Origin of the sequence: Stenotrophomonas sp. GbtcB23 (assembly GCF_019091045.1) — a bacterium.
Taxonomy (GTDB): Bacteria; Pseudomonadota; Gammaproteobacteria; order Xanthomonadales; family Xanthomonadaceae; genus Stenotrophomonas; species Stenotrophomonas rhizophila_A.
Genome location: NZ_JAGXKC010000001.1, coordinates 111,096 through 168,766, shown reverse-complemented (window position 1 = coordinate 168,766; position 57,671 = coordinate 111,096). Strand labels below are relative to the sequence as shown.

At 67.0% G+C, this 57,671-nt stretch carries 44 protein-coding genes (2 of these 44 cut by a window edge); 11 read left to right on the top strand and 33 right to left on the bottom strand.

The genetic code is table 11. The features are described 5' to 3' along the window. Nucleotides 1-1,555, top strand: partial view of a choline dehydrogenase gene (gene betA / locus KVS69_RS00760; RefSeq protein ID WP_068854006.1) — the 3' portion only. It extends 116 nt beyond the left edge of the window; only the last 1,555 of its 1,671 coding nucleotides appear in the window; the start codon falls outside the window, past its left edge; its stop codon occupies nucleotides 1,553-1,555. Nucleotides 1,556-1,717: 162 nt separating this feature from the next. Here the strand turns inward: betA and KVS69_RS00755 are convergent, their stop codons facing one another. After that, nucleotides 1,718-2,596: an EamA family transporter gene (locus KVS69_RS00755; protein WP_217535838.1), complete on the bottom strand. Its 879-nt coding sequence runs from the start codon at nucleotides 2,594-2,596 to the stop codon at nucleotides 1,718-1,720. Nucleotides 2,597-2,644: 48 nt separating this feature from the next. Then, complete coding sequence (locus KVS69_RS00750) at nucleotides 2,645-3,124, bottom strand: VOC family protein (protein ID WP_217535836.1); 480 nt, start codon at nucleotides 3,122-3,124, stop codon at nucleotides 2,645-2,647. Nucleotides 3,125-3,437: 313 nt separating this feature from the next. On the opposite strand from KVS69_RS00750, the gene fhuE reads away from it, so the two are divergent. Next, nucleotides 3,438-5,615, top strand: a complete 2,178-nt coding sequence (gene fhuE, locus KVS69_RS00745; RefSeq protein ID WP_217535828.1) for a ferric-rhodotorulic acid/ferric-coprogen receptor FhuE — start codon at nucleotides 3,438-3,440, stop codon at nucleotides 5,613-5,615. 75 nt (nucleotides 5,616-5,690) lie between these two features. Here fhuE and KVS69_RS00740 read toward each other — a convergent pair whose 3' ends face one another. From KVS69_RS00740 to KVS69_RS00725, 4 genes are all read right to left on the bottom strand, one after another. Continuing rightward, entirely contained in the window at nucleotides 5,691-8,561 is a 2,871-nt protein-coding gene (locus KVS69_RS00740; protein ID WP_217535826.1) for a TonB-dependent receptor, read from the bottom strand. 203 nt (nucleotides 8,562-8,764) lie between these two features. After that, nucleotides 8,765-9,232 carry a hypothetical protein gene (locus KVS69_RS00735; protein WP_217535824.1) on the bottom strand — a complete coding sequence of 156 codons (468 nt, stop codon included), beginning with the start codon at nucleotides 9,230-9,232 and terminating at the stop codon, nucleotides 8,765-8,767. A gap of 867 nt (nucleotides 9,233-10,099) precedes the next feature. Continuing rightward, nucleotides 10,100-10,477, bottom strand: coding sequence for a hypothetical protein (locus tag KVS69_RS00730; protein WP_217535822.1), 378 nt, complete (start codon nucleotides 10,475-10,477; stop codon nucleotides 10,100-10,102). 411 nt (nucleotides 10,478-10,888) lie between these two features. Continuing rightward, entirely contained in the window at nucleotides 10,889-11,296 is a 408-nt protein-coding gene (locus KVS69_RS00725; RefSeq protein ID WP_217535818.1) for a biopolymer transporter ExbD, read from the bottom strand. Between the two features lie 205 nt (nucleotides 11,297-11,501). Between KVS69_RS00725 and KVS69_RS00720 the strand changes: the two genes are divergently transcribed. After that, nucleotides 11,502-13,481, top strand: a complete 1,980-nt coding sequence (locus tag KVS69_RS00720) for a transglycosylase SLT domain-containing protein (protein WP_217535817.1) — start codon at nucleotides 11,502-11,504, stop codon at nucleotides 13,479-13,481. Between the two features lie 45 nt (nucleotides 13,482-13,526). Next, complete coding sequence (locus KVS69_RS00715; protein WP_217535814.1) at nucleotides 13,527-14,747, top strand: multifunctional CCA addition/repair protein; 1,221 nt, start codon at nucleotides 13,527-13,529, stop codon at nucleotides 14,745-14,747. Between the two features lie 163 nt (nucleotides 14,748-14,910). Here KVS69_RS00715 and KVS69_RS00710 read toward each other — a convergent pair whose 3' ends face one another. From KVS69_RS00710 to KVS69_RS00685, 6 genes are all read right to left on the bottom strand, one after another. Then, nucleotides 14,911-17,892, bottom strand: coding sequence for an autotransporter domain-containing protein (locus KVS69_RS00710; RefSeq protein ID WP_254621947.1), 2,982 nt, complete (start codon nucleotides 17,890-17,892; stop codon nucleotides 14,911-14,913). Between the two features lie 152 nt (nucleotides 17,893-18,044). Beyond that, nucleotides 18,045-19,112, bottom strand: coding sequence for a heparan-alpha-glucosaminide N-acetyltransferase domain-containing protein (locus tag KVS69_RS00705; RefSeq protein WP_217535811.1), 1,068 nt, complete (start codon nucleotides 19,110-19,112; stop codon nucleotides 18,045-18,047). Further along, nucleotides 19,109-20,257 (bottom strand): N-acetylglucosamine-6-phosphate deacetylase, encoded by a 1,149-nt coding sequence (nagA, locus tag KVS69_RS00700; RefSeq protein ID WP_217535807.1) that lies wholly within the window; start codon nucleotides 20,255-20,257, stop codon nucleotides 19,109-19,111. Before nagA ends, KVS69_RS00705 begins: the two co-directional genes overlap by 4 nt. Continuing rightward, complete coding sequence (locus KVS69_RS00695) at nucleotides 20,257-21,285, bottom strand: SIS domain-containing protein (RefSeq protein ID WP_217535801.1); 1,029 nt, start codon at nucleotides 21,283-21,285, stop codon at nucleotides 20,257-20,259. The genes nagA and KVS69_RS00695 overlap by 1 nt, the downstream gene beginning before the upstream one ends. Before the next feature lie 7 nt (nucleotides 21,286-21,292). After that, on the bottom strand, nucleotides 21,293-22,360 hold the full coding sequence (locus KVS69_RS00690; RefSeq protein WP_217535799.1) for a LacI family DNA-binding transcriptional regulator: 1,068 nt from the start codon (nucleotides 22,358-22,360) through the stop codon (nucleotides 21,293-21,295). A 42-nt stretch (nucleotides 22,361-22,402) separates the two neighbouring features. Further along, nucleotides 22,403-23,695: a sugar MFS transporter gene (locus KVS69_RS00685; protein ID WP_068854025.1), complete on the bottom strand. Its 1,293-nt coding sequence runs from the start codon at nucleotides 23,693-23,695 to the stop codon at nucleotides 22,403-22,405. A gap of 414 nt (nucleotides 23,696-24,109) precedes the next feature. On the opposite strand from KVS69_RS00685, the gene KVS69_RS00680 reads away from it, so the two are divergent. From KVS69_RS00680 to KVS69_RS00670, 3 genes are all read left to right on the top strand, one after another. Next, complete coding sequence (locus KVS69_RS00680) at nucleotides 24,110-25,081, top strand: glucokinase family protein (protein WP_217535862.1); 972 nt, start codon at nucleotides 24,110-24,112, stop codon at nucleotides 25,079-25,081. A gap of 62 nt (nucleotides 25,082-25,143) precedes the next feature. Next, the gene (locus KVS69_RS00675) at nucleotides 25,144-27,807 is read left to right on the top strand and encodes a TonB-dependent receptor (protein ID WP_217535796.1); all 2,664 of its coding nucleotides are present in this window, start codon (nucleotides 25,144-25,146) and stop codon (nucleotides 27,805-27,807) included. Nucleotides 27,808-27,923: 116 nt separating this feature from the next. Continuing rightward, complete coding sequence (locus KVS69_RS00670) at nucleotides 27,924-30,260, top strand: family 20 glycosylhydrolase (RefSeq protein ID WP_217535794.1); 2,337 nt, start codon at nucleotides 27,924-27,926, stop codon at nucleotides 30,258-30,260. Nucleotides 30,261-30,459: 199 nt separating this feature from the next. Here the strand turns inward: KVS69_RS00670 and KVS69_RS00665 are convergent, their stop codons facing one another. Further along, nucleotides 30,460-30,849 carry a VanZ family protein gene (locus KVS69_RS00665; RefSeq protein WP_217535791.1) on the bottom strand — a complete coding sequence of 130 codons (390 nt, stop codon included), beginning with the start codon at nucleotides 30,847-30,849 and terminating at the stop codon, nucleotides 30,460-30,462. A gap of 1 nt (nucleotide 30,850) precedes the next feature. After that, on the bottom strand, nucleotides 30,851-32,035 hold the full coding sequence (locus KVS69_RS00660; protein ID WP_068854809.1) for an SAM-dependent methyltransferase: 1,185 nt from the start codon (nucleotides 32,033-32,035) through the stop codon (nucleotides 30,851-30,853). A gap of 55 nt (nucleotides 32,036-32,090) precedes the next feature. Between KVS69_RS00660 and KVS69_RS00655 the strand changes: the two genes are divergently transcribed. After that, entirely contained in the window at nucleotides 32,091-32,828 is a 738-nt protein-coding gene (locus tag KVS69_RS00655; RefSeq protein WP_068854029.1) for a pteridine reductase, read from the top strand. A gap of 189 nt (nucleotides 32,829-33,017) precedes the next feature. Here the strand turns inward: KVS69_RS00655 and folK are convergent, their stop codons facing one another. Next, entirely contained in the window at nucleotides 33,018-33,503 is a 486-nt protein-coding gene (gene folK, locus KVS69_RS00650; RefSeq protein ID WP_217535788.1) for a 2-amino-4-hydroxy-6-hydroxymethyldihydropteridine diphosphokinase, read from the bottom strand. An 84-nt stretch (nucleotides 33,504-33,587) separates the two neighbouring features. On the opposite strand from folK, the gene KVS69_RS00645 reads away from it, so the two are divergent. Beyond that, complete coding sequence (locus KVS69_RS00645; protein ID WP_184125636.1) at nucleotides 33,588-34,325, top strand: 20S proteasome subunit A/B; 738 nt, start codon at nucleotides 33,588-33,590, stop codon at nucleotides 34,323-34,325. Between the two features lie 50 nt (nucleotides 34,326-34,375). On the opposite strand, the gene KVS69_RS00640 is transcribed toward KVS69_RS00645, so the two are convergent. The 4 genes from KVS69_RS00640 to KVS69_RS00625 form a co-directional block, all read right to left on the bottom strand. Next, nucleotides 34,376-35,896, bottom strand: a complete 1,521-nt coding sequence (locus KVS69_RS00640) for an ATP-binding protein (RefSeq protein ID WP_217535785.1) — start codon at nucleotides 35,894-35,896, stop codon at nucleotides 34,376-34,378. 3 nt (nucleotides 35,897-35,899) lie between these two features. Continuing rightward, nucleotides 35,900-36,340 (bottom strand): response regulator, encoded by a 441-nt coding sequence (locus KVS69_RS00635; RefSeq protein WP_184125640.1) that lies wholly within the window; start codon nucleotides 36,338-36,340, stop codon nucleotides 35,900-35,902. After that, complete coding sequence (locus tag KVS69_RS00630; RefSeq protein WP_217535782.1) at nucleotides 36,337-38,160, bottom strand: ATP-binding protein; 1,824 nt, start codon at nucleotides 38,158-38,160, stop codon at nucleotides 36,337-36,339. The genes KVS69_RS00635 and KVS69_RS00630 overlap by 4 nt, the downstream gene beginning before the upstream one ends. A gap of 192 nt (nucleotides 38,161-38,352) precedes the next feature. Continuing rightward, a complete protein-coding gene (locus KVS69_RS00625; RefSeq protein ID WP_184125644.1) occupies nucleotides 38,353-38,730 on the bottom strand; it encodes a BON domain-containing protein in 378 nt (125 codons plus the stop codon). 170 nt (nucleotides 38,731-38,900) lie between these two features. On the opposite strand from KVS69_RS00625, the gene KVS69_RS00620 reads away from it, so the two are divergent. After that, nucleotides 38,901-39,944: an oxidoreductase gene (locus KVS69_RS00620; RefSeq protein WP_217535779.1), complete on the top strand. Its 1,044-nt coding sequence runs from the start codon at nucleotides 38,901-38,903 to the stop codon at nucleotides 39,942-39,944. A 2-nt stretch (nucleotides 39,945-39,946) separates the two neighbouring features. On the opposite strand, the gene gnd is transcribed toward KVS69_RS00620, so the two are convergent. The 7 genes from gnd to KVS69_RS00585 form a co-directional block, all read right to left on the bottom strand. Then, entirely contained in the window at nucleotides 39,947-40,852 is a 906-nt protein-coding gene (gnd, locus tag KVS69_RS00615; protein ID WP_217535776.1) for a phosphogluconate dehydrogenase (NAD(+)-dependent, decarboxylating), read from the bottom strand. Between the two features lie 18 nt (nucleotides 40,853-40,870). Continuing rightward, nucleotides 40,871-42,142, bottom strand: coding sequence for a hypothetical protein (locus tag KVS69_RS00610; protein WP_254621946.1), 1,272 nt, complete (start codon nucleotides 42,140-42,142; stop codon nucleotides 40,871-40,873). A 13-nt stretch (nucleotides 42,143-42,155) separates the two neighbouring features. Then, entirely contained in the window at nucleotides 42,156-42,848 is a 693-nt protein-coding gene (locus KVS69_RS00605; RefSeq protein WP_217535773.1) for a DUF2242 domain-containing protein, read from the bottom strand. A 117-nt stretch (nucleotides 42,849-42,965) separates the two neighbouring features. After that, on the bottom strand, nucleotides 42,966-45,143 hold the full coding sequence (locus KVS69_RS00600; protein ID WP_217535771.1) for a carboxy terminal-processing peptidase: 2,178 nt from the start codon (nucleotides 45,141-45,143) through the stop codon (nucleotides 42,966-42,968). A gap of 605 nt (nucleotides 45,144-45,748) precedes the next feature. Beyond that, on the bottom strand, nucleotides 45,749-46,759 hold the full coding sequence (lipA, locus tag KVS69_RS00595; RefSeq protein ID WP_068854039.1) for a lipoyl synthase: 1,011 nt from the start codon (nucleotides 46,757-46,759) through the stop codon (nucleotides 45,749-45,751). An 18-nt stretch (nucleotides 46,760-46,777) separates the two neighbouring features. Next, nucleotides 46,778-47,485 (bottom strand): lipoyl(octanoyl) transferase LipB, encoded by a 708-nt coding sequence (lipB, locus tag KVS69_RS00590; RefSeq protein ID WP_217535768.1) that lies wholly within the window; start codon nucleotides 47,483-47,485, stop codon nucleotides 46,778-46,780. Next, nucleotides 47,473-47,751 (bottom strand): DUF493 family protein, encoded by a 279-nt coding sequence (locus KVS69_RS00585; protein ID WP_068854041.1) that lies wholly within the window; start codon nucleotides 47,749-47,751, stop codon nucleotides 47,473-47,475. Before KVS69_RS00585 ends, lipB begins: the two co-directional genes overlap by 13 nt. 192 nt (nucleotides 47,752-47,943) lie before the next feature. Here KVS69_RS00585 and KVS69_RS00580 point away from each other — a divergent pair, with 192 nt between their 5' ends. Beyond that, complete coding sequence (locus KVS69_RS00580; protein WP_093533521.1) at nucleotides 47,944-49,005, top strand: lipid A deacylase LpxR family protein; 1,062 nt, start codon at nucleotides 47,944-47,946, stop codon at nucleotides 49,003-49,005. Nucleotides 49,006-49,377: 372 nt separating this feature from the next. Here KVS69_RS00580 and KVS69_RS00575 read toward each other — a convergent pair whose 3' ends face one another. From KVS69_RS00575 to mreC, 7 genes are all read right to left on the bottom strand, one after another. Continuing rightward, entirely contained in the window at nucleotides 49,378-50,595 is a 1,218-nt protein-coding gene (locus KVS69_RS00575) for a D-alanyl-D-alanine carboxypeptidase family protein (RefSeq protein WP_068854043.1), read from the bottom strand. A 60-nt stretch (nucleotides 50,596-50,655) separates the two neighbouring features. Next, nucleotides 50,656-51,903, bottom strand: a complete 1,248-nt coding sequence (locus KVS69_RS00570) for a septal ring lytic transglycosylase RlpA family protein (protein WP_217535765.1) — start codon at nucleotides 51,901-51,903, stop codon at nucleotides 50,656-50,658. After that, nucleotides 51,900-53,045, bottom strand: a complete 1,146-nt coding sequence (gene mltB, locus KVS69_RS00565; protein WP_217535764.1) for a lytic murein transglycosylase B — start codon at nucleotides 53,043-53,045, stop codon at nucleotides 51,900-51,902. Before mltB ends, KVS69_RS00570 begins: the two co-directional genes overlap by 4 nt. Before the next feature lie 465 nt (nucleotides 53,046-53,510). After that, nucleotides 53,511-54,623: a rod shape-determining protein RodA gene (gene rodA / locus KVS69_RS00560; protein ID WP_068854046.1), complete on the bottom strand. Its 1,113-nt coding sequence runs from the start codon at nucleotides 54,621-54,623 to the stop codon at nucleotides 53,511-53,513. Further along, the gene (gene mrdA / locus KVS69_RS00555) at nucleotides 54,620-56,683 is read right to left on the bottom strand and encodes a penicillin-binding protein 2 (protein WP_217535762.1); all 2,064 of its coding nucleotides are present in this window, start codon (nucleotides 56,681-56,683) and stop codon (nucleotides 54,620-54,622) included. Before mrdA ends, rodA begins: the two co-directional genes overlap by 4 nt. 1 nt (nucleotide 56,684) lies before the next feature. Continuing rightward, the gene (gene mreD, locus KVS69_RS00550; RefSeq protein ID WP_068854048.1) at nucleotides 56,685-57,170 is read right to left on the bottom strand and encodes a rod shape-determining protein MreD; all 486 of its coding nucleotides are present in this window, start codon (nucleotides 57,168-57,170) and stop codon (nucleotides 56,685-56,687) included. After that, nucleotides 57,167-57,671 carry the 3' portion of a rod shape-determining protein MreC gene (mreC, locus tag KVS69_RS00545; RefSeq protein WP_210131082.1) on the bottom strand. Its footprint extends 500 nt past the window's final position, so the window shows 505 of its 1,005 coding nt (coding positions 501-1,005); its start codon lies beyond the right edge, outside the window; it ends in the stop codon at nucleotides 57,167-57,169. The genes mreD and mreC overlap by 4 nt, the downstream gene beginning before the upstream one ends.

Below are 57,671 nucleotides of genomic sequence, written 5' to 3'. Positions count from 1 at the left end.
GGACTACCGCCTCGATTTCCGCACCCAGATGCCGGCCGCGCTGGCTTACCCGCTGCAGGGCCGGCGCTACAACTGGGCCTATGAAACCGAGCCGGAACCGCACATGGACAACCGGCGCATGGAATGTGGGCGCGGCAAGGGCCTGGGCGGCTCCTCGCTGATCAACGGCATGTGCTACATCCGCGGCAACGCGCTGGATTTCGACCAGTGGGCCACCTTCGATGGCCTGGAGGACTGGAGCTACCTGGACGTGCTGCCCTACTTCCGCAAGGCCGAAACCCGCGACATCGGGCCCAACGATTACCACGGCGGCGATGGTCCGGTCAGCGTGGCCACCCCGAAGAACGACAACAACGTGCTGTTCCACGCCATGGTGGAGGCCGGCGTACAGGCCGGCTACCCGCGCACCGACGACCTCAACGGCTACCAGCAGGAAGGCTTCGGCCCGATGGACCGCACCGTGACCCCGCGCGGTCGCCGCTCCAGCACCGCGCGCGGCTACCTGGACATGGCCAAGGGCCGGCCCGGGCTGGAGATCGTCACCCACGCCACCACCGACCGCATCCTGTTCGACGGCAAGCGCGCGGTGGGCGTGCGCTACCTGGCCGGCGGCAGCGCCGAACCGATCGATGTCGAGGCCCGGCGCGAGGTGCTGCTGTGCGCCGGCGCGATTGCCTCGCCGCAGATCCTGCAGCGCTCCGGCGTGGGCGCGCCCGCATTGCTGGCCGCGCTCGGCGTGCCGCTGGTGCACGACCTGCCCGGCGTGGGGGAAAACCTGCAGGATCATCTTGAGGTGTACATGCAGTACGCCTGCACCAAGCCGGTGTCGCTGTACCCTGCGCTGCAGTGGTGGAACCAGCCGGCGATCGGCGCCGAATGGCTGTTCGCCGGCACCGGGATCGGCGCCAGCAACCAGTTCGAGGCCGGCGGCTTCATCCGCACCCGTGACGACTTCGCCTGGCCCAACATCCAGTACCACTTCCTGCCAGTGGCGATCAATTACAACGGCACCAACGCGGTGAAGGAACACGGCTTCCAGGCGCATGTCGGGTCGATGCGCACGCCCAGCCGTGGCCGCGTGCATGCGCGTTCGCTGGACCCCCACCAGCATCCGTCCATCCTGTTCAACTACCAGTCCACCGACCAGGACTGGCAGGAGTTCCGCGATGCGATCCGGATCACCCGCGAGATCATCGCCCAGCCCGCGCTCGACGAATACCGCGGCCGTGAGATCAGCCCGAGCGCAGACTGCCGCACCGACGCCGAGCTGGATGCCTTCGTGCGTGCCCGTGCCGAAACCGCCTACCACCCGTCCTGCTCGTGCGCGATGGGCACCGATGCGATGAGCGTGGTGGACGGCCAGGGCCGCGTGCATGGCATGCAGGGCCTGCGCGTAGTGGACGCCTCGATCATGCCGCGCATCATCACCGGCAACCTCAATGCGACCACGATCATGATTGCCGAGAAGATCGCCGACCGCATCCGTGGCCGCGAGCCGTTGCCGCGCAGCACGGCCACGTACTACGTGGCCGGCGATGCACCGGTGCGCGGCTGATGCACAAAATGCGTGCCCGAAGGGGGTAGAGCCGACTGGGGTAGAGCCGACTGTTAGTCGGCTATCGCGCGAAGCGCGATGGTATTGCTATCGCCGCGGAAAGCAGCCGACTAACAGTCGGCTCTACCCGGTCGGCTCTACCCCCTCGGCTAACCATTGGATTCATCCCGCCGGGTCGGGCAGCGCCGGCGGCCCCCGGTTTGCCGTCAACGTGCTCCCCACCGACGCCAGCACCGTGCAGCCGATCGCCGCCCACTGCAGCGGCGTGAGGTGCTCGGCCAGGAGGCCCATCGCCAGCAGTGCAGCCACCGCCGGTTCCATGCTGATCAGGATGCCGAAGGTTTCCTTCGGCAAGCGCTTCAACGCCGCCATTTCCAGTGACATCGGAATCGCGCTGGACACCACCGCCACGCCCAGCCCGAACAGCAGGATTTTCGGGTCCAGCAGCGCCATGCCGGCGTGCGCCACGCCGACTGGGACCACCACCAGCGCCGCCGCACACATGCCCAGCGAGACCGTATGCCCGGCCGGCAGGTGGCCGGCACGCTTGCCGAAGATGATGTACAGCGCCCAGCACACCGCCGCGCCCAGCGCGTACAGCACACCAGTCAGGTCCAGCGGCTCGCCGTGGCCCAGCGGCAGCAACAGCAGCAGGCCGGCGGCCGCACACCCCACCCAGACGAAATCGATCGGGCGGCGCGAGGACCACATCGCCACCGCCAACGGACCGCAGAACTCGATGGCCACCGCGATGCCGAACGGAATCGTCCGCAGCGCCATGTAGAACAGCAGGTTCATCACCCCCAGGGTGATGCCGTAGCGGAAGATCGCGCCCGCATCGGCGCGCGTGGTGGTCCAGCGCCACGGCCGGAACACCGCCAGCAGCACCAGCGCGGAGAAGCCCACGCGCAGCGCGCTGGTGCCCTGCGCACCGATCACCGGGAACAGATCCTTGGCGAACGAGGTACCCACGGCAAGCGAAGTGACCGAGCCGAGCACGGCCAGGACGGGGAACAGCGTGGAGAGGCGCGACGTAGTCATCGCGCGAGGATACGCCGGGGCACCCGTTGCGAGATACCTGCCGTGTTGCTACCCGCGCACTGCCGCCTCGATCCTGGCCACGTCGATCTTCTTCATGGTCATCATCGCCTCGAAGGCGCGTTTGGCCACGGCCGGGTCGGTGCTGTTGAACGCCTCGGTCAGCACGCGCGGGGTGATCTGCCACGACAGCCCCCACTTGTCCTTGCACCAGCCGCAATCGCTCTCCTGGCCACCGTTGTCGACGATGGCGTTCCACAGCCGGTCGGTCTCGGCCTGGTCATCGGTGGCGATCTGGAATGAAAACGCCTCGCTGTGCCTGAAAGCCGGCCCGCCGTTCAAGCCGATGCAGGGAATGCCGACCACGGTGAACTCCACTGTCAGCACATCCCCCCTTTTGCCGCCGGGAAAGTCGGAGGGCGCGCGGTGCACGGCCTGCACCGAACTGTCTGGGAAGGTGGCTGCGTAAAACGCCGACGCTTCTTCGGCGGTCCCGTCATACCAGAGGCACAGGGTGTTCTTTGCGATCATCACCGTTTCCTGGGATCGGGCTCCGGCCCGGGTGAGACCAACGGTAGGCCCGCCGTTGTTAAGCGCTGGTAGGTCCGGGACCGTTGATCGTGACGCAGCCGGCCACTTGCGACCGGTAGACATTGCGGATAGGACTGATTCGCATTAACATAATGAGATCCCGTTCGCGCCAGGGAGGCGCAGCGGCGATCAGTTGCCAACGCCCGTGCCTGTTTTCACGGCACCCGCCAGCCGCGTACTGCCCCCACTTTGACCGCAGCGCCCGGCATCCGAGGATGGCCGCCTGGTGCGCGCCGCCGCCCAGGAAACGCTGATGACCCGTACTTCCGCTGTGCCGTCCCGCACCTTGCCGCAAGGCCGCCTGCCGCAGGCGCTGTTGATCGCCCTGGCCACCCTGGCTGCGGCTCCCGCCTTCGCGCAGGACATCGGCGCCGACGCCACCACGCTGGACAAGATCGTGGTCAAGGGCGAGCGCGCCGAGGGCTATTCGGTCCGCAAAACCTCGGCCGGCACCCGCTTCGACCTCGCCCCGCGCGAGATCCCGCAGTCGATCAGCATCATCAGCCACCAGCGCATCGAGGACCAGAACCTCGATGAAATCATCGACGTGCTGGCCAACACCACCGGCGTGAGCAGCACCCAGTCCGACACCGAGCGCACCGAGTTCTACTCGCGCGGGTTCTATATCGACAGCTACCAGTACGACAACCTGCCCACCCAGATGGTGCAGAACTGGAGCTACGGCGATTCCGGCCTGGACCTGGCCCTGCACGACCGCGTGGAAGTGGTGCGTGGCGCCACCGGCCTGCTGACCGGCGCGGGCAACCCGTCGGCCTCGGTCAACCTGATCCGCAAGCACGCCGACAGCGCCGAACTGACCGGCAGCGTGTCGGTCAACGTCGGCAGCTGGGGCCGCACCCGCAGCACCGTGGACGTCACCACCCCGCTGAATGCCAGCGGTTCGGTGCGCGCGCGAGTGATCGGCAGCTACCTGGATACCGAATCGCAGATGGACCGCTACGACCAGCACAAGACGCTGGGCTATGCGGTGATCGATGCGGATCTGACCCCGGACACCCAGCTGAGCGTGGGCTACGACTACCAGCAGAAGCGCGCCAACGGCGCCACCTGGGGCGGCTTCCCGATGCTGTTCTCGGACGGCAGCCCGACCCCGTATGACAAGACCTTCAACTCGGCCGCCAAGTGGACCTACTGGGACACCACCAGCAAGCGCGCGTTCGCGACGCTGGAACACGGCTTTGCCAATGACTGGAAGGTCCGCATCGGCGCAACCCATGACGAAACCAAGGCCGACGACAAGCTGTTCTACCCGGCCTACAACGACTGGGTGAGCGGTGCCTCGCTGTTCGACCCGGTGACCGGTGCCGGCGTGTCCCCGTCGGCCGGCTTCTACAACACCGAGCGCAAGGTCGACGCCGTCGACGGTTACGTGGAAGGTCCGTTCCAGCTGTTCGACCAGGAACACAAGGTCATGGCCGGGCTGAGCTACAACAAGCGCGACTACGCCAACTACGGTGACTACCAGGTCGGTGGCCCCGGCCTGCCCTGGGATCCCTTCAGCAGCTACCTCGGCTGGAACGGTGACATTTCCGAACCGAACTGGGTGGGCACACTGCCGCTGCAGAGCGAAGGCACCATCACCCAGAAGGCCGGCTACGCCGCTACCCGCCTGTCCTTGGCCGATCCGCTCAAGCTGATCCTCGGCGCCCGGTACACCGACTGGAAGAGCGAAGGCGAAGGCTCGGATCGTTCGCACAAGGAAACCACGCCTTATGCGGGCCTGGTCTACGACCTCAACGACACCTGGACCACCTACGCGGCGTACACCGAGATCTTCCAGCCGCAGACTGCGCGCGACCGCAACGCGACCTACCTCGATCCGGTTGACGGCAAGAGCTACGAAGTCGGCGTCAAGGCCGCCTGGTTCGACAACCGTCTGAACGCCTCTCTGGCCGTGTTCCGCATCGAACAGGACAACGTGGCCCAGATCACCAATGAGCCGATTCCGTCGCGTCCGGGCGAGTTTGCCTACATCGGCGCACGCGGCACCGTCAGCCGTGGTTTCGAGCTGGAACTGAACGGTGAACTGGCCCCGGGCTGGAACGGTACCTTCGGTGCCTCGCGTTACGTGGCCAAGGACATCAACGGCGCGGACATCAACACCAACCTGCCGCAGACCACCATCAAGCTGTTCACCAGCTACACCCCGCAGGCGCTGAGCGACCTGACCGTCGGTGGCGGCGTGAACTGGCAGAACGGCATCTACTACCCGGTGCCGGCCTACGGCCGCATCGAGCAGGAGAGCTACGCGCTGGTCAGTGCCTTCGTGCGCTACCGCCTGGCCCCGCAGTTCAGCGTGCAGGCCAACCTCAACAACCTGCTGGACAAGGAATACTTCTCGCAGATCAACGGCTACGGTGCCTACGGCGACGGCCGCAACGGCTCGATCACCTTCACCTGGTCGTTCTAAGGGTGCACCCGACCGTTGGTCGGGTGCCCGCTGACAAGCAGAAAGCCGGGCCAAGCCCGGCTTTCTGCGTTTCAATCAGAACCGCAGGTCCGCGCGCAGGTACCAGTAACGTCCCTTCGGGATGTCATAGGTAGACGCGTCGTACCCGTTCAACGAGCACGACAGGCAGATCGGCGGATCCTTGTCGAACGCGTTGTTCAAGCCAGCGCTGAGCTGCAGGCCCTTCATCCAGTCGAACTTGTAGCCCACCTGGAAGTCGTTGTAGGTGGTTGCCGCCAGTTCGTTGGTGCCGGCCGCCTGGTCGCTGCACACCGGGAACGCGGCGGCGTCACCGCACTGCTCGGTGAGCTTGGAAATGTGGCGTACGGTCCACGACGCATTCCAGGCGCCCATGTTCCAGCTCAGCGACGCGTTGCTGGTCCATTCCGGAATCGAGCTGTCGGTGACTTCCACGCCCGGTTCCTGCGGCTGGCGCTGGCCTGCCGCACCCACTGCCTCGTAACGGCCGACGAAGGTGTTCTGCCAGCCGATCTTGAACTGGCCGACATCGGTCTGCGGCAGCGTCCAGAACAGGTCCACGTCCCAGCCGTCGGTCTTGATCGAGCCCAGGTTGGTGAGGCGGTTGTTGAAGCCGCTGACCGCACCGGTGGAGGCACGGGTGATGCCGCCGCAGTACAGCGGGTCCAGCGTGTCCACGCACAGGTCGAGCTGGGTCTGCGCGTTGATCGCCTGGATCGCACCTTCGATGTTGTGGCGGTAGAAGGTCACTTCCACGTCGAAGCGCTCGGACCACGAGGCATTGTTGCCGAACCACGGGCTCCACACGAAGCCGGCACTGAAGCTGCGCGAGGTTTCCGGATCCAGCTGGTCATTGCCGCCGGTGGTGACCGAGATCTGCGAATTCGCCTGCTGGAAGCCAGTCGGCACGCCCAGCGCCGCGCAGTTGGCCGCACTGCCGCGCGGCGGCGTGCCACCCAGGCCCACCGAGCACGGATCGAACAGCTGCAGATCCGCGCGCGCGGCTGACCCGTACAGCTCACCGATGGAGGGGGCGCGGAAGCCTTCGGCATAGCTGGTGCGCAGCACGAAGTCGTCGGTTACCTGCCAGCGCAGGCCGTACTTGGGCGTGAACTCGCCACCGAAGGTGGAGTAATCCGAATAGCGCCCGGCCAGGCTCAGGTCCAGCTTTTCACCCAGCGCGCTCTTGGCGAAGATCGGCACCGCCAGTTCGAGGTACACCTCGTTGACGTCGTACGAACCGGAGGTCGGCAGCGACGGCACGCCGTTGTAGTGGCCGCGCACGGTGATCGGATCGGGCTGGTATTCGCCTTCGTACTTGCGGTACTCGTACCCTGTGGCGAACGAGAGCGGGCCTGCCGGCAGCGTGAGCAGGTCGCTGCTCAGGTTGGCAGTGAACAGGGTGAGTTCGTTCTGGCTGCGGTCGTGCACCACCGGCTGGATCCAGTCCAGCATCGGCCGGGTGATGGTGCCTGGGCCGCCAAAGATGTTCAGCGGCACGCAGCCCGGGGTGGCCGCGCAGATGGCCGGATCACTCAACGCGATGTTGGCGTTGTAGATGTTGTAGCTGCCGTAGTTGGTCTGTTCGGCCTTGTTCTTGCTGTACATGCCGTTGACGTCCCACGACCAGCTGCGATCGACGGCCTGGAACAGCCCCACCAGCCCGGTGGCGAAGTAGGTGGTGTTCACTTCCTGCTCGAAGATGCGCGGCCCGCCTTCCACCGGGCGGCGACCGATCATGCTCAGGTTGCTGGACGAATCCAGGTCGAAGCCGAACGGGTTGTACGGGTTGAGCGCGGAAATGACGATGTTGTCGGCCAACGGGTTGCCGGTGGCGCCATCGGGGCCGAAGAACAGCGGCTCGGGGCCGGCCTGGTTGGTCGATTCACGACGGTTGGCCAGCGCCTTGATGTACCACTGCACGTTGTCGGTGATGTCGAAGCGGAACTGGCCGAAGATGCCCTTGCGCTCGGACGGGGTCAGCAGCAGGTTGTACTCGGCGAAGTTGAAGCGGTCCGCCGTGGTGAAGCAGTGGTAATCGTCGGTGCGGTCGCAACCGCCCACGCCGTTGAAGGTGGGATCGGTGGCGCCGGTGTTGGGCGTGATGTTGTAGGCGATGCCGGTGTTCGGGTCGGTGAACATGAAGCGGCCGGTCGGGGTGGCCGAGCTGCCGAACGACAGGCCGGTGCCGGGAACCGGGTAGCGCGACTGTTCGCGGGTGTTGGCATACACCGCGTCCTGCTTGGTCCAGCTGGCGCCCAGGAACAGGCTGTAGCGGTCGCCACTGGTGCCCCAGGCCAGGTCCACGCCCTTCTGGGTGCCATCGCCCTTGCTGTACTCACCATAGTTCACGGTGACCTGGCCGCCATCGAACTCGCGGCGGGTGATGATGTTGACCACGCCGGCAATCGCGTCCGAACCGTACAGCGACGAGGCGCCGTCTTCGAGCACTTCGATGCGCTCGACGATCGCCAGCGGAATGGTGTTGAGGTCGGTGGCCGCGCCCACGCCGGACGCGGAGGATTCGTTGACCCAACGGATGCCATCGACCAGCACCAGCACGCGCTTGGCGCCCAGGTGGCGAAGGTCAACCTGGGCCGAACCGGCGCCCACGCCGCTGCCATCAGGCGGGAAACCAAAGTTGCCCGACGAGTTGAACTTCGCATTCAGCGCCGAACCGGAGCCGGTCAGCTGCTGCAGCACCTCGCCGATGGAATTCAGCCCGGTGCGTTCGATCTCGCTGCGGGTAAGGGTCTGGATCGGCACCTGGCCTTCGACCTCGGCGCGCTTGATGCGGGTTCCGGTGACTTCCACCCGGTCCAGTTCGGTGGTGGTGCGGGTAGCATCCTGCGCGGTGGCAAGGGTGGGGACGGACAGCAGGCACAGCGCTACGGCAGCCGCCAAGGGGCGGTAATGCAGGTTGTTCATTCGCTCTCTCTCCAAAGGAATGGCTTGCTGGGGCCGCCTCGCCTCCCCCTTGAAGCGTGGCAGCGTCTCCTTTGTAAACAACCTGTAAAGATGAAGGCGTGATGAAAGTGTGGATTTCACACGGACGTTACGGATGCGGCACCGAGCGGCCGATCTGAGCCGACGAGCGGCTGCGCAGCAGCCGAATTCCGGACGGAAGCGCCCTATTCCGTATGGCAGCTCAACGCGGTGCCCGACCATCGGCACTGCAGGCGGGTGGCAGAAGGGGCGTCGACGTGCACGGGGATGCCCTGCGCCCGTGCGGCCCGCACCCACGCTTGGCGGTTGCGGACATTCTGGAACTGGTACGACCCGACCAGCGACACCGCACCGGCGCGCTGGGCAGCACTCTGGTCCGGCAGCTGATTGCCGTAGGGGTCGCGGCTTTGACCCGTGACATAGCCGGCCCGGCGGTTGCTGTTGCCGTCCATGGTGTAGACCGTGCGGGAGCGGTCAGACCAGACAAGGTCGACCCGCAGCGGCCCCATGCCCAACCTGTCGTACAGCTTCAGCCTGCGCTCGTGCAGGTTCATCGACAGCTCGTCGAGCCGTTGGTAACCGGTGGTGGCCCCGGCCAGGTGGCGGGCCAGCTGCGCGCCAAGGCGGGTCTGCAGCACAGTGTCCTGCGCCACTGTCACTGCGCTGAGCTGAGCTGAGGCAGGGTTCGCTCGTGGTCGGCAACGCGCACCCCAACGGAAACCGCCGCCAGTGCGGGCGCGGGCAGAAGTAGGAACCCCAGCACAACAAGAACGAGCAAGCAGCCAAGCGACTTCATCGCAGTGCCCCCTATGCGTTGCTTCCTCAATCGTCCTTCGGATACAGCTCAACCGATCGGCCTATCCCGGCCGCAGCGATCCGACCGAGCAATGCGCTATGGAACTGAAACCCACACAATCCGCTCAAGAACGCACTTACATAGAACTCAACTTCGCCACCGGTCTCCACCAGGCTGCGTATGAAGTCGTCGTACTGGCTGATCCTCTCGAGGCACCGCCCCAACCATATGAAATATTCGGTCCGAATCTGGCCGCAGTAAGCCTGATTTCCATACAGGACATGGATCCGAAGCTATCTCCACTCACTTCGCACCGCACTTCTCTCGAACCCGACTTAGGACACGGGTGTGAGCACCACTTTTCTTCAGCTTTGCTTCGAGTCCACTGCACTCAAGCCTGACGCCGTCCCCTCCGGGATATACCAGCAGCGCTCCCTTAGGATCAACACCGTCCAAGTAGAGAACTGCGCAGCCATCCCCATCGACTGCAATCCGTACCGCCCTGGATCGAAGATTGCTCAGCTCCTGACTTCCAGATTCGCACATCGCGCCATAGTACAGGCCACTCATGTCTCCATATATTTTCTTGGAGTCAAGCTCTCCCCTAGTTCCATCATCGCATGCAGTTAGCAGCGCAAGGACCGATGCAAAAGTGATAACCGACCGAACTCTTCTACGCAAAATTCCTGCCATTCGTCGTACCTATTCGCCGAGGCCGAGAGGACTATTTAATTGAATTCACGCCCCCTTCCTCAAGCGCAGTATCTGGCAGATCCTTTCCTGCAAGCAGGCAGGCGATCTCGGCACCAGATGCAGCCTCAATCAGCACCAAGCTCCCTTTCTCCAGAGCCAACGCGGCGGCCGCCAAATCCAAATCCAGCATTCCGCATGCGCGTCTTACCCCGAATTCGGCCGAGAGCGCATGGTAAACATGAACATCGGCGATCACGTTTTGCAGGCTGAACCCCTCTACACACAAGCGTTTTACTTCTGAAAACTCCATTACGTACGATTTCAAGGTCTGCGTATCCAGTAGCCTCAGTACGAATGCATTCCGCCCGGATGTACGTATCGAAGTGATCTCAAAGTCATGGATATCCATCTTCATTTTCATCACTTTTTGGGCCAATCACTCACAGGTACTCCCGGCTGCCGCTCTCCTCCAATCCATTCGTGTACGTGATGATTTCCCGGTCCATGATCATGACCACGATCGACATCGAACTTCGGAGCCCCATCGTCTCCATAGTATCTCGGTTGTAGGCAAGGCGGGAAAGTGTGACCGCTCTCACTCAATGGTGTGACTGGCGCTTCTTTTGCCGCGATTTTCGGCTTGTCTTACAGGCTCACGCGGAGACTTCCTACAAGACGATAGGCGCAGCGACAGTGGCGGTGATGGAGGCGGTGTCGCTTTCGGTGCAGTCAGAGAGAGTACCGACCAACGGACGGTACCTACCAGCGTAGCTGTTGGTGACGCGGAAGCGGCCCACCGTTCGGCGGGCCGCTCGTTCTGCTACGGGTTCACGAACGCGATCTTTTCCATGTGCGCGTTGTTGGCCGCAGCCAACACCTTGACCATCACGTCGTACTCGGCGTTCGGGTCGGTGGCGATGCGCAGTTCGGGAACGTTGCCGGTGTTGGCCTGTGCGGCGTCCTGCATGCGCTGCTGCAGCGAGCTGACCGCAACCATCTGGCCGTTCCAGCTGACCTGGTTGCTGGCGTCCACCCGCAATTCAATCGGCGGTGGCGGTGCGGTGGGCGGTACCACGGTGGTGGGTTGCGGCAGGTTGACCGGGATGGGCATGGACACCATCGGGGCGGTCACGATGAAGATGATCAACAGCACCAGCATTACATCCACCAACGGGGTGACGTTGATGTCGGCCAGTGGTCCGGAGTTGCCTGCTGCACTGAATGCCATGGTGTGGGTCCTTGTTGTTGATTTTTCCTGCGGGCCGGCCAACGGCCGGCGCTACCGTTTCGTTTGAGTCTCCTGCAGCCGTTGGGGCTGGCGCCTTTGACATTACGCCCGTGTGTAGCGCCTGTTCAGGGGGGCGACGGGTGCCGTTCATCATTGAGTTGGCTTGCCGTCACCGGCTTTCACCCCTGCCCGCTATCCTTTCGGCATGAACCGACTCCCCCTCCTGATCCTCAGTTCCGCCACCCTGCTCGCCTGTACGGGCGTGGGCGCCGATGCCGGTGCCCAGAGCCTGGACGCCCAGCGCGCGCAGATGAAGGCGGCCATCGAGAATGCCGAACGCGGCCAGTTCGATCCCGGCCAGGCGGCGGGGCTGGCAAAGCACCCGCTGTATGGCTGGCTGGAGTACGCCAACCTGCGCCGCAACATCGATACGGTCACCACTGCCCAGGCCCAGGACTTCCTCAAGCGCTACAACGGCCAGGCCGTGGCCAGCAGCTTCCGCAGCGTGTGGTTGCCGGCGGTAGCCCGGCGCCAGGACTGGCCCACCCTGCTGGCGAACTGGGCGCCCACCGAGAATGTCGGCCTGCGCTGCGCCCAGCTCAATGCGCGCCAAGCCACCGGCAAGGCCGATGCGCAGTGGGTCAGTGAGGCGCAGGCGATCTGGCGCAGCACCGGCAAATCCCTGCCTGATGCCTGCGATCCCGTGTTTGCGGTGCTGGATGCCAAGGGCGGACTGAGCGCGGAGCTGCGCTGGGAGCGCATCGATGCCGCGGCCGACGCGCAGGAGCCGGCGGTAATGCGCAGTGCCGCCCGCGGGCTGCCGGCCGCCGACCTGGCGCTGGCCAACACCTATGCCGCGTTCGTGGACAAGCCCAATGCCAGCGCGCTGAACTGGCCGCGCAACGAACGCAGCCGGCGCATCGCCACCGATGGGCTTGCCAAGCTGGCCAAGGCCGACCCGGACGCGACCGAGCAGCAGCTGCCGCAGTACGCCAACGCGCTGCAGCTGAGCGCCGCCCAGCAGGCGGATGTGAAGTACCAGATCGCGCTATGGACGGTGGCGTCCTATGGGCCCGATTCCGCACGCCGGCTCAATGCCGTGCCGGATTCGGCCTATGACGAGCGCCTGCACGAGTGGCGGGCACGCGAGGCGATGTCGCGCGGCGACTGGCCGGCCACGCTGGCGGCGATCCGCAAGATGGAGCCGAAGCAGCGCAGCGACTCGCGCTGGCGCTATTTCGAGGCGCGCATGCTGGACAAGACCGGCAAGCGCAACGAGGCATTGCCGCTGTACCGCGAAGCGGCGCGCGCGGCCACCTTCCATGGTTTCCTGGCCGCCGACCAGCTGGGCCAGAGCACCTACACGCTGTGCCCGGTGGAACCCAAGGACAGTGCGCAGGCACAGGCCACGGTGGCACGCGACCCGGCGATCGTGCGCGCGATGGAACTGTTCAAGATCGAGCGTTCGGGCTGGGCCGTGGCCGAGTGGAACGATGCCCTCACCCGCTTCGACACCACCCAGCGCCGTATTGCGGTGGAAGTGGCGCGCGACAACGGCTGGTTCGACCGCGCGGTGTTCTCGCTGGGCAAGACCCCGGAGGAGCAGCGCCTGTACAGCCTGCGCTTCCCGCTGCACCACGATGATGCGATCCGCCGTGAGTCGGCGCGCAACGCGATCGACCCGGCCTGGGTAGCCGCCGAGATCCGCGCCGAGAGCATCTTCAATCCGAAGGCCCGTTCGCCGGCCAATGCGATGGGCCTGATGCAGGTGCTGCCGGCCACCGGCGCGAGCGTGGCCAAGACCATCGGCCTGACCAACTATGGCGGTGCGGCCAGCCTGTATGACGCCGACACCAACATCGCCATCGGCACTGCTTACCTGCGCCAGCTGATGAACAAGTACGAAGGCCTGCCCTATGTGACCATCGCCGCGTACAACGCCGGACCGACCCCGACCGCGCGCTGGCAGTCGCAGCGGCCGGGCTTCGATCCGGATATCTGGATCGAGACCATCAGCTACAAGGAAACCCGCGAGTACGTTGCACGCATTCTCGCGTTCAGCGTGATCTACGACTGGCGTCTGAACGGGGACGCGCTGCCGGTCACCGACCGCATGAACGGGCGGCTACAGGCGAAGCGGAAGGCATTCACCTGCCCGACGGATGCGGAGAAGGGCGGCGACTGAGCGCCTGCCAACGGCCGGTGTTGCCGGCCGTGGCATCATGGGCCCATGAAGATCTATCTCGTTGGCGGCGCCGTGCGCGACCGCCTGCTGCAGCGTCCTGCCGGCGACCGCGACTGGGTGGTGGTCGGCGCTACCCAGCCGGAAATGGAAGCGCTGGGCTACAAGGCCGTGGGCAAGGATTTCCCGGTGTTCCTGCACCCGGATACGGGCGAGGAATACGCGCTGGCGCGGACCGAGCGCAAGTCCGGGCGCGGCTACCGGGGCTTCGTCGTCGATGCCGATCCCTCGGTGACGCTGGAAGAAGACCTGCTGCGGCGGGACTTCACCATCAACGCCATTGCCTGCGATGAGGCCAGCGGCGAGCTGGTGGACCCGTACCGCGGTGTGCGCGACATTGAACAGCGCGTGCTGCGGCATGTGGGCCCCGCCTTCGTGGAAGATCCACTGCGGGTGCTGCGCGCGGCGCGTTTCATGGCGCGCTTTGCACCGCTGGGCTTTACGGTGGCGCCGGAAACGATGCAGCTGATGCGGCAGATCGCCGACAGCGGCGAGCTGGATGCGCTGGTGCCCGAACGGGTCTGGCAGGAACTGCGCCGCGTGCTCGGTTCGGCGCAACCGTCGGCCTTCCTGCGCACGCTGCACGATGCCAATGCGCTGGGGGCGGTGTTGCCCGAACTGGAAGCGCTGTACGGAGTGCCGCAGCGTGCCGAGTACCACCCGGAGGTGGATACGGGCGTGCACCAGGAAATGGTCAGCGATATCGCCGCGCAGCTGGCGCCGGGTGATGACCTGGCGGGATTCGCCGCGCTTACCCACGATCTGGGCAAGGCACTGACTCCGCAAGCGGAATGGCCGCGCCATGTGATGCATGAGCAGCGCGGGCTGGAACCGCTGCGTGCGCTGTGTGATCGCTTGAAGGTTCCGCTGGATCACCGCCAGCTGGCCGAGGCGGTGTGCCGCGACCATCTCAACGTCCACCGCATCGACGAATTGCGCGATGGCACGGTGCTTGACCTGCTGGGCCGTTGTGATGGGTTCCGGCGGCCGGAACGGATCGCCCGGATCGCGGTGTGCTGCGAGGCGGATGCGCGTGGCCGCCTCGGCTTCGAGGATCGGCCGTACCCGCAGGGTGAAACACTCAAGCGGCTGCACCAGGCGGCGTTGTCGGTACAGGCCCGCGATCTTGACCTTGCCCACCTGAAGGGCCCGGCGGTGGGTGAAGCACTCGCGCAGGCCCGCATCAGGGCGATTGCTGCAGCCCGGTGAACGCGCCGTCGCACCGGACGCAGGTCGAGGTAGGGTTGGTTCCCGAACAACCGTCCTCAGCGATTCCACGCCCGGTAACGCATGACCGGCGGTGAAGCAAAAAATCCGGCTTCACCAAAGGTCATGCCGTAACCGGGCGTCGATCCGGATGCGACCCTACCGGCTAGAAGTCGAAACGCAGCCCGATGTTGCCCTCGATCACCTTGCGCTCCTTCTGCCGGCTGCTTTCCAGGTCGCGGGTGTAGTCGGCGACCGCGAACGCGCTGACGTTGGCGTTGAAGCGCGCCACCACGCCGAAGCCGACCTCCAGCGCGCGTGAATCCTGCTGGTTGATGATGCGGTTGGTATCGAAGTCGATGCGGTCTTCCCCATCGAGCGTCTGCCAGTAGTTGAGCTTGAAGTACGGTTGCCAGCCGTTGCCGGCGATCTCGTAGTCCGCGGCCAAGCGTACGCCGGCGCGCCCGGTCCAGGCGTTGTCGGCGTTGAAGCGAAGCTGCGCGATGCGGTCGGCGGCATCGTCCACCGAGGTGCGCTGCCAGATCACCTGCAGTTGCGGCTCCAGCCACCAGGCCGACTGGCCGAAGCGCAGCAGCGGCTTGCCCACTTCCACCGATGCGGTGGTGCCATCGCCGTCCACGTCGATGCCGATGCCGCGTGCGGAGGTCGCCTCGCCGTCGTAGCGGCTCTGCATCACCACCACGTCGAGGTAGCCGCCGGCGCTGCCGGCACGTGTCCAGTACAGGCCCACGTGCTTGTCGTCCAAGCGGGTGCGCCCCACCGCGACATTTTCCCAGCCGATCGCAAAGCCGTTGACGTTGCCCTGCGCGCGGGTACGGCCGACGAACACGCCGAACTGGTCGCGGTGCGCATCGCCTGCGTTCGCATAGAGGTCCAGACCCGCCTGCACGCCCTGGATGTCGCCATCGAATCCGGGCTGGGCATCGCCCTCCCAGTACTGCTCGTGGCTCTGCCCGACCAGGCGCGCCCATGCGGCCCGCACGCCGCCCTGGCCGGCGAGGATGCGCTGCTCACCCTGGCGCTCGTGGAAGGTACCCAGGCTGGCCAGGCTGGTCTCGCGCAGCAGGGGCGGCACCACCGAGTAGAGGCCGGTTTCCAGCCGGTACAACGGCACGATGGCCTCTTCCGACGGGCGTGCGTCAGGCGTGGGCGGCTCTGCCAATGGCCCGGGAACGGCGGCCACTTCGGTCGGCACCGGCGGCGGCACGTCGTCCTGCGGCGGCGCGGCCGGCGGTGGCGGGGCCGGCTCCGGCGGCGGCGCGGGCTCGGCCGCCACCGGGTCGGGGTTTTCGGGAACGTCCGGTGAGGGGGGCGGCGGCAGCGCAGGCGGCGGCGTCCCCAACGCCTCCGGCGGCGGTGGCTCAGGTGTCACCGAGCCCAGACCGATGGGCGGTGGGGCCGGCGCGGCGACCACACCGTTGACTACGGTCGAACGCAGATACCAGTTCTCGCTGCTCCCTGCGCTGACGCCACCCTTGAACAGGAAATACTCGTACGCGCCGGCGGCAACCGGTGCATACAGCGCGAACGCGCCCGGGCTGGTGCTGGCACCGTTGATCGCCTGCACCACGAGGATGCCGTCGGCCACGGTTTCGGCACCGGCACCGCCCGCGTTGAGGATGCCCACCCCCGTGGTCCCGCTGGCCACGCCATTGGAGATCACCAGCCGGTCCGATGCGGCGGCGTCGGCACCCAGCACGGTGTCCAGGTACAGCGCACCGCCATTGCCGGTGTAATTGCCGGCGATGGTGAACGCATCGCCGGCGCCGCCACCGCCGTTGGTCAGGTCGATGCGGCCGGCATTGGTGACGTTGACCGGCAGTGCTGCGTTGAAGGCGACAATGCTGGCGTTGACGCCCCCGCCGAACAGCGTGCTGGTCGCGTCCACGTCGAGCGCGCCGGTACCGCTTCCGGTATCGCCCAGGCGCAGGTCGCCGTCGAAGGTCAGCTGGCTGTCATTGGCCAGCGTCATCGATTCCCAGCCGGTGAAGCGGGCCACGCCATCGGTCTTGACGTTGTCCATGTTGAGCGTGTCAGTGCCCAGGCCGCCGTCAAAGCCCGGCAGCGCGCCAAGGTAGGAGACGTTGAGGTCGGCCAGCGTGGCGGTGTCGTTGCCTTCCCCGAAATCGACCAGGCCGTGCACCACGCCGCCACCACGCCAGTCGAAGCGGTCGTCGCCAAAGCTGAGGCGGATCTCGCCGCGCACGGTGCCGCCGGTGATGGTGACCGAATCGTTGCCGCCGCTGACGCTGATGTTGCCGCCGATGTATCCATCGGAGAGCACGATGGTGTCGTTGCCGAACCCGGTAACCAGGTTGCCGTCGATGGTGCCACCGGACATCAGGAAGGTGTTGTCTTCCAGCTTCATGTTGACCCGGCCGATGCGGCCGCCGGTCATTTCGCCGTAATCGCCATCATCGAACGCGCCGACGATGCGCCCGTCGGTCATGCGGAAACGGTCCAGTCCATCGCCCTGCAGCAGCGCGCCGATGCTGCCGCCGGTCATCAGGAACGTATCGATGCCCGAGCCCTGCTGCACGGTACCGGACACCGTACCGCCCGAGACCTCCAGGCTGTCCGCGTCGGCGCCCTGGTCGATGCTGCCGACGGTGCCGCCACTGAGGGTGATCGCATCGTTGCCGGCGCCCTGCAGGACGCTGCTGCTGATGCTGCCGCCCAGCATGTCCAGGCGGTCGGCGCCGGCGCCGAAGATGATGCCGGCGGTGCTGCCGCTGATGACGCCGCGGTTCACCACCGTGGTCGCCGCGTTGGTGAGGATGCCCACGCCACTGGCGCTGGTGATGCTGCCACTGTTGTCGATGCGGTGTCCGCTGCCGCCGTTCAACGCGATCGCGGCACCACTGGCGATGCCGAGCTGGGCGCCGGCCTGCACGTTGACGGTGACATTGCTCGAGCCCGGCACGCTGGCAATGGGCGTGGTCTGTGGGCTGGGTGCCGCTGCCGTGCAGGTAACGGTCTGCCCGGTCGTGGGTGAGGTGCTGTCGCACCCGGCCCAGGCCGGCGCAGTGGTGGTGGCGAGGAGGAGGCCGCCGCAGGCCACGCGCAGGCTGCGCGCGATGCCTGCCGCCAGACGGGAACATGGCGGAGTCGCATTCATGGGACGCATTGACCGTTCCTTTTCCAAAGAAGGGAATTACGGTTTGCCGATGCGTCCCCCGTAACCTTACGCAGGCCGGCGAAGGTACTTTTACTGTCCGGATGTGAGGCGGAGGTAAAATTTGGGCGGTTTCTGGATATTCGCGGAAACGGCCCGCGCATTCATATTTTGAGGTATACCCCGCGACGGTCCAGCGCCCACGCGACGACCCACCAGAACAGCACGAACCCTACGGCACACAGCAGCGACGCCAACGCCGGCATGCCCGGCAGCGCGCGGGCCAGCGCCGCGTAGTACGCGGCCCATGCGCCGCTGGCGATCAGCACCAGCGCCATCACCGACGAGCCCAGGTAGGCCGCGATCGCGTTGACCCCGAATCGGCGGCCCAGTGCCGGCCAGTGCCAGCGGTCGACCAGCAGGTGCGCCAGCAGCAGCGCGACGATCGACAGGCCGCCGGTCCACAGGACGTAGCTGGGCGTCCACAGGTTCTTGTTGAAGGGCAGCACCGGCGCCAGCAGCAGGCCGCCGCCGAGCAGCACCAGCCCCAAGCCGCCCAGCGCCCCCACGTTGCCGGCTCGCAGCCAGCGGCCGGCGATCAGGCCCAGCAGCGTGGTGGCGAGAGCGCCGGCCGTGCTGAGCAGGCCCTCAGGGTCGTGGCCCAGCCGGGTCACCGCGTCGTACTTGTAGAGGAACGGGGCAAACAGGGCAGTGTCCACCCGGCTGACCGGGTTCAACCACGGGGCCAGCGTATCGGCGCCCAGCAGCAACGCCGCGTAGCCCAGCAGCAGGCCGGCCAGCACGGCCCACTGCGTGCGCGCACGGGTGTGGATCGCCAGCAGGCCCACCATCGCCACGCACACGGCGATGCGCTGCAGCACGCCCCACAGCCGGTACGCCGGCAGCTCGAACAGCCACCATGCCAACACGTGCAGCAGCGCACCGGCGAGCAGGATGCGCAGCGCACGCTGCAGCAGCGTGCGGGCCAGCGCCGGCCGCAACGTGGGATCCGCCGCGCGCGGTGCGAGGCTGTAGGCCAGCGACACCCCGGCAATGAACAGGAACAGCGGGAAAATCAGGTCCGTGGGGGTAAAGCCGTGCCAGTCCGCATGCAGCAGCGGTGCAAACACATGGCTCCAGTCGCCGGGGTTGTTGACCAGCAGCATCGCAGCCACGGTCAGCCCGCGCAGGGCATCGATCGAGCCCATGCGCGAAGAGGAAGGCGTGCTCATGCGTCCTCGCGCTCGCCGGCGATCCAGGTCGCGCGCACCTGCAGCGCGTCGTCGAGCAGCACCAGGTCGGCCTGGTAGCCCTCGGCGATCTCGCCGAGGCGATCATCCACGTTGAGGAACTGCGCCGGGTAGCGCGAGGCCATCCGCGCGGCCTCCTCCAGCGTCAGACCCAGCAGGTCCACTGCATTGCGCACGGCGGTGGCCATGTCCAGCGCCGAACCGGCCAGCGAACCGGCGGCATTGCGCACCACGCCGTCCACAGCGGTGATCACTTCGCCATAGAGTTCGTAGCTGGGGCTGTCGGCACCCACCGGCGGCATCGCATCGGTGACCAGCATGACCTTGCCCTGGGGCTTGGTTGCCAGCGCCACGCGCAGGCTGGCCGGGTGTACGTGCACGCCGTCGGCGATGATGCCCACCCAGCTGCCGCGATCTTCCAGCGCCGCACCGACCGCACCGGGCTCACGCCCAGTCAGTGGCGACATCGCGTTGTACAGGTGGGTAAAGCCGCGGATGCCCGCCTCCAGCCCCGCGCGTGCTTCCTCATATGTTGCAGCGGTGTGCCCGGCGGCGACGATCACCCCGCGTTCGACCAGCGCGCGGATGCTGTCCAGCGGCACCCGTTCCGGGGCCAGGGTCAGCAGGGTCACGCCGTTGTCGAGCGAGGCCGCCATCGCGATCTCATCGGCATCGGGCACGCGGAACTTGTTCGCATCATGGGTGCCCTTGCGGGCCGGCGCGATGTACGGGCCTTCCAGGTGGATGCCGATCACCCCGGGCACGCCATCGGCAATCGCCTGGCGGGTCGCGTCGATCGCCTTACGCATCACCTGCACGTCGTCGCTGATCAGCGTCGGCAGCAGCGCGGTGGTGCCAAACCGGCGGTGCGCGGCGGCCAGCGTGCGCAGGCTCTCCACGTCGGGCGTGTTGTTGAACAGCACGCCACCGCCACCGTTGACCTGCGCATCGATAAACCCGGGCAGCAACCAGCCACCCCCCAGATCCACCTGCTCGGCCGCACTGCCCAGCTGCGGGGCGGCATCGGACACCAGCGCGGTGATGCGCCCGGCTTCGATCACCAGCGCGAGATCATCCCGGAAGCCATCAGCGGTAAGGATGCGGGCATTGCGCAGGACGGTCTTCATCAGACGGTCTCCGTGACCTTGTTCAGGTGCGGCGGCAGGTCCGGGTTGTGACCGCGGCGCAGCGCCAGTGCGTTGATGGCCTTGTAGAACGCCTGCACGGTCAGCAGCGGCGCGCAGGCCGGGTGCGGTGCCTGCGGCAGCGGCAGGTCGCCATCCGGAGCAGCCAGCCAGACCTGCGCGTCGCGCGCGGCGAACTCGGCGGCGACCGCGCGGGTGCCTGCGCCGGTTTCATCAGGCTGGGCGAAGGCCAGCACCGGGAAGCCCGGGCCCACCAGTGCCATCGGCCCGTGCTTGACCTCGGCCGAGCTGTAGGCTTCGGCGTGCAGGCCGCAGGTTTCCTTGAATTTCAGCGCCGCTTCCTGGGCCGCGCCCAGGCCCAGGCCACGGCCGACCACGAACAGGTTGTGCGCCGGCACCAGGCCGTCGGTCAGGGCGGACCAGTCGCTGTTCCAGGCCTGGCGCAGTGCGTCGGGCAACGTGCGCAGCGCGGCGATCAGCCCGGCATCCTGGCTCCAGTACGCCACCAGCTGCAGGATCGCCGACAGCGAGGCGAGGTAGCTCTTGGTGGCTGCCACGCTGCGTTCGGCGCCCGCGCCCAGTGGAATCACGGTTTCGGCCAGCTGCGCCAGCGGCGAATCTTCCACGTTGACCAGTGCCACCACGCGCGCACCGGCCGCGCGCGCGGCCTCGGCGTTGCGCAGCAGGTCCGGGCTCTTGCCCGACTGCGAAATGACGATGTACAGCGCGCCGCGCAGCTGCAGCGGGGATTCGTACACCGAGCCCACCGACGGCGAGGCCGAGGCCGTCACCAGGCCCAGCCTGGTTTCCAGCAGGTACTTGGCGTACGTGGCGGCGTGGTCGGAACTGCCGCGCGCGCAGGTCACCACGAACGGCGGCGGCGCCGCGCGCAGGGTCGCGGCCAGCGTCTGCACCGTCGCTTCGTTGCGCGCGAACTGCGCGGCGATCACGTCGGCCGCTTCGGCGGCTTCGCGGAACATCAGGGTGTCGTGCGGGGCTGGCAGGGACATGCGGGACTCAGGTGGTTTCAGGGGTGGGGGGCCGCGCGCCGACCGGCCGCATCGGCGCGGTCGAACCGCGCACGACCAGCTGCGGTACGAAGCCCTGGTTCTGCAGCTGCAGCGGCGCATCGTCATACGCATCGCTGCGCAGCTGCGCGATCAGCAGGCGCGCGGCATGCCGCGCGATGTCTTCGGTGGCCTGCTTGGCGGTGGTCAGCGGCGGCCACGACTGGCGCGAGAACGGGCTGTCCTCGAAGCCGGCAATGGACAGGTCGTAGGGCACGTTCATGCCGGCCGACTTGGCTGCGGCGAGCACGCCGGCGGCGATTTCATCGTTGGAACCGAAGATCGCGGTGGGCGGCTCGCGCAGCGCCAGCAGCCGGCGCGCGCCACGGAAACCGTCGTCGAAGGTGTAGTCGCCCTGCACCACCAGGTGCTTGTCCACGGTCATGCCGTAGTCGCGCAGCGCGGCTTCGTAACCGGCATGGCGTTCGCCGCTGGAACGGTGCGAGGAGCCACCCCAGAGGAAGCCAATGCGCTGGTGGCCGAGCTGGATGAGGTGTTCGGTGATTTCGTAGGCAGCCTCGCGGTCGTCCACGAACACGCACGCGCCATCCTGCGGATCGGCGGTGGCGGCGATGATGCGGACCAGCTTGATGCCGCGCGCGGTCAGCGCGGCGACCAGGTCGCGGCGTTCGGACATCGGCGCGGTCAGCACCAGCCCGGCCAGGCGCGAACGCTGCACCCAGTCGGCGAGCTCTTCGGCCAGCATCGGCGAACTGGAATCGCAGGGGTGGATCTGCAGCCCGAAGCCGGTCTCGCGGCACGCGGCCAGCACGCCGTTCTGCACACCGATGATGTGGTACGGGTTGGGGTTGTCATAGACCAGCCCGATCACCAGCGTGGTGCCGGTGCGCAGGTTGCGTGCGGCGGGATCGGGCTCGTAATCGAGTTCGGCGATGGCGCGCAGCACGCGCGCGCGCGTGGCCTGCATGACCGACGGTTCGTTGTTGATGACCCGCGAAACGGTCTTCAACGACACCTTGGCCCGTTCGGCGACATCCTTGATGGTCGCTCTACGCATGCTCTTTTCCTGGCTCACCGGTTGGGCGTCCATGATCGCCGATCACTGCCCGTCGCGGGGCAGCCCGACCCGGTGGCCGCGCAGGGAGTAGAACAGGATGTAGAGGTAGCACGGGACCATCAGGCCCGCGAACACCCACTGGAAGTCGAAATGCTGCTTCAGCACGGCGAACGCCTGCGGGATGATCGCGCCACCGGCGATGGCCATCACCAGCAGCGCCGAGCCGGTTTCGGTGAAGCGGCCCAGGCCCCGGATCGCCAGCGGGAAGATCGCCGGCCACATCATGGCGTTGGCAAAACCCAGCGCGGCCACGAAGCCGACCGACACATAGCCATGGGTGAACAGCGCACCGATGCAGAACAGCACGCCCAGGCTGGCCGAGATGCTCAGGTAACGCTGCTGCGAGACCAGGTGCGGAATCAGCGCCAGGCCGGCCAGGTAGCCCACCAGCATGGCGAACAGGGTGATGGAGGTGAACAGCTTGGTCTGGTCCAGCGGCAGGCCGAACCCGTGCCCGTAGGTGCCGATGGCATCACCGGCCATCACTTCCACGCCCACGTACACGAACAGGCACAGCACGCCCAGCCACAGGTGCGGGAACTGGAAGATGCTGCTGCGTTCAGCCAGGCCGGGCGCGCGCGCCGGGGTGGCGTTGGCTTCGGCGGTCTTGATTTCCGGCAGCGGCGAGAACAGCACGCCCACCGCGAGCACCACCAGCAGGCCGGCCATGGCCATGTACGGCATCTGGATCTTGGCCGCGAAGGTATCCAGCAGCGCGTTGCGGGTCACCGGGTCGGCGCTGGCCACCTGCTCGGAGAGGTCGCCGATGCCGTGCAGCACCAGGGTGCCGATCAGGAACGGGGCGATCATGCCGGCGATCTTGTTGCAGATGCCCATCAGCGCGATGCGGCGCGCGGCGGTTTCGATCGGGCCCAGGATGCTGATGTACGGGTTCACCGCCGTCTGCAGCAGGGCCAGGCCGCTGCCGATGATGAACAGGCCGCTGAGCGCACCGGGATACCAGCGCTGCTGCGCGAAGTGCGCGAACACCACCGCACCGGCGGCCATCACCAGCAGGCTCAGGCTCAGGCCCTTCTTCATGCCGGTGCGCTTGAGGATCCACGAGGCCGGCAGCGCCAGGAAGAAGTAGGACAGGTAGAACACCATCAGCACGAGGAAGGCGCCGACCTCGTCCAGCTCAAAGGCCAGTTTGACGAAGGTGATCAGCGGGCCATTGAGCCAGGTGAAGAAGCCGATCAGGAAGAACAGCACCCCGATGATGAGGATCGAAGTGGCCACGCTCGAACGCGCGGTAGCAGCAGGCACGGCAGACATCTGGAGGGCTCCTGCATCGACGGCACGCGGGCGGCGTCGGAAGAGTGGCTGGGAACAACGTTGTCACATTTATTCGATGGGCCACCCGGCTTTGTCAACAATTGGTTTCCGCGCAGATCGGGGAAAACCGCATGCTGCATCTGCACAGAAACCCCGCAACGCCCCGCTGCGCCTTCACACAGCCCCTGATTGCAACGGCTTTACGAGATCTTGACGGGACTGGACTGAAAACGTTTTCTTGTGACGCAGGTCGCTGCGCCGCAGCATCGAAAGTGTGAGGTTATCGTTGACATCGTTGTCAGAACGATTACAGACTCCGCTCAATCGCCGGGGTCCAGACCTGGCCGTACGTATCCCAAGGGAGCCCGTGTGACCGCAGCCGCCCACGCCGTATCGGCCAACGCCCCCCTCTCGATGCCGCCGTTCCTGGCGGCCGACGTGGGCGGCACGCATGTCCGCGTGGCCCGTGTACAGGCCAGCCCGGACCCGGCCCATCCGGTCCAGCTGCTCGAATACCGCAAGTTCCGCAACGCCGACTACGCCGGCCTGAGCGCGATCCTGCAGGCCTTCATCGCCGACGGCGACCGCCCCGCGCACTGCGTGGTGGCCACCGCCGGGTATGCCCGCGAAGACGGCACGGTGATCACCGCCAACGTGCCGTGGCCGCTGTCGGCGCGCCAGATCGAGGCCGACCTCGGCCTGGAAACGGTGTACATCGTCAATGACTTCGAAGCCGTGGCCTACGCCGCCGCGCAGGTCGATGCCAGCGGCGTGCTGCAGCTGACCGGCCCGGCCACCGCCCCGCGCGGTCCGACCCTGGTGGTTGGCCCGGGCACCGGGCTGGGTGCGGCGCTGTGGATCCCGACCGCGCATGGCGCGGTGGTGCTGGCCACCGAAGCCGGCCAGCCGACGCTGGCGGTGAGCACCGAGCTGGAAATGGCGATCGTGCGGCAGATGCAGCGCGACCTCGCCCACGTCTCGGTCGAACATGCGCTGTCCGGCCCGGGCCTGATGAACCTCTACCGCGCCCTGTGCGCGATCGAAGGCCAGCCGGCCGTGCTGGCCACGCCCGATGCGATCACCGCCGCGGCCGTGGGCAACCAGGACGCACTGGCCCGCCAGAGCCTGGACGTGTTCTGCGGCCTGCTCGGCAGCACCATCGGTGACATGGCGCTGCAGTACGGCGCCCACGGTGGCGTGTACCTGGCTGGCGGCATCCTGCCGCAGATCCGCGAATACCTGTTGAACAGCACCTTCGTGTCCCGGTACCTCAACAAGGGTCCGATGCGCGAGGCGCTGGAACGCATACCCGTGAAGGTGGTCGAGCACGGGCAGCTGGGCGTCATCGGCGCCGCCAGCTGGTACCTCGGCCGCACGGACGCTTGATCGCACGCATCGCAAACCGCACGCCGTCGCTGGCGCACCAACGATTGATGAGGAGAGACATCATGAACCACCGCAAGAGCCTGCTTTCGGCAGCCATTTTCAGCTGTATCGCCTTCGGCGCCCATGCGCAGGAAGCACAGCCCACCGCCACCGACCTGGACACCGTGGTCGTCACCGGTATTCGCGGTTCGATGGAGAAATCCCTCGACACCAAGCGTGATGCCAATGCGCGCCTGGAAGTGGTCACCGCCGAAGACGTCGGCAAGCTGCCGGCGCACAACGTGGCCGACACCCTGCAGCGCCTGCCCGGCGTGAACATCAGCTCGGCCAGCGCCGACGAAGGCGGCTTCGACGAAGCCGACCGCGTCAGCCTGCGCGGCACCAGCCCCAGCCTCACCCAGACCCTGATCGACGGCCACAGCGTCGGCTCGGCCGACTGGTTCGTGCTCAGCCAGGGCAACAACGTCGGCCGCAGCGTGAGCTACTCGCTGCTGCCGTCGGAACTGGTCAGCTCGGTGGAAGTGAACAAGTCCTCGCAGGCCAAGCTGCAGGACGGCGGCACCACCGGTACCGTCAACATCATCACCCGCACCCCGCTGCAGTTCTCCAAGCAGATCAGCGCGGAAGCATCGGTCGGCGCCGTGCGCTCCGACCAGGCCGACTCCACCGATCCGCAGTACTCGGGCCTGTTCAACTACAAGAACGCCGACAACACCTTCGGCGTGCTGGTGCAGGGCTTCTACCAGAAGCGCGAACTTCGCCGCGAAGCGCAGGAAATCCCGGGCGGCTTCACCAAGATCGCAGCGACCGACCCGGTGGCCGCGACGAACCCGGACCTGATCGGCGTCAGCGTGCCCGGCCTGCTGGGTTCGACCCTGTTCGAACAGACCCGCGAGCGTAAGGGTGGCCTGGTGACCCTGGAATGGAAGCCGATCGACAGCCTCACCCTGGCCCTGAGCGGTTTCACCTCCGAACTGGAAGCGAACAACTACAACCGCAACTTCATGCTCTGGGGCGGCAACTTCGCCAAGAGCCAGGCGCCGAACCCGGGCTACACCGTCACCGACGGCGTGCTCACCAACGCCACCTACGCGGGCGTGCCGGGCACCGACTACGCGGTGTACGACATGATCTACCGCGAGGCAACCGCAAAGACCAGCTACGTCACCTTCGACGCCGACTGGGCGATCAACGACAACCTGACCGCCAACTTCCAGGCCGGCACCACCAAGGGCACGGGTGAGACCCCGCGCCAGTTCATCGCCGAAGTCACCCTGGGCCGCGGCGGCGGCGCCAGCTGGGCCACGCACGGTGCCAGCTCCCCGGCTGACTGGAGCGTGGGCGGCGACATCGGCCCGACCGGCGTCAGCAGCTTCGGCACCTGGGGCAATCAGCTGGTCAAGGCTGAGGACGAGGAGAAGTGGGCCACGCTCGACTTCAACCAGTACTTCAGCGACGGCGGCGTGTTGAGCTCGCTCGACTTCGGCCTGCGCTTCGCCGACCACGAGCGTGAAGCACTGTCGCCGGAAGGCGCCAGCCCGGGCGACATCTGGTCGGCCCTGGAAGGCAGCGCCACCGGCCAGTACCCGAGCAATTTCGCCAGCGGCGTCGGCGGCACCTTCCCGCGCGACATCTGGTACTACACCCCGGATGCGCTGAAGACCGCGATCCTCAACAACTCCACCTGGCTGTACGGCAATGACGGTCCGACCGGTCGCCACAACTACGGCGCCGAATGGAAGGTGAAGGAGAAGAACTTCGCCGGCTACCTGCAGGCCAACTTCGCCGGCGACTGGTGGAGCGGTAACGTCGGCCTGCGCTACGTGAACATCAAGCAGGACATCGACACCTACCTGGCCGTCAGCGACGCGGCCCGTGCCGACGTGAGCAGCCTGTTTGGCATGTGGCAGCGCCAGGCCTTCCAGAACAAGCACGATCGCGTGCTGCCCAGCGCCAACATCAAGTTCGACCTGGACGACAGCCTGGTGCTGCGCGTGGCCGCGTCGCAGACCCAGACCCTGCCGGATTACTCCGCGCTGGGTGCGTCTGCCTGGGGCTCGGACCTGAACCGCACCGGCGGCGGCGGCAACCCGAACCTGAAGCCGACCCTGTCGACCAACCTCGATGCCAACCTCGAGTGGTACTTCATGCCGCGCGGCCTGCTTTCGCTGGGCGCATACCACATGGACATGAAGGACTACATCGCCTTCGACGTGGTCAACCGGCAGCTGTACAGCGAACTGACCAACCAGCTTGAAACCTACGCGGTCTCCACCCCGATCAACGCCGACGGCAAGGTCACCGGCGTGGAAGTGGCGTACGAACAGCCGATCGGCGAGAACTTCGGCATCAACGCCAACTACACCTACGCCAACGGCAGCTCGGCGCACACCTGGGCCGACGGCAGCCACAACCTGCTGGGCACCTCGAAGAACACCTACAACGTGGGCGCCTTCTTCGAGAATGAAACCTTCGGTGCACGCGTCAGCTACACCCGCCGTTCCTCGTTCCTGATCAGCCTGTCCGGTGCGAACCCGTACTACCAGGATGATTTCGGCACGCTGTCGGCCTCGCTGAGCTACGCACCCACCAAGTGGATGAGCATCACCCTGGATGGACTGAACCTCAACAACCCGACCTACAAGTACTACCAGAGCGCGTCCATTCCGACCTCGTTCTACTCCAACGGTCGCCAGTACTACCTGAACTTCCGCTTCAAGTACTAATGTGGCATTGGTGTGCCGGCCAACGGCCGGCGCTACCCGGTGGGCCGTTCCGGCCCACTGAAAACGGGTCCGGAACCGGGCCCGTTTTTTTTAAACCGCACCAAAGGAATGACCCGATGCACACCCGCACCCGTCGTACCTCGCTGTCGCTGCTGCCGCTGGCCCTGGCGCTCTCGCTGGCCCCGCTGGCACATGCCACCGATGCCCAGGCCCCCGATGGCCCGCGCGCCCTGCCCGGCTCGTTGCCACTGATTCCCGCCCCCGCCCAGCTGCAACGCCTCGAAGGCGCGGGCTACACCGTCACCTCCACGACCGCGCTGCGCGCGCAGGGCGCGGCCGCCCAGCGCGTGGCCAGCCTGTTCGCGACCCAGCTGCAGCACAGCGGTGGTCCCGCGCTGGTCGTGGCCACCGCGCGCGGCAATGACGGCATCCGCTTCGTGCTCGACGCCACCCTGAAGACCGGCGCCGAGGGTTACCAGCTGCGCAGCGATGCGCGCGGCGTGACCGTGCAGGCCGCCACCGAAGCAGGCCTGTTCTATGGCGCGGCCACCCTGTCGCAGCTGCTCACGGGCGGCAGCGACGGTGTCGTGCCGGCACTGAAGATCGACGATGCGCCGCGTTTCAGCTGGCGCGGGCTGATGCTCGATTCGGCGCGCCACTTCCAGAGCCTGGACGAGATCAAGCGCGTGCTCGACGCGATGGCCGAACAGAAGCTCAATACGTTCCATTGGCATCTCACCGATGACCAGGGCTGGCGCATGGAAATCAAGCGCTACCCGAAGCTCACCGGCGTGGGCAGCTGCCGCATTCCGGCCGGCGATGGCGGGCGCGACCCGGCCACCGGTGCGCCGCGCCCGTATTGCGGCTTCTATACCCAGGACCAGATCCGTGAAGTGATCGCCTACGCCGCCGCGCGGCATATCCAGGTGATCCCGGAGATCGACGTGCCCGGCCACGCCACCGCCGCCATCGCCGCGTACCCCGAGCTGGGCACGATCGATACGCCGTTGCAGCCACTCAGCGAATGGGGCGTGTTCCCGAACCTGTTCAACACCGAAGAAAGCACCTTCGAGTTCCTGGAGAACGTGCTGGAGGAAGTCATCCAGCTGTTCCCCGCCAAGTACGTCCATGTCGGCGGCGACGAGGCGGTCAAGGACCAGTGGGAAGCCTCCGCGCGCGTGCAGGAACGCATGCGCGAAGTGGGTGCCGGCACCGAAAACGAGATGCAGGCGCACCTGATCAAGCGGCTGGAGAAGTTCCTCGAACAGCACGATCGCCGCCTGATAGGCTGGGATGAAATCCTCGAAGGCGGGCTGCCGCCGGAAGCCACGGTGATGTCCTGGCGCGGTACCGAAGGTGGCCTCAAGGCCGCCAGCGAAGGCCACGACGTGGTGATGTCGCCGGTCACCGACATGTACATGGATTACCTGCAGACCAACTCGGAAAACGAGCCGCCGGGCCGGCCGCTGACCACCCCGCTGGGCCGCGTGTACGGGTTCGAGCCGGTGCCCGACAGCCTGGCCCGCGACAAGCAGCAGCACATCCTGGGCCTGCAGGCCAACATGTTCACCGAGCACACCCGCAGTGTCGCGCGCCTGCACCACAACGTGTTCCCGCGCCTGGCCGCAGTCGCCGAAACCGGCTGGTCGCCGCGTGAGCGCCGCGACTTCGCCGACTTCCTGGCGCGCCTGCCGTCGCAGCTGCAGCGCTGGCAGGCGATGGGCATCGCGTATGCGCAGACCCCGTTCGAAGTGGAAGCGGATGTGAGCGACGACCGCAAGGTGGGCACCGCGACGTTGGCACTGCGCAACCCGCTCAACTACGAGATCCGCTACAGCGTGGACGGTAGCCCGGTGACCGCGGCGTCGCCGCGCTACACCACGCCGCTGACCCAGCCGCTGCCGGTGGGGGTCCAGGCCGCCACGTTCTTCGACGGGCAGGCGCTGGCCAAGGCGGCCAGCCGCTTCGACGTCACCGCGCAGTCGTTGCTGAGCCGTACTGACGAGCACCTGGCGATGTGCCCGGGCGAAGGCAAGCTGCTGTTGCGGCTGGAAGACGACGGCCCGGCCGACGGCGCGCGCGCGATCTTCAACGTCAACATCTTCAACCCGTGCTGGCTATGGCAAGGCGCGGATGTGGACGGCATTGCGAAGCTGCGGGTGCGCGCAGGGCAGATTCCGTACTACTTCCAGCTGGCCCACGACGAGCCGCAGCGGCGCTTCGTGCCGGCGCGCAGCGCGCATGGTGAGATGGACATCCTCAACGCGCAGTGCGATGGCAAGCCGTTGGCCAGCGTGCCGCTGCCGGCCACCCCGGGTGCGGATGGATTCATCACGCTGGAAGCGGCGCTGCCGCGTTCACTGAAGGGCCGCCAGGACCTGTGCGTGCGCTTCACCGGCGACACCCGTCCCACGATGTGGGTGCTGGAAACGCTGGAGCTGGTGCCGCGTTGATGAAGTAGCGGTGCCGGCCCATGGCCGGCACCCGTGTTGCCTGAATGAGGTAGGGTCGGTTCCCAAACGACCGCCGATAACGTGTCCGAAACCGGTAACGCATTGCAATCAACGGCAACGGCTTCTGCTTCGTTGCAGGTCATGCGTTACCGGGCGTTGATACGTTCACTGCGGTCGTTCGGGAACCGACCCTACCCGGCTAGCCCTTCATGCGTAAAAGCAGGTCGCGCAGCGGCGTGAATACCGTTGCCATGCCGACCACCACGCCGACGCTGTTGGCCAGCGCATCCATCGGGTCGGCCATGCGGTCGGTGGTCAGCGCGCCCTGCAGGAATTCAATGCCCACGCCCAGCAGCACCAGCCCGGCGCCGGCCCACAGCAGTGCCCCGCGCGTGCGGTAGATCTGCACCGCCGCCGAGGCCAGCAGGAAGTACGCAAGGAAGTGCTCGACCTTGTCGCTGTTCTGCGGCAATGCCAGCGGCGGTGGAGGGATCAGGCAGACCACGATCGTGACCGCGATCGCCAACCACCACAGCCCCAGCCACACGCGCGGGAAGCGCAGCGGCTTCAACATTCCGGTCGCACTCATTTCAGAGCCGCCAGGTCAGGTCGCCAAGCAGGAACGCCGGATCGAAGTCCACGTCGCGCTGGAAGCCCATCACCTGGAAGCGCTCGCCCATCTCGCTGGGCAGGGTGAGTTTCTTGACCTGGTCACGCAGGCGCAGCTTGCCGATCTCGTCGGCACGTTCCTCGGCCAATGCCAGCAACCCATCCAGGCCGTTGCCGAGCAGGAAACTGGACTGGGTGCAGTAGCCGGCCAGCTCGAAGCCGGCATGGGTGCCGGCTTCGGCCAGCGCGGTGAAATCCACCGACGCGGTCAGGTCCTGCAGGCCCGGCCAGAGGAACACGTCGTTGTGCACATGGTGACGGTAGAAGGCGCGCACGGTGCCGTCATCGCGATCGTCGCGGTAGTACTCGTTGCGCGGATAGCCGTAATCCACGAACAGCATCGCGCCGCGCTTCAACCCGCCAGCGACCGCCTGGATCCAGTACGGCAGGTGCGGCAGCAGCTCGGAACGGTAGCCATCGGCGAAGGGCTTCTCACGGTAGCGTTCCAGATGGCGCACGGCCGAGGTGAGCATGGCATCAGCCGGTTGCGCGCCGCGCATGAAGCGCCCGTCGGCATCCAGTTCCACGGTTTCTTCGTAGACCATGCCGTCGCGCGCCAGGAAGCGCGGGGTCGGCAGCGCATCGATGACTTCGTTGGCGAACACCATGCCGTCCCAGTCGTCGTCGAACGGGCCGTCCAGCCATTCCACCAGGGCGAACAGCGGCGGCACCAGCGCCTTCTCCAGGCGCTCGCGCTGGCGCTCGCGCAGGTCCGCGCTGGGTTCCAGGATCGCATAGCGCTCCGGCAGCGCATCCAGTTCCAGCATGCGCTTGAGCAGGATCTCGGCGAACGCACCGCTGCCGCCGCCCAGTTCCAGGAAGCGCGCCTGCGGCCCCAGCTGCTGCATGACCGGGGCCACCGCGTTGGCCACCGTGGCGGTGAAGAGTGGGCCCAGTTCCGGAGAAGTGGTGAAATCCCCCGCCGCACCGAACTTGCTGGCACCGGCGCTGTAATAGCCCCAGCCCGGCGCATACAGGCTCAGTTCCATGAACCGGGCAAATGGCATGGCACCGCCATTGGCGAGGATTTCCGCGCGCAGGGCAGCGGCCAGTTCGTCGCTGTGGGCCAGGGCGTCGGCGTCGGGCGTGGGCAGGGAGGTATGCATGGTGCGGGCGATTGCGGTGACAATGCACAGCATAGCCGAGCAGGAAGGAGCCCCGATGACCGCCACCACACCCGTCGTGCTGATCACCGGCAGCGCGCGCCGGATCGGCGCCGCCATCGCCCGCCAGTTCCATTCCTGTGGCTGGTCGGTGGTGCTGCACGCACACACCTCCACCGCCGAGCTGCAGCAGATGGCCTTCGACCTGGACATGCTGCGCCCGGGCAGTGTGCTGGCCCTGCAGGCCGACCTGCGCGACGCCGATGCCCTGCCCGACCTGGTCGAACAGACCGTGGCCCAGTTCGGGCGGTTGGATGCGCTGGTCAACAACGCTTCCAATTTCTACCCCACCCTGCTCGGCCAGATCACCGCCGACCAGTGGGACGACCTGTTCGCGGTGAACGCCCGGGCGCCGCTGCTGCTGGCGCAGGCCGCCGCGCCGCAGCTGCGCCGCCACCAGGGCTGCATCGTCAACCTTACCGACCTGCACGGCACGCAGCCAATGCGTGACCACCCGGTCTACGCCGCCGCCAAGGCCGCGCTGGAAATGATCACCCGCTCGCTGGCGCTGGAACTGGCGCCGAAAGTCCGGGTCAACGCCGTGGCGCCGGGCGCGATCCTGTGGCCCGAGCAAGGCAAGGACGATTTCGCCCAGCAGGCGTTGCTGGCACGCACCCCGCTGGGCCGCACCGGCACGGTGGAGGAGATCGCCGAGGCCGTCTACTGGCTGGTCAACGACGCCCCGTTCGTGACCGGTCACACGTTGCGGGTGGACGGCGGCCGGATGTTGACGTAATGCGGGCCGTTGGTCGATTGATCCCGATCCCAATGGGCCCCTAACGGTTCGTAGCCCCGGCCGTTGGCCGGTAACCGCGCGCAGCGCGGCCCAAGCGCCCGGAGCCGGTCACCCGATGGTTGTGGCCAACACCCCGGCGTTTACACGTTCCGAAGCCGCGCCTTTGGCGATGCCCGCCATTGGACGCTGTCACCCCAGTTCGACGATCTCGAACGCGTCGTCATGTTGCCGATGCGCCCGCCACAACGTGGCCAGGTCCAGGCCGCTGACCGGGTCGATGAAGTCCGGCGCGATATCGGCCAGCGGCTTGAGCACGAACGCGTGCTTCAGCTCCGGCCGCGGAATCCTTAGGTGCCCCGGGCCTTCCACGATCAGGTCCCCGTAGAACACCACGTCGATGTCCAGCGTACGGTCGCTGAAACGTGGCCCGCTGCGGTCACGCCCGTGGGCGTCTTCCACGGCGTGCAGCCACCGGTCGAGGTCCTCCAATGGCTCATCGGTCTCGATTGCCACCGCGTTGTTGAGGAAGGCCGGGCCATCGAAGCCCACGGCGGCGGTGCGGTAGGCCGGGGACACCCGGATATCGCCGAAACGCCCGCGCAGCGCGGCCACCGCAGCGTGAAGATGCTGCTGCGGTTGCAGGTTGCTGCCCAGGCTCAGGAGCACAGTGGTCATGGTATTCAGCGTACGTGGGGCGAATCCACACGGGGCCAACAGGGGCTCCGCATAGAATCGGGGTGCACATCATAGGACACCGACATGACCTATTGCGTCGGCATTGCGGTGGACGAGGGCCTTGTCTTCGCCGCCGATACCCGTACCAACGCGTCGCTGGACGACGTACGCGTGCACCGCAAGCTGCACGAATTCGAGTTTCCGGGCGAAGCGGTCTTCGTCATCATGGCCGCCGGCAACCTGGCCACCACCCAGCTGCTGATCTCGCGGCTGCACCGCGACGTGGAGGAACAGCGGCCGGAAAACCTGCGCGCCTACCGGCACCTGTTCGAGGTGGCCGAGTACGTGGGCCGGGTGCTGGTGGACAGCCAGGTCAAATGCAGCAATCCCGAACACGGCCATGACGGGGTCAACACCCAGGCGACCCTGATCCTGGGCGGCCAGGTCGGCGGTGAACACCCCGGGATGTACATGATCTACCCGCTGGGCAACGCGATTGCCGCCTCGCCGGAAACGCCGTTCCTGCAGATCGGCGAATCCAAGTACGGCAAGCCGATCCTGGACCGCATCATCCGCCCGCAGACCCGGCTGGACGATGCCGCGCGCACGGCAATCGTGTCGCTGGATTCGACCATCCGTTCCAACCTTTCCGTGGGCCTGCCGGTCGACCTGGTACTGCTGCGCGCTGGCGACCTGCGCATCAGCCACCGCATGCGCCTGGCCGGCGACAGCCCGCTGTACGCGGAGATCCATGGCAACTGGTCGCGGCGGCTGGAACACGCCGTGGCCAGCCTGCCCAGTTTCCCGTGGGAAGATGCGTAGATACCGACCGTTGGTCGGTATTCCCCAGCGTCACGACCAACGGTCGTGACCTACCGTGTGGGCGCCAGCGCCTCGGCCACCGAGCGGAATACCTGCTGCATTTCCAGCGGTTTGCGCAGCACGTGCACCTCCACGCCCTCGGGGAACGCGTCCAGCGGCACCGGAACCTCGGCGTCTTCCAGCACCAGCGCCGGGCCGCGGTAGCCCAAGGTGGCCATCTCATCGAGCAGGTGGCTGGCTGAAAGCAGCTTTGCCCCTGCATCGGCGATCACCAGCGCCGGCATCGCCTCCTGCTGCATCCAGCGCAGCGCAGCACCGCCATCGGAGGCCAGCTGCAGGTGATACCCCTGGCTGGACAAAGCATTGCCCAGCAGCGACAGCCGGGTGGCTTCGCCATCGACCACCAGGATCGACTGCCCCGCACCCGCCGCTACCGGCTGTGCCTGTGGGGCCGCATCGACAGGCGCCTGGCGCATCGGCAGCCGCAGTTCGAACCGGCTGCCCACGCCCGGCGTGCTTTCCACCCGGATGCTGCCCTGGGCGCCTTCGATGATGCGCTTGCAGGAGATCAGGCCCAGCCCCGTGCCGTTGACCTTGGTGGTGAAGAACGGGTTGAACAGGTGCGCCAGCACCTCGGCGCTCATGCCCACGCCCTCGTCGGTCACCGAGATGTGCAGCCAGTCCTGGCCATGCGCATCCGGGGCGGCCGCCGCGCGCAGGGACAAGCGCCCGCCATTGGGCATGGCCTGGATCGCGTTGAGCGCCAGGTTCAACAGCACCTGCTGCAACTCGGTGTAGTTGGCATCCACCGCCAGGGCCGGGTCGTCCACGTCCAGATGCAGGCTCACCTGCGTCGGCAAGGTACTGCGCAGCAGCAGCTCCATCGCCTCGAACAGGTGGGCGATCTGGATGCGCTCGCTCGGGGTGCGCGAGCCGCGCACGAACGACAGCATGGATTCGGCCATTTCATGCCCGCGCCGCCCACATTCGGCGATCACGTCGGCCAGGTGGTGCAGCTGCGGATCATCGGTGCGGGCCTTGAGCAGCTCGGGCATGATCAGCAGCGGCTGCAGGATGTTGCGCAGGTCGTGGCTGAGACCGGCGGCCAGCAGCGACAGGCTTTCCAGGCGCTGCGCGCGCATCAGCTCGGCTTCCACCCGCTGGCGGTCGATGGTGCCGCGCGCCTCGCGCACGGCACGCGCCACCGCCGACGGCAGCCGCGCCGGCTGGTGCTTGATGATGTAGTCGTTGGCGCCCTGGTGCAGCGCGGCCACGGCATTCTCTTCGCCGATCGTGCCCGACACGAAGATGAAGGGCACGTCCGGGTGCCAGCCGCGCACGATCTCCAGCGCCTGGTTGCCCGAAAAACCGGGCATGGCCAGGTCGGACAGCACGATGTCCGGCGCGAACCGCAGCAACGCATCGCGCAGTTCGGCAGCGGTCTCGACCCGCTCGAAGCTGGCCTCCAGCCCGGCGTCGAGCATCTGCCCGCACATCAGCTCGGCATCTTCGGGCGAATCCTCCACCAGCAGGATGCGCAGGTGTCCCAGCGAGGGGCCGGTGAGCGGCATGGGTTATTCGACCTCCGGGGCCTGGTTGATGAGCGCCCAGAACTTGCCGAGCGTCTGCACCGCACCGAAAAACTGGTCCACGTCCACCGGCTTGACCACATAGGCATTGACGCCCAGGTCCCAGCTGCGGGCCAGGTCGCTCTCTTCGCGCGAGGACGACAGGATCACCACCGGCAGGCGCTTGAGCTCCTCGGCATTGCGGATCTGGCGCAACACTTCCAGCCCGTCCATGCGCGGCATCTTGATATCCAGCAGCAACACCGCCGGCAGGCCTTCCTCGCGGTGTGCGAAAGCGCCGCGGCGCAGCAGGTAGTCCATCGCTTCCACGCCGTCTTCGACGTGCACGATCGGGTTGGCCAGGCGCGCTTCCTTCAGCGCATCAATGGCCATTTCGGCGTCGGCGGGGCTGTCCTCGGCCAGCAGGATGGTACGCAGAGCGGTCATGGGACGGGACCTTTGTGGTTGAGTGCGTCGAGAGAGGAAGGCAGCAGGAAGTGGAACGTGGCGCCCTGGTCCAGCGCCGCTTCGGCCCAGATGCGGCCGCCGTGGCGGGCCAGCACCCGGCGAACGCTGGCCAGGCCGATGCCGGTGCCGGGGTACTCGCTGGCCTTGTGCAGGCGCTGGAACACGCCGAACAGTTTGTCGGCGTAGGCCATGTCGAAGCCGGCACCGTTGTCGCGCACACTGAACAGGTGGCTGCCGTCGGGCTGGCGCGCGTACTCCACCGCAATCCGCGCAGGATGGGCGTTGGCCGAGTACTTCACCGCATTGCCCAGCAGGTTCAGCCAGAGCTGCCGCATCATGTTGTCGTCGCAGACGAGGATCGGAAGCGGTGCGATCTTCCATTCGATGCGCCGCGCCGCGCCGCCGTGTTCGGCTTCGCTTTTCACGTTGGCATCCAGCAGCGCGCGGGTGTCGGCGACCAGCGACTGCATGTCCACCGCCTGCAGGCGCATCGCCGCCCGGCCGAGCCGCGAGTACACCAGCAGATCGTCGATCAGTGTCGCCATGCGCCGCGCCGAGCCCGAGATGACGTCCAGGTAATGACGCGATTTCTCGTCCGCGCTTTCGCCCAGGTGGCGCGCCAGCTTGTCCGAGAAGCCGGCCACGTGACGCAGTGGCGCGCGCAGGTCATGCGACACCGAGTAGCTGAAGGCCTCCAGTTCACGGTTGACCTCCGACACCTGCTCGACCTTGCCCTCCAGCTGGCGGTTCAGTTCTTCCACGCGCTGCTGCACGGCACGCTGCACGGTGACGTCGCTGATCGTCATCAGCACCACTTCGTCGTCGCGGTCCGGCAACGGCATGCGGCGGGCGTTGATCAGCAGGGTGCGCACCTGGTCGTCGTCGGTGCGCTGCTGGTGTTCGAAGTCCCACAGTTCACGGCCACGCAGCAGCACGTCCATCAGCCGCTGGCGTACCGCCGGATCACTCCACGCTCCATCACCCAGCGTTTCCAGGGCGCGGCCGTCGGTGGTGGCGTCATCGTGCAGCCCATACAACTCGGAGAACGCCGGGTTGTGCAGCTGCACCTTCAGTTCGCGGTCAAGCAGCACGATCGGCTCCCGTACGGTATGCAGTACCGATGCCGCACGTGCCGACGCGCGCCGCGTGGCACGCTCGGCGGTGGCCCGGTGCAGCATCTGCCGATGCAACAGCCACAGCACCAGCCCGAGCAGCAGCAGCTGCACGACCAGCGCGGTCCACGACACCAGCTCGCCCTGCCGCTGCTGCTGGGCGAATACGGCTGAACGCTGGGCCAGCAGTTCCTCCTCGCGGTCCTGCAGTTCCTCGATCAGGCCGCGGATCGGATACCGGGTGGTCAGGTCCTGCACCAGCTGGCGCTGTTCGTCGTCGGGGCTGGAACTGGCCAGCTCGCCGGCCAGTTCCATGCGCCGGTCCAGCAGTGACTGGATGCGCCCGATGCGCACCAGCTGTTCGGGATTGTCGCGGGTCAGCTCGGTCAGCCGCGCCAGCCGCGCCGGAATGTGCCGGGCCTGCCCAAGCCGCTCGCGCAACCCGGGCGCATCGATGCCCTTGGACAGGGTCAGCGCCGCCGATTCCACGTCGCGGACGTCGGCCTGCAGCTGGTACACGGCAACCCCGACGTCCTGGGTATGGGTGACCCAGCGCATCGCGTCGAGATTGTCTGCGGAAAGTCTGCGCAGGGTCAGCCATGGGACCACGATGATGGCCACAGCCGCCAGGCCGAGGGCCGGCAACCGCCAGCGGTCCCAGCGTTCATCACTGAAAACCAGTGCCATAGACCCTCGTTGGCTTGCATGCTCCCCTCCCCGCCTGCGCCACTCCGGTGTCGGAACGACGCCCGCAGGGGCGAAGTCCTGAATATACTCCACACCAACGTGAATACGGGACGGGACCGGACAGCGGCGCCGTCCACGAAAAAGGGCGCGCCTGACGGCGCGCCCCGGTGTCTGTGCAGGTGCTGTCGCGGATCAGCGCTTGGCAGCGGCCGCGGAGACCTTCAGTGCACTGGCGTCCACACTCTTGACGCCCTTGATCATCTTGGCCTTGGCAATGGCATTGTCATGCTCGGCCTTGGTCGCCACGGTGCCCGACAGCGATACCACGCCGTTCACGGTTTCGACCTTTACTTCCGTGCCGGGAACCTTGCTGCTCGCCAGCAGGTCACTCTTGACCTTGGTGGTGATCCAGGTGTCGGTGACCGGCTCGTCAGAATCATGCATGTCTGCGTGGGTCATCGCCGCCTTGTCGGTGGTCTTCGGCGGATCCTTGGCCATTGCCGCCGAGGTGCCCAGCAGCATGCCGAAAGCGAGCGAAGCAGCAAGCAGATTACGGGTAGTGTTGGTCATGTGCGGTGTCTCCCTGGTTAGTAGGCCCAGTGTCGGCCGCGATGCGTGGACAGCACGTCGCTGCAAGATCACGTTGCCGTGAACCGGTCAGGTTCAGTCCCAACAGTTCAGGTTTCCGCACTGCATCATTTGCAACTATTCTTATCCAAGGCAACACGGCAGGTACGCACATGGCGACGATCGCACAAGTGGGATTGATCGGATACGGGCTGGCTGGAAGCGTTTTCCATGCGCCGCTGATCCAGCACACGCCGGGCCTGGCGCTGCACAGCATCGTCAGTTCGCAGCGCGAGCGGCTGCTGCGCAGCTTCACCGATGTGCACATCCACGCGGATGTGGCGCCTCTGCTGGCCGATCCGGCGGTGGACGCGGTGGTGATTGCCACGCCAAATGAACAGCACGCACCGCTCGCGCTGGCGGCATTGCGCGCAGGCAAGCATGTGCTGGTCGACAAACCCTTTGCGTTGAGCACGGCCGAAGCGGTGGCGGTGGTGGATGCCGCGCGCGACGCGGAGCGCGTGGTGTGCGTGTTCCAGAACCGCCGCTGCGATGCCGACTTCCTCAGCCTGCGCAGTGTGCTGGCGTCCGGCACGCTGGGCCGCGTTGCCGAATGCCATTCGCACTTTGACCGCTTCCGCCCGCAGGTGCGCGATCGCTGGCGCGAGAGCGATGCCCCCGGCAGCGGATTGTGGATGGACCTGGGCCCGCACCTGCTGGACCAGATGCTGCAGCTGTTCGGCTGGCCCGAAGCGATCAGTGCCGACATCACCGCGCAGCGCGACGGCGCGCGCAGTGATGATTATTTCCATGCAGTGCTGCATTACCCCGCGATGCGCGCGATCGTGCACGCCGGTTCACTGGTGGCCGCATCGGCGCCACGGTTTGCCGTGCACGGCAGCGCCGGCAGCTACCTGAAGGAAGGCCTGGATGTGCAGGAAGACCAGCTGCGCCAGGGCATCGCCCCCGGCGCGCCGGGCTGGGGCCTGGATCCGCAGCATGGGCTGCTGGTGCAGGTGGATGCCGAAGGAAAGGTGCATCGGCAGACCGTGGACAATGCTGTCGGCGACTATCGCCGGTTCTACGCCGCTTTCCGCGATGCGATGCTCGGCGAGGCCGAAGCGCCAGTCAGTACTGAAGAAGCACTGCAACTGATGCGGCTGCTGGAAGCAGGCCGCGAAAGCGCCGGCAGCGGCCGGCGCGTGGATCTTCGGTAAGGTTATTCCTTGACCATCGCGTGGCCGCCGAACTGGTTGCGCAGTGCGGAGAGCATGCGGTCGCTGAAGGAATTCTTTTCGCGTGAGCGCAGCCGCTCCAGCAGCGACAGGGTGATCACCGGGGCGGAGACGTCCAGGTCGATCGCTTCAGCCACCGTCCAGCGGCCTTCGCCGGAATCGGGCACGAACGGCGCGATGCCGTCCAACTGCGGGTTGCGGGTCAAGGCGTCGGCACTCAGGTCCAGCAGCCAGGACCGCACCACGCTGCCGTGCTGCCAGGCCGCCGCGACCTGGCCCAGGTCGAGGTTGAATTCAGTCTTGCGCTGCATCAGCGCGAAGCCTTCGGCATAGGCCTGCATCATTCCGTACTCGATGCCGTTGTGGACCATCTTGCAGAAGTGCCCGGCCCCGCTCGGCCCCGCGTGCACCCAGCCGCGATCCTCGGCCGGGGCCAGGGTGCGGAAGATCGCACCGACGCGCTCGACGGCCGCCGCATCGCCACCGATCATCAGGCTGTAGCCTTCCTGCAGCCCCCACACCCCGCCGCTGGTGCCGCAGTCGAGGTAGGTCACGTCTTCTTCCAGCAGCTGCGTGGCGCGGCGCATCGAATCCTTGTAGTACGAGTTGCCGCCGTCGATCACTACATCACCTTCGGACAGGTGCGGCGACAGCGACGCCAGGGTCTGGTCGACCACCTCACCGGCGGGCACCATCAGCCAGACCACGCGCGGCACCGACAGCTTCGCCAGCGCTTCGGCCGCCGTTGCACTCACGTCGAAGCCGCGCGCGGCGGCACTGGCCCGGGCCGCTTCACCCGGGTCCACGCCGATCACGCGGTGGCCGCCGCGGTGCAGCCGCTCGGCCATGTTGGCGCCCATGCGCCCCAGTCCAATCATTGCAATTTCCATGACTCACCTTTGCTCGGTTTACGAATGGGTTGACGCTGCCGCGCACTGCTGGAGCTGCGACTGGATCCAGCGGTGGTACAGCGTGGTATGCAGGTTGTGCAGGCCCAGCTCGAACGCGAACGGCGTGCGCGGATTGCGGTCGAGCAGGCGTGCGATGTGATAGCCCACCGGACGTATACCGCGTGGGTGCACATAAATCACGAACTCCCGATAGAACGGATCGTCCAACAGCGCGTCCAGTTCAGCCAGCAGCGGCTGCTGGCCGGCCGGCAGTGCCGCGCGCAGGGCGGGGTCGCGCTCGAACAGCAGGCGCTCGAAGCGGCGCAGCCCGGGGCCGGGCATGCGGCTGGCCAGCTCCCAGATGCGGCGGTTGGTGCGGTCGTAGTGGGCGAAGCCGCCGTGCTCGCGCAACGCCTCGGCTGCGCCTGCACCGACGTCGACGATCACGAAGTTCTCGGCCTGGTTGTTGATGTCGTCCAGGTACACCGGATCGAACACATGTTCGATGAAGCCCGGGGCGCCCACGAACGCCTGGCGGCCGCGCTGCGAGGTCCGCACCGCCTTGCCATCGGCAAAGAACTCGCCAGCGTGATGGCCGAGCAGAATGCTGTCGGTGTCATGGAGGGTCAGGAAGGTGCCGATCGACAGTTCGCCCGGGGTGAACGCCGCATCGAACGCGGCATCGCCATACAGCTCGCGCTGGGTGGCCAGCTGCGCCACCTGCCGGCCCACCCCGCATTCACTGCGCACCCGGCCGTCATAGAACGCCTGCACGGCCGCGCTGTTGGAACCGTGCGGCTGGTAACCGCGGCCGAAGCTGCGAAAGCCCTCCCAGCCCTGCGCACGGGCACCGCCGGGGCCGAAGCCGATCCAGCCCAGCTGCAGCGCCGAGAACCGGTAACCGGGGTTGTCCTGCAGGCGCGTGGCGGCACGACGGGTGGCCTTGCCCAGCTCGAAGGCGTAGGCGCACACGGTCGCCGGATCGTCCAGCAGCGTCTGCAGGAAGCGCTCGCGCTGCGGGGCGGCCCAGGCACGCGGCAGCTGCACGCGCAGATCGCCGGCAGCCTGCGCCTGGGACAGGTCGGCCCGTTCGCAGACGGGGCCACCGTGCACGCGCGGCGCGGCGATGTCGGCGTCCTGGAGCTGCCAGCCGAGTCGTTCGATGAGCCGTTGCACGCAGTCGCCCGGGTCCGTGCGACCTTCCGCCGCCGGAAGCAGGCCCAGCACCGCGGTCAGCAGAACGCCTACTGCGCGCAGCCTGCGCGAGGGATGACGACCCCTGCCCGGCATGCTTCGCGCCCGCTCAGTGCGCGTGGTCTGGCGTATCGCTGGCGGGAACCGGGGACGGCGCTGGCGTCGGCGCGGCAGGTGGTACCGGGACCGATGCAGGAACCGGCACCTGCGCAGGCTCGGGAACCGGCTGCACCGGCGGCGCCGGGGCCGGCGGCACCGGCGCGGCTGCCGGCTCCAGGGTGCTGGCCTTGGCCGCCGGCAGGTACTGCTGCAGGCGGGTGAAGAAGCGGCGGTAGAAGTCGCCGTCCTGCACGGTGCTGCTGGCCACCTTCACCAGCGAATCGTCGTTGCTGCCGAACGGCAGCGACACTGAGCCCAGCGCGCCCACGCCCACACTGGCCGAGGTCGGGCTCTTTTTCAGCGCATAGCGGTCCTGCACGGCACTGATGAACACCAGTGCTTCGTCGCCCCGCGCGGCGCAGGAAATGCGCAGCACCAGCTGCTCGTGCGAGTCCTCGGTCGGCTGGAAGTTCTTGTTCGCTTCCACCGCGTCGGCGTCGGCACGGGCGATCGCATAGCCTTGGCTGAGCAGGGTACGCCGCGCGGCTTCGCAGGCCTGCGCCGGCGTGCCGGGAACGGTACGCGAGTAGGTGTCGCCCGAATCGAAGGATTCGCGCAGCAGCGTGCTGTCGGCGGCCTTGCCGCCGCAGGCGGACAGGCCAAGGGCCAGCAGGCCGGCCGGGAGTGCATGGGACAGCCGCATGGGCGCTCCTGCAGGAGGATGATTGCGCAAGCATAGGCCCGGCGGCGTATGCGTGAGGTCTAAAAGCAAAGGGGCCGGCGTTTCCGCCGGCCCCTCGTTTTCACTTGATTCACCCGATCAATCGGCCCAGCGGCCTGCAGCGGTCGACTGCGGCAGCACCTGCGCCGACAGCGGGCGGTCTTCGGCCAGCAGGTTCACCGCGTCGGCCAGGATCGCGGCGGACTCGCGCAGCAGCGGGTCCGGGCGCTTCTCGGCGGCCTTCTCGCGCGCAGCATCCTTGACGATGTCGCGCTCGTTGCCGGTCAGGCCATCATCGTTGCTGTCATCGGCCAGCGGGTCCAGGTCCAGGCCCAGTTCCTTGCGGGTGGCCTGGCGCTGCTTGCGCTGGGTTTCCTGGCGCTCACGCTCGGTGCGGCGCTCGGCCTCGTTGAGCGAGATGTACTTCTTGGCCGCTTCGGTGCGGAACTGCTCCACGTCCTCGTTCCACCACTGGAACTCCTTGTCGGAGGCGATGCGCGAGGCATGCAGGGTTTCCAGCTTGGGCAGCAGCGGGCCGAAGTTGCCGTACTGGGTGTGCGGCACAGCGGCGATGCGGGTCCACGGCAGCGCGTTGTCGTAGGTGCTTTCACCGTACTCGCTGGCATCCACGCTGGCCGGGAAGGCCAGGTCCGGCACCACGCCCTTGTGCTGGGTGCTGCTGCCGCTGACGCGGAAGAACTGCGCGATGGTCAGCTTGACCTGGCCGAAGCGCTGGGCTTCGCCACTGGGCCAGCGGTCCAGGTCCACGATGTTCTGCACCGTGCCCTTGCCGAAGGTGGTTTCACCAATGACCAGCCCACGGCCGTAATCCTGGATGGCACCGGCGAAAATTTCCGAGGCCGAGGCCGAACCGCGGTTGATCAGCACGGCCAGCGGGCCGTCCCACGCCACCGCTTGGCTGCGGTCGTTGTTGACCGTGACGCGGCCACCGGATTCGCGCACCTGCACCACCGGGCCCTGTTCGATGAACAGGCCGGTGAGCTCGATCGCCTCATCCAGCGAACCGCCACCGTTGTTGCGCAGGTCCAGCACCACGCCATCGAGCTTGTCGTTCTTGAAGCCGGCCAGCAGCTTGGCCACATCGCGCGTGGCCGAGGCGTAATCGGTGGCGTTGCGGCGGCGGCCTTCGAAGTCCTGGTAGAAGGTCGGCAGCTTGATCACGCCCACCTTGCGCGCCGGCGCCCCATCCTTGGCCGGGATGGTCAGCGTTTCACCCTTGGCGGCCTGCTCGGCCAGCCGAACCTTCTGCCGGGTCAGCACCAGCATGTGCGGCTTGCCGTCCACGCCTTCCTCGGCCGGAATGAACTCCAGCCGCACTTGGGTGTCCTTCTTGCCGCGGATCTTGGCCACCACGTCGTCAATACGCCAGCCGATCACATCCTCGACCGGACCGGACTTGCCCTGGCCCACGCCCACGATGCGGTCACCGGGCTTGAGCGTACCGTTCACCGACGCCGGCCCACCGGCGATGATCTCGCGGATCACCACCATGTCGTCTTGGCGCTGCAGCTGCGCGCCGATGCCTTCCAGAGACAGCGACATGGCCTGGTTGAAGTTCTCGGCCGTGCGCGGGGTGAAGTAATCGGTGTGCGGATCAACGGCGCTGGTATAGGAGTTGAGGAAGAACTGGAACACGTCCTCGCCCTTCAGCTCATTGACCGACTTCTCCAGCTGCGCATAGCGCTTGTCCAGCGTCTTGCGGATGTCGGCCGGCTGCTTGCCGGCCAGCTTCAGGCGCAGCCAGTCATTCTTCACCGACTTGCGCCACAGGTCATCGAGTTCGGCGCTGCTGGCGGCCCACGGCACGTCCTTGCGGTCGTACTCGAAGCGCTCATCGCTGCTGAAATCGAAATCCTGCTTGAGCAGCTTGCGCGCGTAACCCACGCGCTCGCCCACCCGCTGCTTGTAGACCGCAAACACCTGGAACGCCGGCTCGAGCTCGCCGCCGCGGATGGCCGACGAAATATTCGATTCGAACGGGGCGAACCTGGTGATGTCCGCTTGGGTGAAGAACTGCTTGCTGCCGTCGAGCGATTCCAGGTAACGCTTGAACACGTCCTTGGAGGTCGCCGCATCCAGCGCGCGCGGCCGGTACGCATAGCGGCTGTCCGACAGCAGCCCGTACACCAGCTTGGAGGTCGTCACCTGGTCGGCCGTGGCCGCCGACGGCAGGGCCGGCGAATCGGCATAGGCAGCCAGCGCCAGCGGCGCGGTCAGCGCCAGGGCCATCAGGAATGCGGGGGCTTTGAATTTCATCGACTTGCTCATGGCACCTTGCCAACGGGGAGACTGCGTGCGGATCAGACCACACGACAGTGCCGAAAGTTGCGGGGTTTGTCATCCACCGCGTCAGAACGCGGATTTCCAGCCTAAACGCGGGGCTGTATCAAATTGTGAATGACGCGGAATTGCCGCGGGCAATGGGGTTTACGGGCTGAACTGCGCGGCGGCCTGGACCAATTGGCGGTCGGCAGGCATTCAGGCCGGAGCAGCTTGATGGTCTTCGATCAGGTCCATCGCGCGCGTTGAGGGCCCCGCCGCGGCCGGCAGGCCCCTGTGCAAATGTCCCCCGGCGGTCGCCCTGCGGCGACGGCCTCCTCCTTTACTTTGCCAGGAGCCTGCCGGCCGCGACGGGGCTCGGCTTGCGGTTCGCACTGGAAAAGCAGGAGCCAGGGGCAACGCCGGTGGATCGAGTGCCGGGTCGCCATGCCCTTGGAGGCGAATTAAAGGAGGAGGTGTCGGCCGCAGGCCGACGCCGGGGGACATTCGCCGGAAAGGGCATGGGGGCCCGGCGCTCGATTCACCGGCAGCCGCGTCTGATCGGAGCGCGCGCTCCCATCAGACGGGAGAAGCACCAAGGCTCAGGCGACGCCAGCGCCCTTTGCCTGGACGTCGGCGTGGTACGACGAGCGCACCATCGGGCCGGAGGCCACGTGGCTGAAGCCCAGCTCGTAACCGTAGACCTCCAGTTCCTTGTATTCCTCGGGCGTCCAGTAGCGCAGCACCGGGTGATGGTGTGCGGTCGGCTGCAGGTACTGGCCGATGGTGATCATGTCCACGTCGTGCGCGCGCAGGTCGCGCATGGTTGCCCGCACCTGGTCCATGTCCTCGCCCAGGCCCAGCATGATGCCGGACTTGGTCGCGATCGACGGGTGCTGCGCCTTGAAGTTCTTCAGCAGGGTCAGCGACCACTGGTAATCCGCACCCGGGCGTACGTTGCGGTACAGGTCCGGCACGGTTTCGATGTTGTGGTTGAACACGTCCGGCGGGTTGGTCGCCAGGATGTCCAGCGCCCGCTCCATGCGGCCCTTGCCGCGGAAGTCCGGGGTCAGCACTTCGATGCGGGTGTTCGGCGACTTGGCGCGGATCGCCCCGATGCAGTCGGCGAAGTGCTGGGCACCGCCGTCGCGCAGGTCATCGCGGTCCACGCTGGTCACCACCACGTACTTCAGGCCCATGTCGGCCACGGTCTGGGCCAGGCTGGCCGGTTCACCCGCGTCCGGCGGCTTCGGTCGGCCGTGGGCCACGTCGCAGAACGAGCAGCGCCGCGTGCAGACCTCGCCCAGGATCATGAACGTTGCCGTGCCGTGGCTGAAGCACTCATGGATGTTCGGGCAGCTGGCTTCCTCGCAGACGGTCACCAGGCGGTTCTCGCGCAGCTTGGCCTTCAGCGTCTGCACCGCGTTGCCCGAGGGAATCCGGACCCGGATCCACGACGGCTTGCGCAGCACCGGTGCGTCGGCGAACTGCACCGGCGAGCGGCCGATCTTGTCACCGCCCAGCTGTTTGACCCCGGCCTGCAACGGCGCGGCGGACGGCGTGTCGCCCTGCACGACCTGCAGGGGAATGATGCGAGCGGTGGTTTCAGTCATGGCCTTGGTCGGCGGCGCTCAGGCCGCGTCAGTCAGATCGGGCAGGTCCGTGGCAGGCTGGAGGTCCAACCCGAACTGGCGGGCCAGATGGCCCAGCAGTACCGGCTTGACGGCCGCCATGCCGGACGGTCCCCCCAAGTCTACCATCGAGGTGACCTGCAGCCCTTGGTAGCCGCAGGGGTTGATGCGGTGGAATGGCTCCAGGTCCATCGCCACGTTGAAGGCCAGCCCGTGGAAGGTGCAGCCGCGACGGACCCGGATGCCCAGCGCGGCTACCTTGGCCCCGCCCACGTAGACCCCCGGCGCGCCGTCCAGCCGTTCAGCCCCGATATTCCATTCGTCCAGCGTGTCGATGATCGCCTGCTCGATCCGGCACACGTAATCGCGCACCCCGATCCCCAGCCGGCGCAGCTGCAGCAGCGGGTAGACCACGATCTGGCCCGGCCCGTGGTAGGTCACCTGACCGCCGCGGTCCACGTGCAGCACCGGGATATCGCCCGGGGCCAGCACGTGTTCGTCCTTGCCGGCCTGGCCCAAGGTGAACACCGGATCGTGCTCGACCACCCACAGTTCGTCCGGGGTGTCGTCGTTGCGTGCATCAGTGAAACGCTGCATTGCGTGCCAGACCGGCGCATAGGGCTGGCGGCCCAGGTCGCGCACGATCGCCGGCTGCGCCGGGCGCTGGCCCGGTGCAGCGGTGGTTTCGCAGCTGGTTACAGCGTCCACTTCACTTCCGGGTGGTCGCGCAGCGCGGTGTGGGCAAGGTCCAGCTGCTCGCGGCTTTCGGCCATGAAGACCAGCTTCACGGACACGTATTTGCCGTTGGACGAGGTCTTCCAGGTGATGCGCTCTTTGAGCACCTGGATGCCGGCCAGATGCAGCAGCTGCGGAAGTTCGTGCTCCAGACCGATGTTCGCGGCGCCCATGGCGCTGAGCTCGAATTGACCGGGGAACTGGAAGCCGTGTTCGGGATTGTCAGACTTGATTTCCATGACCGCGATTATGGGGACGGAAGCGTCTGAACCCAAGACCTGCATGATCGTGCCCACAGCTGCGCCGAACGGTACGTGAAGATCGGCCTTCACGAACAAGACGCACCAGTGCGTGCGCGGTGCTGGTCACGGCATCACGCCATGAATACCCTGCTCCCGCTTAAAAATGAATAAACCATCCGCGGGAATCTTATGCTTCTGAAGCGATTCGCGTTACCGGCCGCACTTGCCGGTGTTCTTGCAGCAGCCGCGCCTGCGGTACAGGCAGCCGAACAATGCGGGCCCGACGCCATGCGCGAGCACCCGCCGCAGGTCAACTTCCGCGTCGACAACGATCTGTTCGGCGGTGCGGACCAGGACCAGGGCTACACCAACGGGGCGCAGATCACCTTCGTCTCGCCCAACCTGGTCGATTACACCGATGATCCGTGCCTGCCGAAGCTTGCCCGCTGGGTCAACCGCCACCTCGAACGCCTGGCCCCCGGCGAGTTCGAGCAGCAGAACATGATCTTCAGCTTCGCCCAGCAGATCTACACCCCCAAGGACTTCACCCGCCGCGACGTGATCGAGGACGATCGGCCGTATGCCGGCGTGCTGATCGGCAGCTTCGGCTACAACGCCCGTCGCGGCGACCGCCTGCAGACCACCCAGCTCGCGCTCGGCGTGGTCGGGCCGTGGGCGCTGGGCAAGGAAGTGCAGGACGCCGTGCATGACGCGCTGGGCGATGAGAAATTCCAGGGCTGGGACAACCAGCTGCACAACGAACCGGTGTTCATGCTCACCCACGAGCGCATGCACCGCTGGGGCGATGCCGAGGACAACCTGGCCGGCTGGGGCTGGGATGCGATCAGCCACTACGGCGGTGCGGTCGGCAACCTCGCCACCCACCTCAATGCCGGCGGCGAAGTCCGCTTCGGCTGGAAGCTGCCCGACGATTTCGGCAGCACCCCGCTGCGCCCGGCCGGCGAAAACACCGCGCCGACCCGCGGCGGCAAGCCGACCGGCTGGTCGTTCCACCTGTTCGCCACCACCGACGCGGCCTGGGTGATCCGGGACATCACCCTGGATGGCAACACCTTCCGCAACAGCCACAGCGTGGACAAGCGCAACTGGGTGGCCCAGGGCGGCTACGGCCTGGCGGTGATGTACAACCGCTGGAAGTTCGCCCTCGCCCGCTACCACAGCACCCGCGAGTTCGACCTGCAGGACCAGTCGCCGATCTACGGGTCCTTCACGATCAGCCGGTCGCTCTGAGCGACCGGAATCCCCACGGGCCCGTGACGGTGACGGGCTCGTGGTTGATTGATCCGGATCCCGATCGGAACGTATGAATTCGTAGCCCCGGCCGTTGGCCGGCTGCTCTTCGTTCCACGGTCATGACCGCCCGACGCGCGGCTTCGGAACGTGTAAACGCCGGGACGTTGACCGCGATCGTTGCGCAACCGCCTCCGGATACCTGGGCCGCGCTGCGCGCGGTTTCCGGCCAACGGCCGGGGCTACGAATTGTTACGTAACGTCCCCGGATCGGGATCAATCAACCAAGAGCAAGGAACCGTTACGGACCCATTGCGCAAAAAAAAGACCGGCGCGAGCCGGTCTTTTTTTCATTGAATACGGGCGGAACCGTTATTCCGATTCCCACCACATCCAGAAGCTGTCCCACAGGCGCTTGAAGAAGCCGGCTTCTTCCACCGCGGCCACCGCCACCAGCGGAGCCTGCGCCACCACCTTGCCGTCCAGGGTCACCTTCAGCGTACCCACTGCCTGGCCCGCGGTGAAAGGGGCTTCCAGGGTCTTGGGCACGTCGATGCTCGGCTTGAGGTCGTTGTAGCGGCCGCGCGGCACGCTCACCAGCAGCGGCTGGGCCACGCCCAGCTGCAGCGTATCGGCCTTGCCCTTCCACACCTTGTGTTCGGCCACGGCCTTGCCCGGCTCGTACATACGGTGCGTTTCGAAGAAGCGGAAGCCCCAGTTGAGCAGCGCCAGGCTGTCGTCGGCGCGCTGCTTCTCCGAAGCACCGCCCAACACCACGGCGATCAGGCGCTGGTCGCCACGCTGGGCCGAGCTCATCAGGCAGTAGCCCGCTTCGGAGGTGTGTCCGGTCTTGATGCCGTCCACGCTCTGGTCGCGCCACAACAGCAGGTTGCGGTTGGGCTGGGTGATGTTGCCCACGGTGAATTCCTTCACCTTGTTGTAGGCGTAGGTTTCCGGGTAGTCGCGCACGAACGCACGGCCCAGCAGCGCCAGGTCGTAGGCGGTGGTGCGATGCCCTTCGGCGCTCAGGCCGTGGGCGTTGACGAAGTGCGAGTCCTTCATGCCGATCCTGGCGGCGTAGCTGTTCATCAGCGAGGCGAAGGCTTCTTCGCTGCCGGCCACATGTTCGGCCAGCGCGATGGCGGCGTCATTGCCCGACTGGATCGCCATGCCCTTTTCCATGTCTTCCAGGCGCGCGGTCTGGTTGACCGGGAAGCCGCTGTAGCTGCCGTCGGTGCCGGCGCCACCTTCGCGCCAGGCACGCTCGCTCATCATCACCTGGTCGTCGGTACGGACCTTGCCGTTCTTCACTTCGGCGGCAACCACGTACGAGGTCATCACCTTGGTGATGCTGGCCGGGGCCAGCTGTTCATGGATGTTCTCGCCGGCCAGCACCTGGCCGGTGGCGTAATCCATCAGCACCCAGGCCTTGGCCACGCTGGGCTTGGGCGCCGGCGGGGTGGCCACGGTAACGGGGGCGGCGGCGGCAGGAGCGGGTGCCGGGGCCGGGGTCGGCAAGGGGGTCTGGGCGGAGACCATGCCCACGAACAGGGTCGTGGCCATGGCAGCAGCGGCAAAGCGGAATTTCATCGGACAGCAAGCTCCAGGAGGGCGCCAAGGGAATTACAGGGGACGGTCATTGTAGGTCGTTTACTCTTTCACGATCTGCGGCGACCCGAATCCCAGACCGACAATGCGGCCGGCAAGTTCCGAGGCGCTGGCATGGTCGGCCGCCGGCACCCGCAGGCGCCACAGGGTGCGGCCGCCGCTGACGATGTCGCTGATGCTGGCGCCGACGATGCCGGCCGAGGACAGCTGACCCAGGGCCTTGGTGGCGTTCTCGCGGCTGGCGAAGCTGGCTACCTGCAGCAGCACGTTGCCGACCTGCTGCTGCAACGAGGGGCTGGGCGTGGCGGCCGGGACGGACGCAGGCAGCGGGCGGGCAGCGGCAGCCACCGGCGCAACCGCCGGCAGCGCGCTCACCGTGACCGGGCCCGTCTCCAGCGTTGCCGCCTGGGTCGCGGCCGGCTGGGCCGGGCCGGCCGGACGCGGGGCAGGCGCCGGCAATGCGCCGACCAGCTTGTCCATGTCGCTGGCGCGGCGCACCGTGGCCGGCGGCGTTGCAGCCGCCACGGTGGCGGCCGCTTCCGCCGCGCGGCGCTCACGGCGCGAGGGTTTGTCGGCCAGCAGGTTGTCCTCGCCCGGGGTCAGCGCGCGTACTTCCACGTTGCCGGTGCCGCGCTGGGTGATGCCCAGGCGCACGGCGGCGGCGTAGCTGAGATCGATCACCCGGCCGTCGTGGAACGGGCCGCGGTCATTGACCCTCACGATCACCGATTCGCCGTTGTCCAGGTTGGTAACCCGCGCAAAGCTCGGCAGCGGCAGGGTCTTGTGCGCGGCGGTGAAGGCGTACATGTCATACACCTCACGGTTGGAGGTGAGCCGGCCATGGAACTTGGCCCCGTAGTAGGACGCCGTGCCCTTTTCGGCATAGCCCTTGGGCCGGTCCAGCACCTGGTAACTCTTGCCCAGCACCACGTAAGGCGATTTGTTGCCGATCGCCGAGCGTGGCAGGTCCACCACGTCCGGTTCGGGAATGCAGGCCACGTTGGGAATGTAGGTCGGCGTGCTGTCGTTGACGCCCGGCTTGTACAGCCCGCCCGCGCGGTAATCGCCGCGCGTGCTGGGATCCTCCGACGCGGCCTTGTACGGCGAGCCTTCAGGGCAATGCGCAGGGCGGTTGCCCTTGCCCTTGCCCTGCCCCTGCACCAGCGCCCCCGACGGTTTGCCGGTAGTGCCGCTCGCGCTGGGCGGCTTTTTAGGTGCACTGCTGCAGGCGGCCAGCGCCAGGATCAGCAGGCCGGGAACCGCCCATCTGCAGCGCGCGCGTGCGTTCATGCCGGCGGCAGCTCCTGGCCGGCGATGGCCTGCGACAACTGGTACACGGCCATCGCGTACATCTTGGACAGGTTGTAACGGGTGATGGCGTAGTAGTTCTGGAAGCCCAGCCAGTACTGCTTGCCGGTGCTGCCCTCCAGCGTGATCGGGGTGGCCGTCAGCCCGGCCGGGACAGATGCCGCGGGCTGGTAGCCGCGCTGGGCCAGGTCGGACAGCGTCCAGGTCGGGGTCCAGTCGGTGGGGTCGAACGGCGCGCGGCCGGGCGCCAAGGTGGCCGGCACCGCAACCGGGCCGCCGCGCACCCACCCGCCCTTTTTGACGAAGTAATTGGCGATGGAAGAGAACACGTCGTCGTAGCTGGTGAACAGATCGCGGCGACCATCACCGTTGCCGTCCACGGCGAAGTCCAGGTAGCTGGACGGCATGAACTGGCCCATGCCCATCGCGCCGGCATAGCTGCCCTTGATGGACAGGATGTCCAGCTTCTCGTCGCGGCTCAGCGCGAACAGGCGCGCCAGCTCATCGCGGAAGAACAGTTCGCGCCGCACTTCGCGTTCCAGCTTGGCCGGGTCGCCGCTGCGCGGGTAATTGAAGGCCAGCGTGTACAGCGCATCGAGCACGCGGTAGCTGCCGGTGTTGGCGCCGTAACTGGTTTCCACGCCGATGATCGCCACGATCACTTCAGCCGGCACCCCGGTACGTTCCTGCACGCGCATCAACTCATCGCGGTGCTGGGCCAGGAACTTCCTGCCGCCGTCGATCCGCGCCTGGCTGATGAACATCGGCCGGTACTCGTTCCACGGCTTGACCCGCTCGGCCGGACGCGACATGGCGGCAATGATGGGAGCGCGCACCTGCGCCTGGGCCAGCGTGGCCTCGATCTGCGCAGCGGGAATGCCGTAGCGGGCGGCGGTATCGCGCACGAAGTTGGCGCGTGCCACTTCGAACGGCACCGGGGTCAGGTCAACCGGCGGCGCGGTGGCTGCGGCCCCTTCCGGCGCGGCTTCGGCAGGCCCCTTGTGGGCAACTCCCGGCTTGTTGGGCGCACCTGACGCCTGCGGCGGCGGTGACGGGGAGTGCGGCTGGGTCGCGCAGGCAACCAAACCGAGCGTAAGCATGCAAGCCAAAGTGCGTCGAATCATCGCCGCAGGTTAGCAGGTCAAAGATGAAATAAAACCCCTAACACCATGAATCCCAACGATTTGCCCGAAGTTTCGGGGGTTCGTTAAGAGCGTGTGTAAAGGTATTCCGGCTGCGCCCCCATCCCCATGGGCGCAACCGGGCTACCGACCCGGTCGATACTGGTGCGACGCGCTACTCCCCAGCGCAACGCCGCACCCCCTGTACCCGTTGGGTCAACTACGTCCCGCAGCGCCTTGCGCGTCGCTTGGCTCGATGCGCAGCTGCTTGCGGGCCGCCATTGTGCAGGCCCATTACGACAAGTCCATTGATCCTGATCAAGCGCATTCATATTTGTGCGCTGCATCTCAGTTTGCCGACAGGTTGTTGACACCTTCTGCATCCACGCCGCCGATTTCAGCATATTCGTCACGCTCCAATAACGAATCTGCGCAAGATTCCGTCTCGACTTGCCGATCTTTTGACGGTCAGCTGTAGCCGCCGTGCACCGGGTTGTGGCTGCGTGCGGCCATGACCAGCCCGAACCCGGCCAGCAGCGATACCGCCGAGGTGCCGCCATAGCTGATCAGCGGCATCGGCACGCCCACCACCGGCAGCAGGCCGGAAATCATGCCGCCGTTGACCAGCACGTAGACGAAGAACGCCAGGCCGGTGGCGCCGGCCAGCAGGCGGGAATAGGAATCGCGCGACTGCGAGGCGATCCACAGGCAGCGCCCGATCACCACCAGGTACAGGAACAGCACCAGCGCGACGCCGATCCAGCCGAACTCCTCGCTGAGCACGGAGAAGGCGAAGTCGGTGGTCTGCTCGGGAATGAAGTTCAGGTGCGACTGCGAGCCCTGGCCCCAGCCCTTGCCATCGAAACCGCCTGAACCAATGGCGATCTTGGACTGGATGATGTTCCACCCGGCGCCCAGCGCATCCATCTCCGGGTCCAGGAACATCATGATGCGGTCTTTCTGGTAGGGCCGCAGCAGCCAGATCCAGGCGACGGGTGCGGCAGCGGCGACGCCACCCACGGCCACGCCCACCCACCACCACGGCAGGCCGGCCAGCAGCAGCACGAACGCACCGCTGGCGGCGATCAGCACGCCGGTACCGAAGTCCGGCTGCAGCATCACCAGCCCCGTCGGCACCCCGATGATCACCGCGCTGACCATCACCGTGGAAAAGCGCGGCGGCAGCGGCATGCGGTGCAGGTACCAGGCCACCATCATCGGCAGGCTGACCTTGAGCAGCTCGGCCGGCTGCAGGTAGAACAGCTTCAGGTCCAGCCACTGGCGGCCGTACTTGCCGGTGCCGAGCACGAACACGGCCAGCAGCGGGATCATCGACACCGCGTAGATCAGCGGGGTGGCCGAGCGGATGCGCAGGATCGGCATGCGCGAAATCGCCCACATCGCGCCCAGCCCGACCACGAAGCGCGCGCCCTGGGCGAACACCAGCGAATCGCCGCCGGCGCTCTTGAGCACGGCAAGGCCGATCAGCATCAACGCGCCCAGCGCCAGGCACAGCACCCAGTCCAGGGTGCTGCTGAAGCGCACGACCATGTCGCTGGCCCAGCGCAGGAAATCTTTCATCGGCTGCGCTCCGGCGGGGCGGGGGGTTGGGCCGCCGGCGCCAGTGGCGCGCCAGGTAGGGGTGCAGGCGCGGGAACCGGTTCCGGCAGGCCGACCAGCACCGGCAGCGATTCCAGCACGGCGGCAGCGGCATCACCGGCTTCGCGCGCGGCGCTGTCGCCTTCGAATGCGGTGATGCCGATCGCGGTGGTGCCGCGCAGGCTGTCCAGCGGCTCCATGCCCTCGGGCATCTTGCCCAGCAGCCAGGCATCGAACAGCTTGCGCGCGATCGGCGCCGCCGCCGAGCCGCCGTAGCCGCCGCCTTCGACCGCAATGGCCAGCACGATCACCGGGTTTTCGGCCGGCGCAAAGCCCACGAACAGCGAGCGGTGGCGCAGGTGCATCGGCAGGCTCTTGGGGTTCACCGCCGCGGTGCCGCGGCGGCTGATCACCTGCGCGGTGCCGGTCTTGCCGGCGATGGTGTACGGCGCGCCGGCCGCCGCGCGCGCGCCGCTGCCGCCCGGGCGCATGGTGCCCATCATGCCTTCGCGCACGGCCTGCAGGTTCCCCGGGCTCGGGCTGACCGGCTTGCTCGTGCCGGCCGGCGTGGGCACCCAGTCCGAATCGAAGCTTTCGCGCTGCTGCATCACCAGGTGCGGGGTGCGCAGCTGGCCGTCGGCAATGCCGCCCACGCCGTGCACCAGCTGCAGCGGGGTGACCTTCCAGTCGCCCTGGCCGATGCTGACGTTGACCGTATCGCCGGGATACCAGCGTTCCTTGCGGGATTTGTACTTGTTCTGCGGCGAAGGCAGGATGCCGCCGATCTCGCCGGTGAGGTCGATACCGGTCGGCTCGCCGAAGCCGTAATAGCCCATGTAGTGGTCGAACCGCTCGATGCCCAGGTCCAGCGCCAGCTTGTAGTAATAAGTGTTGACCGACTGGGTGATCGACTTGCGCAGGTCGGTCCAGCCGTGGCCGCCACGGTTGGCATCGCCCCAGCCACGCGAGGTGCCCGGAAGGTAGAACATGCCGGTGGAGAGGATCTTGTCTTCGGGCTTGCGCACCCCGCTGTCCAACCCGGCCAGGCCGATCAGCGGCTTGATGGTCGAACCCGGTGCCACGCCACCGAGCACCAGGCGGTTGAACTGCGGGCGCGAGGGGTTGTCGTTGAGTGCCTTGAAATCGGCATGCGAGATGCCGTTGACGAACAGGTTGGGGTCGTACGACGGCAGGCTGACCATCGCCAGGATTTCGCCGGTGCGCGGATCCATCGCCACGCCGGCGCCGTCGAAATCGCCGAAGGCCGCCACCATGGCGCGCTGCAGGTCGGCATCGATGGACAGGCGCAGGTCGTTGCCCGACTGCGCCGCGACCCGGCCGATGGTGCGGATGGCGCGGCCCTGCACGTTGGTTTCAACCTGCTCGTAGCCGACCTTGCCGCGCAGCTGCTGCTCGTAATAGCGTTCCAGGCCGGACTTGCCGATATGGGTCAGCGCGGCATTGCCCTCGCCCAGCGTTTCCAGGTCCTTGTCATCGACCCGGCCGACGTAACCGATGATGTGCGCGAACAGATCGCCGTAGGGATAGCGGCGGGTCAGGTAGGGTTCCAGCTCCACGCCGGGATAGCGCCAGCGGTCGACCGCAAAGCGCGCCATTTCCTCGTCGGTGACCCGCAGCTTCAGCGTCACCGGCAGGAAGCTGCGACGCGCCTTGCGTGACTTGTTGAACGTTTCCAGGTCTTCCGGCGTGATCGTCAGGATCTTCGCCAACCCGGCCAGGGTGGCGTCCATGTCCTTGACCTTGTCCGGGGTGATGTCCAGCCGGAACGCGGGCACGTTTTCGGCCAGCAGCCGCCCGTTGCGGTCATAGATCATGCCGCGCCCGGGCACCACCGGCCGCGGCTTGATGCGGTTGGCTTCCGAACGCGTGGCGTAGGTGTCGTGGTCCAGCACCTGCAGCTTGAAGTACCACCCGCCCAGCCCGACCAGGCAGACCAGCACGCCGAGGAAGCCCAGCGCGGCGCGGCGCCGGAACTGCTCGGCTTCGGCGCGCGGATTCTTGGCCTGGCGGCGCACGTACATGTCAGCGCCCGCGACGCCCGAAGCGCACTGCGTCAAGCAGCACGAACACCAGCGGCCACAGCCCCATGCCCAGCAGCGGCGCCCACCAGTACGACCACGGCAGGGTCGGTTCGCCCACGGCGATGTGGACCACGGCGCTGACGATGCGGTCGTTGAACAGCAGGCCACCGATGGCCAGCACCTGCTGGGACATCGGGAAGAAGCGGATGCGCGCACGGAAGCGCTGCAGGATGAAGGTGAGCATCACCAGCCGCAGCGCCTGTTCGCCGAGCACGCCGCCGTACAGCAGGTCGGCGATCACGCCGCAGGCGAAGGCCACGCCCAGCCCGACCCGGTCCGGGGCTTCGATGACCCAGTACGCCAGCACCAGCGCCAGCCAGTACGGGCGCAGCGGCTGCAGCAGCACCGGCAACGGCAGCAGGCCGAGCAGCAGCGCCAGCACGATGCTGACCGGGAGCACCCAGGGTTTGTCGCGCAGGCGGCTCATGGGGTGGGCCCCGTCGGGGATGGCTGGGGTGCGGGTTGGGCCGGTTGTGGCGCGGTTTCCGTGGGCCGGCCAACGGCCGGCGCTACCGGGGTTGCCGCCGCAGGTGCAGGCGCTGCCGGTCCGCCGGCGGTTTCGGAAAGCTGGAGGTTGGGCGGGATCCGGATCGCGGCGCCCGGCCTCAGCAGCAGTACGTCGCGGCCGCGGTCGAGCTGGGCGGCGGGCTTGAGTTCGCCGACCAGGAAGGCATGGGTGTCGTCCGGGCGCAGGGCGGTGATCCTGCCGACCGGGAAGCCGGCCGGGAAACGGCCGCCCAGGCCGGAGGTGACGATCTCGTCGCCCACTTCCACCCCGGCGCTGAGCGGGATGTCGCGCAGTTCCAGGGTGTCGCCGCGGCCGTAGACGATCAGGCGCACGCCGTTGCGGGCCACGGTGACCGGCACCGCGTGGTCCGGATCGGTGAGCAGCAGCACGGTGGCGTTGCTGGCGGTGGTGGCGATCACC

What these genes read in the sequence shown, in the direction of transcription:
- KVS69_RS00670 (WP_217535794.1), top strand. Translation starts at nt 27,924, where the DNA reads ATGCACACCCGCACCCGTCGTACCTCGCTGTCGCTGCTGCCGCTGGCC.
- KVS69_RS00630 (WP_217535782.1), bottom strand. Translation starts at nt 38,160, where the DNA reads ATGGCACTGGTTTTCAGTGATGAACGCTGGGACCGCTGGCGGTTGCCG.
- KVS69_RS00600 (WP_217535771.1), bottom strand. Translation starts at nt 45,143, where the DNA reads ATGAAATTCAAAGCCCCCGCATTCCTGATGGCCCTGGCGCTGACCGCG.
- KVS69_RS00570 (WP_217535765.1), bottom strand. Translation starts at nt 51,903, where the DNA reads ATGAACGCACGCGCGCGCTGCAGATGGGCGGTTCCCGGCCTGCTGATC.
- KVS69_RS00730 (WP_217535822.1), bottom strand. Translation starts at nt 10,477, where the DNA reads ATGGATATCCATGACTTTGAGATCACTTCGATACGTACATCCGGGCGG.
- KVS69_RS00580 (WP_093533521.1), top strand. Translation starts at nt 47,944, where the DNA reads ATGCTTCTGAAGCGATTCGCGTTACCGGCCGCACTTGCCGGTGTTCTT.
- nagA (WP_217535807.1), bottom strand. Translation starts at nt 20,257, where the DNA reads ATGAAGACCGTCCTGCGCAATGCCCGCATCCTTACCGCTGATGGCTTC.
- KVS69_RS00720 (WP_217535817.1), top strand. Translation starts at nt 11,502, where the DNA reads ATGAACCGACTCCCCCTCCTGATCCTCAGTTCCGCCACCCTGCTCGCC.
- rodA (WP_068854046.1), bottom strand. Translation starts at nt 54,623, where the DNA reads ATGAAAGATTTCCTGCGCTGGGCCAGCGACATGGTCGTGCGCTTCAGC.
- KVS69_RS00725 (WP_217535818.1), bottom strand. Translation starts at nt 11,296, where the DNA reads ATGGCATTCAGTGCAGCAGGCAACTCCGGACCACTGGCCGACATCAAC.
- KVS69_RS00680 (WP_217535862.1), top strand. Translation starts at nt 24,110, where the DNA reads ATGCCGCCGTTCCTGGCGGCCGACGTGGGCGGCACGCATGTCCGCGTG.
- KVS69_RS00695 (WP_217535801.1), bottom strand. Translation starts at nt 21,285, where the DNA reads ATGTCCCTGCCAGCCCCGCACGACACCCTGATGTTCCGCGAAGCCGCC.
- KVS69_RS00675 (WP_217535796.1), top strand. Translation starts at nt 25,144, where the DNA reads ATGAACCACCGCAAGAGCCTGCTTTCGGCAGCCATTTTCAGCTGTATC.
- folK (WP_217535788.1), bottom strand. Translation starts at nt 33,503, where the DNA reads ATGACCACTGTGCTCCTGAGCCTGGGCAGCAACCTGCAACCGCAGCAG.
- KVS69_RS00690 (WP_217535799.1), bottom strand. Translation starts at nt 22,360, where the DNA reads ATGCGTAGAGCGACCATCAAGGATGTCGCCGAACGGGCCAAGGTGTCG.
- KVS69_RS00645 (WP_184125636.1), top strand. Translation starts at nt 33,588, where the DNA reads ATGACCTATTGCGTCGGCATTGCGGTGGACGAGGGCCTTGTCTTCGCC.
- KVS69_RS00715 (WP_217535814.1), top strand. Translation starts at nt 13,527, where the DNA reads ATGAAGATCTATCTCGTTGGCGGCGCCGTGCGCGACCGCCTGCTGCAG.
- KVS69_RS00640 (WP_217535785.1), bottom strand. Translation starts at nt 35,896, where the DNA reads ATGCCGCTCACCGGCCCCTCGCTGGGACACCTGCGCATCCTGCTGGTG.
- KVS69_RS00705 (WP_217535811.1), bottom strand. Translation starts at nt 19,112, where the DNA reads ATGAGCACGCCTTCCTCTTCGCGCATGGGCTCGATCGATGCCCTGCGC.
- KVS69_RS00585 (WP_068854041.1), bottom strand. Translation starts at nt 47,751, where the DNA reads ATGGAAATCAAGTCTGACAATCCCGAACACGGCTTCCAGTTCCCCGGT.
- mreD (WP_068854048.1), bottom strand. Translation starts at nt 57,170, where the DNA reads ATGAGCCGCCTGCGCGACAAACCCTGGGTGCTCCCGGTCAGCATCGTG.
- gnd (WP_217535776.1), bottom strand. Translation starts at nt 40,852, where the DNA reads ATGGAAATTGCAATGATTGGACTGGGGCGCATGGGCGCCAACATGGCC.
- KVS69_RS00655 (WP_068854029.1), top strand. Translation starts at nt 32,091, where the DNA reads ATGACCGCCACCACACCCGTCGTGCTGATCACCGGCAGCGCGCGCCGG.
- mltB (WP_217535764.1), bottom strand. Translation starts at nt 53,045, where the DNA reads ATGATTCGACGCACTTTGGCTTGCATGCTTACGCTCGGTTTGGTTGCC.
- KVS69_RS00710 (WP_254621947.1), bottom strand. Translation starts at nt 17,892, where the DNA reads ATGCGTCCCATGAATGCGACTCCGCCATGTTCCCGTCTGGCGGCAGGC.
- KVS69_RS00750 (WP_217535836.1), bottom strand. Translation starts at nt 3,124, where the DNA reads ATGATCGCAAAGAACACCCTGTGCCTCTGGTATGACGGGACCGCCGAA.
- KVS69_RS00575 (WP_068854043.1), bottom strand. Translation starts at nt 50,595, where the DNA reads ATGAAATTCCGCTTTGCCGCTGCTGCCATGGCCACGACCCTGTTCGTG.
- mrdA (WP_217535762.1), bottom strand. Translation starts at nt 56,683, where the DNA reads ATGTACGTGCGCCGCCAGGCCAAGAATCCGCGCGCCGAAGCCGAGCAG.
- KVS69_RS00620 (WP_217535779.1), top strand. Translation starts at nt 38,901, where the DNA reads ATGGCGACGATCGCACAAGTGGGATTGATCGGATACGGGCTGGCTGGA.
- KVS69_RS00660 (WP_068854809.1), bottom strand. Translation starts at nt 32,035, where the DNA reads ATGCATACCTCCCTGCCCACGCCCGACGCCGACGCCCTGGCCCACAGC.
- KVS69_RS00610 (WP_254621946.1), bottom strand. Translation starts at nt 42,142, where the DNA reads ATGCCGGGCAGGGGTCGTCATCCCTCGCGCAGGCTGCGCGCAGTAGGC.
- KVS69_RS00635 (WP_184125640.1), bottom strand. Translation starts at nt 36,340, where the DNA reads ATGACCGCTCTGCGTACCATCCTGCTGGCCGAGGACAGCCCCGCCGAC.
- KVS69_RS00755 (WP_217535838.1), bottom strand. Translation starts at nt 2,596, where the DNA reads ATGACTACGTCGCGCCTCTCCACGCTGTTCCCCGTCCTGGCCGTGCTC.
- KVS69_RS00605 (WP_217535773.1), bottom strand. Translation starts at nt 42,848, where the DNA reads ATGCGGCTGTCCCATGCACTCCCGGCCGGCCTGCTGGCCCTTGGCCTG.
- KVS69_RS00625 (WP_184125644.1), bottom strand. Translation starts at nt 38,730, where the DNA reads ATGACCAACACTACCCGTAATCTGCTTGCTGCTTCGCTCGCTTTCGGC.
- lipA (WP_068854039.1), bottom strand. Translation starts at nt 46,759, where the DNA reads ATGACTGAAACCACCGCTCGCATCATTCCCCTGCAGGTCGTGCAGGGC.
- KVS69_RS00665 (WP_217535791.1), bottom strand. Translation starts at nt 30,849, where the DNA reads ATGAGTGCGACCGGAATGTTGAAGCCGCTGCGCTTCCCGCGCGTGTGG.
- fhuE (WP_217535828.1), top strand. Translation starts at nt 3,438, where the DNA reads ATGACCCGTACTTCCGCTGTGCCGTCCCGCACCTTGCCGCAAGGCCGC.
- KVS69_RS00685 (WP_068854025.1), bottom strand. Translation starts at nt 23,695, where the DNA reads ATGTCTGCCGTGCCTGCTGCTACCGCGCGTTCGAGCGTGGCCACTTCG.
- KVS69_RS00740 (WP_217535826.1), bottom strand. Translation starts at nt 8,561, where the DNA reads ATGAACAACCTGCATTACCGCCCCTTGGCGGCTGCCGTAGCGCTGTGC.